This is a genomic window from Sphingomonas sp. M1-B02, assembly GCF_026167525.1.
Lineage (GTDB): Bacteria > Pseudomonadota > Alphaproteobacteria > Sphingomonadales > Sphingomonadaceae > Sphingomonas.
The window spans coordinates 507197-563084 of sequence record NZ_CP110679.1 but is presented as its reverse complement, the minus strand read 5'-3'; the positions used below and the strand labels follow the sequence as shown (position 1 = coordinate 563084).

Below are 55888 nucleotides of genomic sequence, written 5' to 3'. Positions count from 1 at the left end.
CGCAACCGGGTATCGTCGGTCACAGCACCATCGGCCATCGGCACGTTGAGGTCCTCGCGGACCAGTACGCGCTTGCCAGTCACATCGCCGATATCTTCGAGCGTCTTGAAGTTGCGCGCCATGTTAGTGCCCTATCCGTAAGCGCTCCCCTCCCGCTTGCGGGAGGGGTCGGGGGAGGGCCTGGCCGCAAAGTGCGTTGCCGGAGGCACTCCCCTCCCCTAGCCCCTCCCGCAAGCGGGAGGGGAACCATTTAACCCAGCTTCGCCATCGCCGCACCGGTATCGACCATGCGGTTCGAGAAGCCCCATTCATTGTCGTACCAGCTGACGACCCGCACCAGCTTGCCGTCGATCACCGCGGTCTCGAGGCTGTCGACCGTTGACGAAGCCGGCGTGTGGACGATGTCGATCGAGACCAGCGGATCCTCGGAATAGACCAGGATACCCTTCAACGCCTCGCTCTCCGAAGCCGCCTTCAGGATCGCATTCACCTCGTCACGAGTCGTGTCGCGCTTCGGGGTGAAGGTCAGATCGACCAGCGAACCGTCCGGCACCGGCACGCGGATCGCGCTGCCGTCCAGCTTGCCCTTCAACTCGGGGAGAACCTCACCCACCGCGCGCGCCGCGCCGGTGGTGGTCGGGATGATGTTCATCGCCGCCGCCCGTGCCCGCCGCAGATCGGGGTGGATCTGGTCGAGGATCTTCTGGTCGTTGGTATAGGCATGGACCGTGGTCATCAGTCCGCGCTCGATCCCGATCGAATCGTTGAGCACCTTGGCGACCGGCGCCAGGCAGTTGGTCGTGCACGACGCATTAGAGACGATCGTGTGCCCGGCCTCGATCTTGTCCTCATTCACGCCGAACACGACGGTCAGGTCGACGCCCTTACCCGGGGCCGAGATCAGCACCTTCTTCGCGCCCGCATCGATATGCTTCTGCGCCGAGGCGCGATCGGTAAAGAAGCCCGTGCATTCCAGCACCAGCTCGACGCCATTCTCGGCATGCGGCAGGTTGGCCGGATCCTTCTCGGCGGTCACCTTCACGCGCTTGCCGTCGATCACCAGATCGTTGCCCTCGGCCGAGACGGTGCCGGGATACTTCCCGTGAACGCTGTCGCGCGAGAATAGCCAGGCATTGGACTTGGCATCGGCCAGGTCGTTGATCGTGACGAGCTCGAGGCCGCTTTCGGGGCGCTCGAGGATGGCGCGCGCCACGAGACGCCCGATACGTCCGAAACCGTTGATCGCAACCTTGGTCATGCCTGTTCTCCGTTCAATCGCTCGATGATCCGCGGCACGATCGCGCCGGCAGTGAGCCCGAATTGCTCGTAAAGCCCGAGATAGGGTCCCGACGCGCCGAAAACATCCACGCCGAAGTTCAGTCCGTCGCCGGTGTAGCGCTCCCAGCCGGTGGTGACCCCCGCCTCGATCGAAACGCGCAGCGTATCGCGCGGGATCAGGTCGGCACGGTAGTCGGCAGGCTGCTTGTCGAATCGCGACCAGCACGGCATCGACACGACGTCAGCCCCGATCCCCTGCGCTTCCAGCGCCGCACGAACCGCCACCGCGACTTCGACTTCGGACCCGGTTGCAAGCAGCACCACTTTCCGGGGCGCTTCCGCCGCCGCGAGCCGATAGCCGCCCTTGATCGCCCCGCCCTTGCTCAGCTGCGGCAGATTCTGCCGCGACAGCGCCAGCAGCGAAGGCCCCTTTTCGCGCGCGACGGCGGCGCCCCAGGCCTCGGCGGTCTCGACCGCATCGCAGGGGCGCCAGACTTCGAGATTCGGGATCAGCCGCAGCGACATGACATGCTCGATCGGCTGGTGCGTCGGCCCATCCTCGCCGAGCCCGATCGAATCGTGCGTCATCACAAAGGCGACGCGCACCCGCTGCAGCGCCGAGAGCCGGATCGCGGGCCGGGCATAATCGCTGAACACCAGGAAGGTGCCGCCATAGGGCATCACCCCGCCGTGCAGCGCCAGCCCGTTCATCGCCGCCGCCATGCCGAATTCGCGGATGCCATAGCGGATATAGCGCCCGCCATAATTGTCTGCGGTCAGGTCCTCCAGACCCTTGGTCAGCGTATTGTTCGAAGGCGTAAGGTCAGCCGAACCGCCGATCGTCTCGGGCAGCGAGGCATTGATCGCGTCGAGCGCAAGCTGGCTCGCGGTGCGCGTCGCGATATTCTTCGGATCGGCGAGCAGCGTCTCGATATGCGCGTCCAGCGCAAAGCCCTCGGGCAGTACGCCCGACATCCGCCGGGAAAATTCCGCACCGTTCGAATCACCTGCGAGCTTCTGCTTCCACTCGCCATGAACCGCACCACCACGCGAACCGGCTTCCAGCCACGCAGCGCGAATATCCTCGGGCACTTCGAACGGCGGATAATTCCAGCCCAGTGTCTCGCGCGCCGCCGCAACCTCGGCCGCGCCCAGCGGCGAGCCGTGCGTCTTCGACGTCCCCTGGAAGTTCGGCGCACCCTTTCCGATGATCGTCCGGCAGCGCACCAGCGAGGGTCGGTCGTCCGCCAGCGCTTCGTCGAACGCGCGGGCGATATCGGCCTCGTCATGCCCGTCGCATTCGACGACATGCCAGCCGGTCGCGCGATAGCGTGCCGGAATATCCTCGCTCGACGACAGCGACACCGCCCCGTCGATCGTGATCTTGTTGTCGTCCCACAGCAGGATCAGGCGGCCGAGCTTCAGATGCCCGGCAATCCCGATCGCCTCATGGTTGATGCCTTCCATCACGCAGCCGTCGCCCGCGATCACCCAGGTGCGATGATCGACCAGAACATCGCCGAATTCCGCGTTCAGGTGCCGCTCGGCGATCGCCATGCCCACGGCCATCGCCACGCCCTGCCCGAGCGGACCGGTGGTCGCCTCGACCCCGGCGAGCTCGAAATTCTCCGGGTGTCCGGCGCAGGGACTGCCGACCTGGCGGAAGTTCCTGATGTCGTCGAGCGTCGGCCGAGCATATCCCGTGAGGTGCAGGAGCGAGTAGAGCAGCATCGATCCATGCCCGGCGGAGAGCACGAAACGGTCGCGATCGGGCCATTTGGGGTCGGCCGGATCATATTTCAGATAGCGCTGGAACAGCACGGTCGCGACGTCGGCCATGCCCATCGGCATGCCGGGATGGCCCGAATTGGCGGCCTCCACTGCGTCCATGGAAAGTGCGCGGATTGCGTTGGCGCATGTCGTGAAGGATGCGGTCACTCGGACTCCCCTTTAAGTCGCGGGCAGCCTTTGCGGGCGTCGCACCCACACGTCAACCGACTCGCCGCTTCGCAAATGCGTCGGGGCTTGCCGCACCGCCCGGCGGTGCCTATCCGAGTCTCCTGATGTCAGATGCTTACGCAGACCGTATCGAAAATGCGCTCGCCCGGATCGAGGCGGCGGCGGCGGCGCGTGCCTATGCCAGCGATCGACTGGCCCGGCGCCATGCCAAGCTGCGCGCGCGAATTCAGGAGGCCGTCGCTTCGCTCGATTCCCTGATCGTGCGCGAATCTCCGGCGGACGGCGACTGATGGACATATTGCTCAATATCGCCGGCCGCACCCACGCCATCGCCGCGCGCGAAGGCGAGGAACCCCATCTCCGCCAGCTCGAGGCATTGATCGCGCGCCACGCCGAATCGGCCCAGCGCGCGGCCGGGCCCAATTCCGAACGCGTCCTGGTCTATCTCACGCTGATCCTCGCCGATCTGCTCGACGATGCAGAGCGCAACCCGCCCGAAGGAGTCTCCCCGCTCCTGCTCGATCGCATCGCCGATCGTCTGGAAGCGGTCGCAGCGGCACTTGAGGAAGATGCCGCGGACGCCTAAGTAAGGGGCGGCGGGCACTGCCCGGTACGAGCTCTCAGATATCCCTGAGGCTATTCATCATCCATGGGAGCTGTCCCTGTGCAGATCCTGGTCTGCGGCACATGGTTCCCACCTGACGTACCGCGCGTCAGAGGATATGCGAGCAAACGGCCACGGCGGTCCCGCCACCCCGCCCGTCTGCCATGAGCATCGATAAGCCCGCCTTGCGCGCGCAGCTTCGCGCCGATCGCGATCGGTTTGCAGCCGAAACGAGCCGCGCCATTCTCGCACCGCCGTCGTTCTTGGATCGTCTCAAGCCCGGAATGGTGGTCGCCACCTATTGCGCGGTGGGTGGCGAGGCCGACCCGGCAATGCTGGCCGCCGCTGCCATCGAGCAAGGCTGCACGCTCGCGCTCCCCTTCGTCGTCGATCGAGCCACCCCGATCCGCTTCCTCGCCTGGCAGCGGGGCGATCTGCTGGTCGAGGGCCCGTACAAGTTGCGCCAGCCCGCTATCTCCAGCAGCGAGGTCGCCCCCGATCTCATCCTGTCGCCGCTGATCGGCTTCGATCGCCGTCTCAACCGCCTCGGACAAGGCGGCGGCCATTACGACCGGGCGTTCGCCCGCTACGAATCAGCCTGGCGCGTCGGGGTGGCCTGGTCGATCCAGCAAGTCCCCGCTATCCCCGCCGACATCTGGGACGTGCCTTTGCACGCCATCATCACCGAGGAGGGCATGCTGTGTCACGAGGAATAGCCCCGACCTGGCGCAAGCCCGCAGGCGCATTGGGCATCGTCCTGCTCATCCTCGTCTGGGTAGTGCTCGTCGCCAGTTTCTCGGCCGAGATCGGCGCACTGCCCGTCCTGATCCAGTTGCTCGTCTACATCGTCCTGGGGATCGTCTGGATCCTGCCGCTCAAGCCCCTCTTGCGCTGGATGGAGACGGGGCGCTGGCGCTAGCGCCTTTCGTTTCTCCGGCTGGCTTCTCTCTGCCGAATCGCCGGATACCGAGCCAAACACCCCCCGCAGCCGCGATCACCGCCGCCAGCGCCATCAGCCAGTCGCGCAGCAGGTTGAGCATCGAGGTGCCCTGCTTGAGCCGCTTCTCGCGGTCGTCCGCCTTTGCCTTTTGCGCATCCGCCGGGCTGACCTCGACCGCGATCTCGATCGGTCGCGTCACCAGCGCGAATCGGCTGCGCGCGCCACCCGGCCCCATCGCCTCCACCGAAACCGTAAGCAGCAGCCTCTGCTTACCCTTCGCGAGCGGTGTCACCCGCCATTGCCAGACATCGCTCCGATCCGCGCCCAAGGTGCGTGCAGGGCCCTCCTGGCCCGTTGATTCAATTTGAAAAGCACCCCCGCTCAGGCTGGCAGTCATATATTTGCCGACCGGGATCGCCCGCTCCTCCAGTCGCCGTCCTTCCTGCCGCACCACCGCCCGCACCGCTTCGGCATTCGCGGCGAGCCCGACGCTCAGCGTGAGTTCGTACGACATCCCAACCAGCATCGTCGTCGGTGGATCGAAACTCATCAGCCCCGGCGCGAGACGCGCCTTCTGTCGCTCATAGTCGCGGCATTCCGCCTCGGGCACGTCGTCGTTGACCACGTCGCATGCGACGACTCCGTCGCCCGGCGCGGCAACCGCAGCAAGCCTCCCGCTTTGCGACCGTGTCCGCGGTGCGGACGCCGGGGCGCGCGCGCTCCAATTCGGACCGGCTTCGGCCGGCCGGCGGGGAGGAACCGGTGTCGGCACCATCGGCTCGAGGACCTCGCCCATCTCCACTGGTGGGCTCGGCAACACCTCCTCGCTGCCGATGGCGGTCACAGGACTGGCAGGCTGAAGCTCGGGGCGCGACAACCGCGCGCAACTCGAACCGGCAAAAAGCGCGAGCGACAGAATCAGACGCAGACGCATCGCTTCCCTCCGGATGGGTGCACGCAGACTGGCGACTGGCTTGTTTTACGGTCAGGCTATAGCGAAGCAGCGCGGAGTCAATCAGGCGCTGGGCCGGGGCAATCCCGGGGGCATCGGCATCCGCCAATCCACGTTCCACAGGAACGGGATGGCGCGAGTGACGGGGCTCGAACCCGCGACCTCCGGCGTGACAGGCCGGCGCTCTAACCAACTGAGCTACACCCGCAGTATCCGTGCGAGGAGGCGGGCACTAGCCGCGCCTCAAATGGCTGTCAACCGGATTGGTCGCGCCCCGGACGACGATGGGGTCGCGTCTCGCCCGGATCGCGCACCAGCGTGCCATGCTCGAAAAGGAAACCCGCAATATCGGGCTTTCCGGCCGCCCGCATCACCGTCTGGATGATGATCAGTAGCGGCACCGCCAGCAGCGCCCCGGTGGTGCCCCACACCCACCCCCAGAAGCTCAGGGAGATAAGGATCAGGATCGGGCTGATCGTCAGCCGATGCCCCACCACCAGCGGAGTGACCACATTCGCCTCGACGAGATGCGCGCCGACCATGATCGCAGCCGGCATCAGCGCCCACCAGATCTCGCTGAAGCTCATCAACCCGCCGACCGCAAGCAGCAGTGCCGCCACCACCGGCCCGATATAGGGAATGTAGTTGAGTAGGGCGACGATCCCGCCCCACATCAACGGCGTCGGCATCCCAATCATCCACAGCGCGCCGGCGACGATCAGACCCAGAGTGACGTTGATCAGCGTGATCGTTCCCAAATAGGCGGACGTATCGTCCACCACATCCTGGATCACCCGCGCGGTCGCCATCGCCCCGCCGAAGCTGGAGCGGCTGGTGATTGCGTTGCGCCGCAGCCGGGTCCAGCCCGACAGGAAGAAATAGATGACCAGGATCGCGAAAAACATCTCGATCAGCGCCGAGGGAGCCGAGGTGGTGAACAGGTCCATCAGCGAACGCGGCGGCGCGGTAGCTATCGTCTGCGTCTGCACCGGCGCCGAGGCAAAGTTGTTTAGCATCTTGTCGACGAACTGTTCGAGGTTCGAATAAAATCGAATCAGCGGCTCCAGATTGTGCTGGATCTGCGGAATGCTCTCGGGGAGCTGCTGGACCCATTGCCAGGCGGGCACGACGATCGAGGCGAGCGCGACATTCGCCGTGACCAGGAACACCAGCACGCAAAAGAATGCCGCCAGCGGCGCCGGTACGCGGTGCCGTTCCAGCCATTCGAGCATCGGCACGAGGGCGATCGCAATGACGAGAGCCGCCGTGAGCGGCAGGAAGAAGGGCGAACCCGCTTGCAGCGCGAAGGGAAGCGCCAGCAACAGCCCCAGCCCGGCGCACAGCGCCAGCGACGCCATCAGCCGATCTCGCTTGAGCCCGTCGCCCATATTGTCGGGGGCCTCAGGCGTAAGGATAGGCTCGCGCGGATCGGAAGGCGCCACACCCTCCCCGCTTGCGCCGCCAGTGATCGTGCCGCCCTGTTCGTCCACTATGTCCACCCTGTTTCGCCGCACGATAGGCTTGCGCGAAGAGCCGAGCAATGAGGCGCGCTACTGATTCCTTGGCTGGAGCGCCGACGCAAACCCCGCTAGCCTCGCCTGATGGGCGAACTCCTGCTGGTCCTCGACGAAGGCACCACCTCCACCCGCGCGATGCTCTTCGAGGCGTCGGGCAAATGTCTCGGCAGCCACGCCGCCGAGCTCACCCAGCACTATCCCGGCCCCGGCCTGGTCGAGCATGACGCGAACGAGATCTGGCGCCGCACGCTCGAATGCGCAATCGCGATGGTCGACAAGGCCGGCGGCGCGGATCGCATCGCCGCGATCGGCATTACCAACCAGCGCGAAACGATCGTCTTCTGGGACAAGACGACCGGCGAACCGCTCGCCCCGGCGATCGTCTGGCAGGACCGCCGCACCGCCGCCTTGTGCCGGAAATTGCGCGACGCCGGCGAGGAGCCCGGCGTCCAGGCGCGCACCGGCCTGCTGCTCGACCCCTATTTTTCGGGGACCAAGATCGCCTGGGCGATGGAGCATTGGCCCCAGCTCGCCGCGGCGTGCGATCGCCTCGCGATCGGCACGGTCGAGAGCTGGCTGGTCTGGAAGCTCACCGGCGGGCTCCACATCAGCGATGCCACCAACGCCTCGCGCACACTGCTGATGGGCCTCGGCAGTGGCGGCTGGAGCGATGGGCTGCTCGACATGTTCTCGGCCCCTCGCGATGCCTTGCCCGAGATCGTCGATTGCGCGGGCCGCTTCGGCACAACCCGGCTGTTCGGCGGCGAAATCCCGATCTGCGGCCTCGCCGGCGATCAGCAATCCGCGACGATCGGCCAGGCCTGCTTCGCCAAGGGCGAGACCAAGGCCACCTACGGCACCGGCGCCTTCGTCCTCACCAACGCGGGCACCACCCCGCCGGCCTCCAAGCATCGCTTGCTCGCAACCGTCCTCTGGCAACTGAACGGCCGCCGCACCTATGCGATCGAAGGATCGGTGTTCGTCGCCGGCAGCCTGATCCAGTGGCTCCGCGACGCGGTCGGCCTGATCGAGACCGCCCCCGAAACGGAGGCAATCGCGAAATCGGTCCCCGACAATGGCGGCGTCTATCTCGTCCCCGCGCTTAGCGGTCTCGGCGCCCCCTGGTGGGAGCCCGACGCCCGCGCCGCCATTTCCGGCCTCAGCTTCGCCAGCACCCGCGCCCACATCATCCGCGCCGCGCTAGAGGCGATGGCGCACCAGAGCCACGACCTCAAGACCGCCTTCGCCGCCGACGGCGCCGACTGGGCCCGCCTGCGAATCGACGGCGGCATGGTCGCCAACGACTGGATGGCGCAGGATTTGGCCGACGTACTGGCTGTACCCGTCGACCGGCCCGACTTCGCCGAGACGACTGCATTGGGGGCGGCGATGCTGGCGGGGGTCGGCTGCGGCCTGTTCAGCGGGCTGGAGGAGGCCGCCAAGATGCGCGGACCCGCGGTTACCTTCGAGCCGAAATTGGATGTAGGCCGGCGCCACGCTCGGTTGGCAGGTTGGACGCAAGCCGTCCACTCGATCGTCACCCCCGCGAAAGCTGGGGCCCATCTCCCGCACGAGCCTCAAGCGAAGCAGTAGTGGGCGGCTGCGTCTACATCGTCACCAACCGCAAGCACGGCACGCTATACACCGGCGTAACCGCCACGATCGCCTAACGCATCACCCAGCACCGCGAAAACACCGGCAGCAAGTTTGCCGCGAAGCACGCGACTGTTCGCCTCGTCTATGTCGAGCATCACGACGAAATCGAGAACGCGATCGTCCGCGAGAAGCGCATCAAGAAATGGAACCGGGCCTGGAAGATCGAACTGATCGAAGCCCTGAACCCGGATTGGCGCGATCTGTGGTTCGACCTGAACAAATAACAAAAAAAACGTCACCCCTGCGACAACGGGGGCCCATCTCCCGGGAGTTGCCGCGAGTCACAACGGCTGTTTTGCGCTTGGCGAGCACCGGAGATGGGCCCCCGCTTTCGCGGGGGTGACGCCGGATTAGGATTGTTCGGCGGAGCCCCCAAACAAGCCCCGCAGCTCGGTCTTCAAAATCTTCCCATTCGCATTACGCGGCAATACGTCCGCAACGAAGCGCACCGCCACCGGCACCTTGAACGCCGCCAGCCGCGCCCGCACCCAATCCTGCAGTTCCGCCTCGGTTGCCGACGTCCCCGGCGCCAGATGCACCACCGCCGCCGGTTCCTCGCCGAGCGAGCGATGCGGCACCCCCACCAGTGCACAGTCGGTCACCGCGGGATGGGCGTACAGGACGTCCTCCACTTCGCTCGAATAGATATTCTCGCCGCCGCGGATGATCATGTCCTTCGCCCGGTCGACGATGAACAGGAACCCCTCCTCGTCTACCCGCGCGAGGTCCCCCGTGCGCACCCAGCCGTCGACGAACGTCTCCGCGGTCGCCTCGGGCCGGTTCCAATAGCCTTTCACGATCATCGGCCCGCGCGCCCACAATTCGCCGACTTCGCCCAGCGGCAGTTCGCGATCGCCTTCCACCGACATGATCTTGAGATCCGCCGTCGCCACCGGCGGTCCGGCGCTATTCGGTCGGTTGAGATAGTCCTCGCCCGAATGCGTCGTGACCGTCGCCGTGGTCTCGGTCATTCCCCAGCCATTGCCGGGCAGCGCGCCGAATTCCTCATAGATGCGCTTGACCAGCTCGGGCGCGGAGGGTGCGCCGCCATAGCCGATGCTGTCCAGGCTCGAGAGGTCGTACTTTGCCCGTGCCGGATGCTCGAGCAATTGCCAGGCGATCGTCGGGACGCCGCCGGTCACGCTGATCCGCTCGCGCTCGATCAGCGCCATCGCGGGCTCGGGCTCCCATTTGCGCATGAAGACCATGGTCGATCCCGATGCAACCACCCCCATCATCACCGCCGAACAGGCCGTGACGTGGAACAAGGGGATCACCAGCAGGATGGTCTTCTGCTCAGGCGCCGCCGGCGGCGTCTCGCCCCGCCGCAGCATCGCCCGCGCCGCGACATAGCCGCTCGACATGATATTGGTCGCGAAATTGCGGTGCGTCCCCAGCGCGCCCTTCGGACTGCCGGTGGTGCCGCTGGTGTAGAAGATCGTCGCATCGTCATCGGGGGCGATATCTGCATCGGGAAAGCCGACATCCTCCAGCGTAGCCCAGCCCGTACTGGTGCCGATCCGGTCCTCCAATGCTGTTGCGATTCCACTCAGATCGCTCTTGGCTCGGCTCACCACCACTCGCTCGAGATCGGGCAGGTCGTCGTAGCAATGCTTGAACCGCTCGTGCCGCTCGCCGTCGACGAACAGGATCTTGGCTCCCGAATCGCGCATTGCGAACTCGACCTCGCCGCCGGTCCACCAGGCATTGAGCGGCACCATGATCGCGCCGATGCTGACGCCGGCAAAGAAGATCGCCGGCCATTCGGGCAGGTTGCGCATCGCCATCGCCACCCGGTCGCCCTTGCCGACTCCCATCTCGACCAGCCAATGCGCGATATGCGACGTCGCGCGATAATTGGCCTCGTAGGTGACGCGCTCTTCCTCCTGGATCGTGAATTCGCGCGCGCCATAGGCCCGCACCATCTGCGCCAGCAGCCGCAGCGAAGGCGGCGCATTCTTCCACACCCGCGTCTCGACGCCCTGGATCAGCGTGCTGTCCATCTCGAAGCGAGCGCCCGGCGCAGTCAGCAGCGCCTTTACCTGCTCGAGCGTCATTCTCGGCCATTCGGGATCCAGCGGCACGATCGGTTCGGGGGCCACGATGCTCTCTCTCCATCAACTTCTGAATGTTGGGTTTGGCATTTCTGCGGCCCCATGAACAACGTTAGTGTTGATTCGAGACGCGCTCAAGGCAATAGGAGAAGCGCACCGCCGCGCGATGCACAAGCGTAGATTCGAACAAGAGGTATGCCGCCCGCATGCAAATGCACCAGCCCGGACGCTACGGATTCGATGCCGCGCGGCTGGCGCGGATCGATGCGTTCGTGAAGGAGCGCTATCTCGATTCGGGTCGCTTCCCCCACGCCCAATTGCTCATCGCCCGCGAAGGCGAGATCGTCCATTTCTCGCACCAGGGCCCGGCGCGCGAAGACGGCGCCCCTGTCGACGACACCACCCTGTTCCGCATCGCCTCGATGACCAAGCCGGTCACCAGCCTCGCCTTCATGATGTTGGTCGAGGAGGGCAAGGTCGGGCTCGACACGCCGGTCCACCACGTCCTCCCGGAGTTCAAGGGCGTCGGCGTCTATGCCGGCGGCGGCGGCGGCGTTTCGTTCGTCACCAAGGCCACCGCCGAGCCGATGCGGATGGTCGATCTGCTCCGCCATACCTCGGGCCTCACCTACAGCTTCCAGAACCGCACCAATGTCGACGCCGCCTATCGCGAGTCGAAGCTCGAGAGCTGGTACAACGGCCTGACCCTCGACGAATTCGTTGCCGCCCTTGCCAAGCTCCCGCTCGAATTCTCGCCCGGCGCCGAATGGAATTATTCGGTGTCCACCGACGTGCTCGGTGCCGTGGTCCAGCGCCTATCGGACACGATGCTCGATCGCTTCTTCGCCGAGCGGATCTTTGCGCCCGTCGGCATGCAAGACACCTTCTTCCAGGTGCCCGCCGAAAAGATCGCTCGCCTCGCCGATTGCTGGGCGCTCGTCGATGGCAAACCTGCCCTCTACGATCGCGGCGCCAATTCTGCATGGGCTAAGGCGCCCCGACTGGTCTCTGGCGGCGGTGGGCTCGTCTCGACTGCGCTCGACTATCACCGCTTCAACACGATGCTGCTCAACAAGGGCACGTTCGGGGGCACGCGTCTGGTCAGCCCGAAGACGATCGAGCTGATGACGATGAACCACCTTCCCGGCGGCCAGGATCTCACCGCAATGTCGCGCGCCTTGTTCAGCGAGGCAACCAATGCAGGCACCGGCTTCGGCCTCGGCTTTGCGGTCACGATGGACGTCGCCAAATCGCTCATGCCAGGCTCGGCAGGCGAGTTCTACTGGGGCGGCATGTTCTCGACCGCCTTCTTGGTCGATCCGGTCGAACGTGTCTCGATGGTCTTCATGACTCAATTCTCGCCATCGATGCTCTACCCCGTCCGCCGCGAGCTCAAGACGCTGATCTATTCGGCCCTGACATGACCCTTCACCAGCAATCGATCTTTGCGCCTTCGCGCCTTTGCGTGAACCACTAATTGGAGACCGAACATGACCTCCCCCATCACCACCAGCCGCCAGGGCGAAGTCCTGATCCTCACCTCGGACAGCCCGCCGGTGAACGCCCTCTCCGCCGCGGTCCGCCAGGGCCTCCAGGCCGGCATCGAGCAGGCGCGCGACGATGAGAGCATCCAGGCGGTCGTCATCGTCTGCGCCGGCAAGACTTTCTTCGCCGGCGCCGACATCACCGAATTCGGCAAACCGATGCAGGAGCCCGCGCTCCCCACCTTGGTCGACATGATCGAGGCGCTCGACAAGCCCGTCATCGCCGCGATCCACGGCACCGCGCTGGGCGGCGGCTGCGAAGTCGCGCTCGGCGCCCATTATCGCATCGCCGTCCCCTCGGCCAAGCTCGGCCTGCCCGAAGTGAAGCTCGGCATCCTCCCCGGCGCGGGCGGCACCCAGCGCCTGCCGCGCGTCGCCGGCGTCGAATTCGCGCTGGAACTCGCCGCCAAGGGCGATCCCGTCTCCGCCGCAAAAGCCCAGCAGGCCGGCCTCGTCGATCGCCTCGCCGGCGAAGACAGCCTGCTCGACGACGCCGTCGCCTTCGCCCGCGAAGTCGCCACCGCCCGCCCGCTCCCGCGCGCGTCGGCCAAGTCTATCACTGCCGATCCGTCGGTGTTCGAAACCTTCCGCAAGACCAACGGCAAGCGCTTCCGTGGCTTTGAGGCCCCCGCCGAGATCATCTCGGTGATCGAAAACAGCATGGGTAAGCCCTTTGCGGAAGGCGTCGCGCTCGAGCGCCAGGGTTTCATGAAGCTGATCATGAGCGTCCAGTCCGCCGCCCAGCGCCACATCTTCTTCGCCGAGCGCAAGGCCGGCAAGATCGACGGTGTCGCCGATGACATCGCGCTCCGCCCGATCAAGCGCGTCGGCGTGATCGGCGCCGGCACGATGGGCGGCGGCATCAGCATGAACTTCCTCTCGGCGGGCATCCCGGTGACCATCGTCGAGATGCAGCAGGAGGCGCTCGATCGCGGCGCCGGCACGATGCGCAAGAATTACGAAGCGAGCGCCGCCAAGGGTCGGATCAAGCCCGAGCAGGTCGATCAGGCGATGGGGCTGCTCAACCCGACGCTCGATTTCGACGCGCTCGGCGACTGCGATCTGATCATCGAGGCGGTCTATGAAGAAATGTCGGTCAAGAAGGACATTTTCGGCCGGCTCGACAAGATCGCCAAGCCCGGCGCGATCCTCGCCTCCAATACTTCCTATCTCGACGTCAACGAAATCGCCGCATCCACCTCGCGCCCGCAAGATGTTCTCGGCCTCCACTTTTTCTCGCCCGCCAATGTTATGAAGCTGCTCGAAGTCGTCCGCGGCGACAAGACGGCGGACGACGTGCTCGCCACCGCGATGGCGGTCGCCAAGAAGATCAAGAAGGTCGCGGTCGTCGCCGGGGTCTGCCACGGCTTCATCGGCAATCGCATGCTGATGCCGCGTCAGGTCGAGGCGATGAAGCTGCTGATGGAAGGCGCCACCCCCGAACAGATCGATCGCGTCCATGTCGACTTCGGCATGCCGATGGGCCCGTTCCAGATGAGCGACCTCGCCGGGGTCGACATCGGCTGGCACCGCGATCCCACCCGAATCGAGAATATCCGCGACGCACTCGCCGCCGAAGGCCGCTGGGGCCAGAAGAAGAGCGCAGGCTTCTACGACTATGATGAGAAGCGCCAGCCCTCGAACAGCCCCCGCGTCGCCGAGATCATCGAGGATTTCCGCAAGAAATCGGGCGCGGTCCAGCACGAAGTCACCGACGAGGAAATCGTCGAGCGCACGCTCTACCCGATGGTCAACGAAGGCGCGCTGATCCTCGCCGAAGGCAAGGCCCAGCGCGCGTCGGACATCGATGTCGTCTGGATCTACGGCTATGGCTGGCCGGTCTATCGCGGCGGCCCGATGTTCTGGGCCGACACCGAGGGCCTCAAGAAGATCGTCGCCGGGCTCGAGAAGCACGGTTTCAAGGTAGCGCCGTTGCTCCGCGAGAAGGCCGAGAAGGGCGCGCGGTTCAACTGACGGCACGGCCAAGGCGCGCCGCCCCGCACCCGTCATCCCCGCGAAGGCGGGGACCCAGGGTAACGGGCGGCGCCGCTCTTGGCTCTGGGTCCCCGCCTTCGCGGGGATGACGGGAGTGAGTACGATGAACCAAGACCTCGACCAATTCCGCCAAGAAACCCGAGCCTGGCTCGAGGCCAATTGCCCCCCCAGCATGCGCTTGCCCCTGCGCAGCGAGAAGGACGCCACCTGGGGCGGCCGCAACCCCATCTATGCCCACCCCGACCAGAAGCTCTGGATGGAGCGCATGGGCGCGCGCGGCTGGACCGTCCCCGATTGGCCAAAGGAATATGGCGGCGGTGGGCTCTCCGCAGCCGAGACCAAGATCCTCCGCGAGGAAATGGCTGCGATCCGCGCCCGCAATCCGCTCAACAGCTTCGGCATCTCGATGCTCGGGCCGGCCTTGCTCAAATACGGCACCGAAGAACAGAAACTCGAGCATCTCCCAAAGATTGCCCGCGGCGAAATCCGCTGGTGCCAGGGCTATAGCGAGCCCAATGCCGGCTCCGACCTCGCCGGCCTGCAGACCAGCGCCGAGGATGCCGGCGACCATTTCATCGTCAACGGCCAGAAGGTCTGGACCAGCTATGCCGATCAGGCCGACTGGATCTTCTGCCTCGTCCGCACCGACAAGACGAGCAAACAGGGCGGCATCAGCTTCCTGCTGTTCGACATGGCCAGCGAGGGCGTTAGCACCAAGCCGATCCTGCTGATCAGTGGCAATTCGCCCTTTTGCGAGACCTTTTTCGACGATGTGAAGGTCCCCAAGTCCAATTTGCTCGGCGAGCTGAACAAGGGCTGGGACGTCGCCAAATACCTCCTCGGCCATGAGCGCGAGATGATCTCGAACATGGGCGCCGGCGGGATCGATCCGCTGGTCGAAGCGGCGCGCAAGGGAGTCGATCCGATCCTGCGCGGCCAGATCGCTCTGTTCCAGGTCCGCGCCCGGGCGTTCGCGGCGATGTCCGAACGCTTCATCGACGAGCTCAAGGCAGGCCGCGCCCATCCCGCCCAACCCTCGATGATGAAATATTACGGCACCGAGCTCAACAAGATCCGCCACGAACTGCTGATGGCCGCCGGCGGCAGCGATGCGCTCGAATGGGAGAGCGAAGCCTCGATCCACGGCGCGGCGGCGCGCGCGTGGCTGCGCACCAAGGCAAATTCGATCGAAGGCGGGACCAGCGAGATCCAGCTCAACATCATCGCGAAGCGGATTTTGGATTTACCAAGCTGACCGTCACCCCCTCGAAAGCGGGGGCCCATCTCCCGACCGTGGAGCTGGGCGAGACCGCAGGAGATGGGTCCCCGCTTCCGCGGGGATGAGGAAGGAAGAAGAAATGCCCCTCTACCTCAACGACGAACAGCAGATGCTCCGCGACACCGCGCGCGACTTCGTCGCCGAACACGCGCCTCCCGCGCACCTCCGCCAGCTGCGCGACGCGAACGACACCAACGGCTTCTCCCGCGACCTGTGGAAGCAATTCGCCGAAATGGGCCTCACCGGTATCCTCATTCCTGAAGCCGATAACGGCTTAGGCCTCGGCCATGTCGAAGCCGGCATCGTACTGGAAGAAATCGGTCGAAACCTCTCTCCCTCGCCCTTCCTCACCACCGCCGTCGCCGCCGTCGAGGCGCTAAAGAGCACTCCCCACGCCCCGCGCTGGTTCCCCGGCATCCTCGCTGGCGAGACCGTCGCCGCGCTCGCGATCGACGAATCCCCCAAGCACAACGGCCGGATCGCGATGCAGGCCGAACGCGCCGGCAACGGCTTCCGCCTGACCGGCGCCAAGCGCTTCGTCGCCCACGGCCATGTCGCCGACCTGATCCTCGTCGCCGCGAAGACCGACCGCGGCACCACCCTCTTCGCCGTCCCGAACGACGCCAAGGGCCTAACCGCCACCCCCGAGCGCCTCGCCGATTCCAGCCTGGCGTCGCATCTCGCCTTCGAAGCCGTTGAAGTCGATGCCGACGCGGTGATCGGCGAAGTCGATCAGGGCGGCACCCTCCTCGCCCGCCTCCTCGCCGCGGGCCGCACCGGCGCCTCGGCCGAACTGCTCGGCGTCGGCGGTGGCGCGATGGACCTGACCAATGCCTATCTCAAGGAGCGCAAGCAGTTCGGCGTGCCGATCGGCAGCTTCCAGGCGCTCCAGCACCGCGCCGCGCATCTCTACAGCGAAATGGAAGTCGCCCGCGCCGCGGTCCTCAAGGCCCAGCAGCGCCTCGATTCGGGCCAGGACGCCAGCGAAGCCGTCGCCGTCGCCAAGGCGATGAGCGGCCTCGCGACTACGCTGGCGGTCCAGGAGGGTATCCAGATGCACGGCGGCATCGGCATGACCGACGAATATGATATCGGCTTCTACATGAAGCGCGCACGCGCCCTGGCCGAACTGTTCGGCGATGCCAATTTCCATGCCGACTCGCTGGCGCAAGCGGCGGGCTATTGATGCCGTCCCACCGTCACCCCCGCGAAAGCGGGGGCCCATCTCGGGGAGAAGTCACCCACTGTTCTGCGCGCGGCGCGCGCCGGAGATGGGTCCCCGCTTTCGCGGGGATGACGGAGTAGAATATGCCCGAACCCACCCCCACCGAGCTGGTAACCCAGCTCACCACCCTCCTCGACGTCGAGCAGATCGACACCGATCTCTACCGCGGCCCGCGCCAGCCCGGCGGGGTCGGTCGCGTGTTCGGCGGGCAGGTGATCGCCCAGGCGCTCCAGGCCGCGCAACGCTCGATCGAGGACGCGAAGGTCGCCCACTCGCTCCACGCTTATTTCATGCGTCCCGGCGACGAGAATCACCCGATCATCTACCGCGTCGTCCGCGACTTCGAGGGCCGCAGCTTCGCCAATCGCCGCGTCATCGCGATGCAGAAGGGCAAGCCGATCCTCAACATGGCAGCCAGCTTCCAGCTGCCGGCGGAGGGGCTCCACCACCAGCAGCCGATGCCCGACGTCCCCGCCCCCGAGGACCTCCGGTCCGAACGCGAACTGCGCGACGAGATCCAGGACCAGGTTCCCGAGAAATTCCGTCGCTTCTTCCTGCGCGCGCGCCCGATCGAGATCCGCCCGGTCTCCCCACGCAACTGGTTCAACCCTGAGCCGACCGAGCCCGTCCAGCACAGCTGGTTCCGCGTCTGCGCCCCCCTGCCCGACGAACCCGCGCTTCACCGCGCGATGCTCGCTTACGCCAGCGACATGACCCTGCTCGGCACCTGCATGCTGCCGCACGGCGTCTCCTGGATGAGCGGCAAGGTCCAGACCGCCAGCCTCGATCACGCGCTCTGGTTTCACGAGCCCTTCCGCTTCGACGAATGGCTGCTCTACACCACCGATAGTCCCTGGGCCGGCCACAGCCGTGGTTTCAACCGCGGCCGGATCTACAGCCGCGACGGGCGCCTGGTCGCCAGCGCCGCCCAGGAGGGGCTGGTACGCCTGGGGGACTGATCTCAGTGCATGATAATCGGCGGGGGCGGCGTGTCATCTTCAGCCGCTCCCTTCGCCGGCAGTAGGAACCGCACTTTTTCTGCGCATCCGCTGCGTCCTGTCGGCGAGTTCGGCAACCGCGCCCGCTCGACGATCGTCTTCGCCGCTATCCCGAAATCGGCGCTGGGCTCGCTCGCCAGCACGCGTACGTTACCCGTCGCGCCCCAAGGGGCCACGTCGAAGCCGATGATCGCCCAGCCCTCGATCGCGCGACGTCTATAGGGATCCGGAAAGACCAGGTTCGGCTTTTGGCTCCAATCGGGCAGATCCTTGCACAGCGGCCCGGCGACGAACGGCGCGGGCTCGGGAATTGCCGGGGCCGGGATCGGCACGTTCTGCCGGCGGTAGAAGCGCGTCACGCACCCGGTTCGCGCACCCGGCGCAAACCGCGAGCGTTCGATTGCAGCGACCGACGCCCGATCGAGTGCCACATTTCCCGCAGAAGCGATTGTCCGCACTCGGACCGGCTTGCCGCGCGCATCAAGATCATAGCCGAGCACTATGAAGGACGAGGTTCCGGGCGCCTGCTCGATATCGCTGTAAGGGGGATAGTGAAGCGCGCGGGGCTCGGGCGATGGCCACGTGCAATCTGCTCCCGTCGGGACCAGCGCCTTGTAGATCCGTCGATCGTGCGGCCCGGCCCGATGCGGCATCCCGTAATAGCGCGCGAGCAGGGCCGTGGGCGCAGATGGGATCGGAATGTGCCGTGGCGCAAAACGCACCACGCAATTGTCGCGTGCCTCGCCCAATGCAAATCGCAATGCCGCCAGCGCCGGCGCCAAATCCTCCGCACCACTAAGATAGCTCCCGCCGGCGCCCAGCCGCTCGATACCCAGCGGCCTGCCCGTCGCATCGATGCGAAAGCGCAACGATACGGCTTGCGAGGATGCCGTCGGCCCGCCCCACCCGGTCGCCACGAAGGGTTCGACGTCGAGCAGCGGGACCACTGTGTCGTCCCCGCAGCGAAGCGACGTCCGCGCGTACTGGATCAGCGTCGGTAGCACCGGGAACGCCGCCCCATGTGGCGTGATCGGACTAGCCTCGACTGCCGGCGGAAGGACCATCACCGGCGGCGCATCCTGCGTGGCGCCGAGGGTCGGGAGGATGGCAGCCAACAGGCCCAGAGTGACTAGCTTCATGCGCGGCAGCATCGCCCGACGGCGTGACGGTTTCAAGTCGGCCAGCAGCCCGCCGATTTCGCCCTTTACGGGGTGGCGCGCCGCGCGGCTTTGGGCAACCAAGGCGATACGGCTTCGTTGCCCCCAATTGCCCGAGAAACAAAGGACTCCCATTGGCCAATTTCATGTTCTGCACGGGCATCGAGAATAGCATACCGACGATCAACAACGGCCGTACCCGAGTCGACCAGATGGAATCCTGCGGCCATTATCGGCGCTGGAAGGACGATTTCGATCTCGTCGAGGATATGGGGATCCACTATCTCCGCTTCGGCCCGCCGCTGCACAAAGCCTATCTCGGTCCCGATCGCTACGATTGGGAATTCGCCGATCTCACCCTCAACGATCTGCGCAAGCGCGACATCACCCCGATCGTCGATCTCTGCCATTTTGGCGTGCCGGACTGGATCGGCAATTTCCAGAACCCCGATTTCCCCGAGCTGTTCGCACGCTATGCCGCGGCCTTTGCCGAGCGCTATCACTGGATCCAGCTCTACACCCCGGTCAACGAGATGTTCATCTGCGCGGTCTTCTCGGCGCAATATGGCTGGTGGAACGAGCAAATGACCGGCGACAAGGCCTTCGTCACCGCGCTCAAGCATATCGTGAAGGCGAACGTCCTGGCGATGGAAGAAATCCTCAAGCGCCGCCCCGACGCGATATTCATCCAGAGCGAATCCTCCGAATATTTCCATGCCGACAGCCCCGCCGCGATCGGCCCGGCGGAAATCATGAACTCGAAGCGCTTCCTCAGTCTCGATCTCAACTATGGCCGCCGCGTCGATAGCGAGATGTACGAATATCTGCTCGATTGCGGGATGACGAAGGAGGAATATCACTTCTTCCTGGGCAAGCGGCTCAAGCAGCACTGCATCCTCGGCAATGATTATTACTGGACCAACGAGCATCGCGTCCATGCCGACGGGCGCACCTGGGCGTCTGGCGAGGTGTTCGGCTATTCGGAGATCACCCGCCAATATTATGGCCGCTACGGCCTGCCGGTGATGCACACCGAAACCAATATGCGCGAAGGGCCGAACGGCGACGAGGCGGTCAACTGGCTGTGGAAGGAATGGGCCAACGTCCTGCGGCTGCGCAACGTCGGCATCCCCACCGTCGGCTTCACCTGGTATTCGCTCACCGATCAGGTCGATTGGGATACGGCGCTGCGCGAGCAGAACGGCAACGTCATTCCGCTCGGCCTCTACGATCTCGATCGCAACATCCGCGCGGTGGGCAAGGCCTACAAGCAGCTTATCGCCGACTGGCGCGACGTCCTTCCGGCACAGAGCGTGTGCCTGATCGTGCCCGTCGTTCCCCCGGAGCGCTCGCGTCTGGAGCGCGCGCCGTCAGCAAGCGCGTCCGGATGAGAGATCGAGCTGTAGTCAAACCCTCAAAAAGCCGTCTTCCCGAACAACTGCCGCGTCACCGGATGGCTCGATGAAAGCCCGCCATCCACCACCCAGGCCTGTCCGTTCACATAGCTCGCATCGTCGGACGCGAGGAACAGCGCCACTCGCGCAATCTCCTCGGGCGCCCCCGCCCGCCGCAACGGGTTGAGCTGGCCAAGTTTGTCCTCCTTGCCGGCCTCGCGCGCATAGTCGAACGCGCGCTGGGTCATCCCCGTCTCGATCAGCCCCGGGCAGATCGCGTTGACCCGCACGTTCGACGTCGCGAGCTGCTGCGCCGCGGTCTGGACCAGGTTGATCACCCCCGCCTTCGACGCCGAATAAGCCGGCCCGCCCGCGCCCGAACGCAGCCCGGCGACGCTGGCGGTACACAGGATCGCCCCGCCGCCACGCTCCACGATCCGCGGCGCGGCATGCTTGATCGCCATCGCCGGCCCGATCAGATTGACTCGCAGCACCTCGACCCAAAGCTCTGCGCTGGAGTCGAAAATCCCCTCGGCCCCGCCAGAAACCCCGGCATTGGCGTAAAACACGTCCAGCCCGCCGAACCGCTCGCACGCCAGCGACACCAGCCGCTCGACATCGCCTTCGTCGCCCGCATCCATCCGCACAGCGACGGCGCTGTGCAGCCCCGCGACGGTCGCCTCCACCGTCTCGCCAAGATCGGCAGCGACGACGCTGGCGCCCTCCTCTGCAAACAAGCGCGCGGTCGCCCGCCCGATCCCGGAGCCCGCCCCGGTGACGACGACTACTTTATCCTGAAACCGCATCACGCGCCCTTCGTCCTACCATCGTCATCCCCGCGAAGGCGGGGATCCAGAGTCACAAAGGGAGCGGCTCGCAACGCTGGATCCCCGCCTTCGCGGGGATGACGAGCGTGGGTAATCAAGCCCCAGCCTCCCGCGCAAACCCCCAGGCCGAAGCCGCCAAGCCTGGCAACCGCGCCACCGTCGCCGCGGCCTGCGCGCTCGAGGCATTCCCTTCGATCATCCTTTTCTTGATCCCCTGGACAATGCCCGTCAGCCGAAACAGATTATAGGCAAAATACCAGTTCAGGTCCGGCACCCCGTCGCGCCCGGTCGCCGCGCAATAGCGTTCCACCACCGCCGCCATCGTCGGAATCCCCGTCTCCGCCCCGGTCAGTCCCTGAACCCCTGAACGCCCCTCGGGCGCGGTCACCCAGCTCATCAGGAAATAGGAAAAGTCCGCCAGCGGATCGCCCAGCGTCGAAAGCTCCCAGTCGAGCACCGCCAGGATGCGTGGCCCGTCGGGCGCGAAGATCATATTGTCGATGCGAAAATCGCCATGGACGATCGCGGTGCGCGTCTGCGCGGGCACGGTGCGCGGCAGCCATTCGATCAGCGCCTCGACCTCGGGCATGTCGTCGGTCTGGCTGGCCCGATATTGCTTGGTCCAGCGCGCCACCTGCCGCTCGAAATAATTGCCCGGCCGGCCATAATCGCCCAGCCCCACCGCATCCGGATCGATCGTATGCAGCGCCGCGAGCGTATCGACGATCGCCCCATAATGCGCGGTTCGCTGGTCCGGCGTCATCCCCGGCAGCGCCCCGTCCCACAGCGTCCGCCCCTCCACCATCTCCATGATGTAGAAGGGCGCGCCGATCACCTCCGGATCCTCGCAAAGCCCGTAAGGCCGCGCCACTGGAAACCCAGTCGGATGCAGCGCCGCGATCAGCCGATGCTCGCGCTCCACCGCATGCGCCGAGGGCAGAATCGCCCCGAACGGCTTGCGCCGCAAAACGAACGACTCTCCTGCCGCATCAAGCCAATAGGTAGGATTGCTCTGCCCCCCGGCGAACTTCTCCAGCGTGAAGGGTGCGCTGAACCCGGCGACGTTCGCCGCCAGCCATTCGCCCAGCCGGGTTTCGTCGAGATCGCTCATGCGAAGCTGATCACCGAACGCACGCTATGCCCGTCGCGCAGCTTCTGCAGTGCATCGTTCACGTCCTCCAGCCCGATCCGCTCCGCCACCATCGTATCCAGATCGAGCACCCCATCCAGATACATCCGCACCAGCCGCGGCATATCGATCGGAAAGCGAGTCGATCCCAGCAGCGATCCCTGGATCTTCTTGCCGGTTAGGAAGGTGTGGCCGGCCAGGCTGACATTCTGCCCCGGCGCGATCATCCCCAATATCGTCGCAGTCCCGCCGCGGCGCAGGATGTTCCAGGCCAGTTCCGCCGTGCTCGGCCGCCCGACCGCCTCGATCGCATAATGGACCCCGCCGCCGGTCAGCTTCAGCACGTCCTTGACGATGGTCTCGCTCGCGGCATCCAGCGCATGCGTCGCGCCGAGCTTGAGCGCCAGTTCGCGCTTCTCGGGCATCGGATCGATCGCCAGGATCGTCCCCGCGCCTGCGATCTTCGCGGCATTGATCGCCGCAAGCCCGATCCCGCCCGCGCCGATCACCGCGACGCTCTCGCCCGGCCGCACCCGGCTGTCGTTGAACACCGCCCCCGCGCCGGTGATCACCGCGCAGCCGAGCAACGCCGCACGATCGAGCGGCATCGCCTTGTCGATCGCCACGCAGGCATTCTCATGCACCAGCATCATCTCGGCAAAGGCCGACAGATTGAGGAACGGGGCGAGTGGCGTCCCGTCCGACATCCGCAACCGCGGCTCCGCCCCCGGCGCCCGCCGGGTCGAGGGATCGATGCACAGCGACGGTCGCCCGCTCACGCACATCTCGCACGATCCGCAGAATACCGTGAAGAAGGTGATGACGTGATCGCCCACCTTCAGATGCGCGACATCGCTCCCCACTGCCTCGATCACCCCCGCCGCCTCATGCCCCGGCACGGTCGGCACCGGATGCGGGAAGGCACCGTCGACGAAATGCAGGTCGGAGCGGCATACCCCGCAGGCGACCGTGCGGATCAGCACCTCGCGCGGCCCAGGGTCGGAGACCCGGACCTCGCCGATCTCGAGCGGCTTTCCCGCTTCGAATAGGATTGCTGCTTTCACCTTATCCTCCCCGGCACGGGGAGGGGGACCAGCCGCAGGCTGGTGGTGGGGGCTCTCCACCAGCGGTCCTGTTTGGGGCGCGCCCCCTCCACCACCGCTTCACGGCGGTCCCCAGCATCGGGTCGATCATGCCCCGCATGATCGAGGATCGTCCGGGGGACGATCCGGCCCGACGCTCCGTGCCGGAGAGGACAATCACCGGCTCACCCCATCCCCAGACGAAACCCGATCCGCCCGGAACTCCCCGAACTTCCCGAACTCCGCCCGCGCGATCGCCCGGTTGTGCACCTCGTCCGGCCCGTCGGCGAGCCGCAGCGTCCGGATTCCCGCCCAGTCATGCGCCAGGTGAAAATCGCCCGAGACCCCCGCCCCGCCATGCGCCTGCACCGCATCGTCGATGATCTTCAGCGCCATCAGCGGCGCCTGCACCTTCACCATCGCGATTTCGAGCTGGGCCGCCTTGTTGCCCGCTCTGTCCATCATGTCCGCCGCCTTCAGGCACAGCAAACGCGTCATCTCGATGTCGATCCGCGCCCGCGCGATCCGTTCTTCCCACACGCTATGGTCCGATAGCCGCTTGCCGAAGGCGATGCGGCTGACGAGCCGCTTCGCCATCGCTGCAATCGCTTCCTCGGCCACCCCGATCGTGCGCATGCAATGGTGGATCCGCCCCGGCCCCAGCCGCCCCTGCGCGATCTCGAAGCCGCGCCCTTCGCCGAGCAGGATATTCTCCGCCGGCACGCGCACATTCTCCAGCACCACTTCGCCATGCCCGTGCGGCGCATGATCATACCCGAACACCGAAAGCATCCGCTCGATCCTCACGCCGGACGCGCCGAGCGGCACCAGGATCATGCTCTGCTGGGCGTGCTTGGCGGCGCCCGGATCGGTCTTGCCCATCACGATTGCCACCTTGCAGCGCGGATCGCCCACCCCCGACGACCACCACTTCCGCCCGTTGATCACATACTGATCGCCGTCCCGCTCCATCCGCGTCTGGATGTTGGTCGCGTCGGACGATGCCACTGCCGGCTCGGTCATCAGGAAGGCCGAACGGATCTCGCCACGCATCAGCGGCCCCAGCCACTGCTCCTTCTGCGCGAGCGTCCCATAGCGGTGGAACACTTCCATATTTCCGGTGTCCGGCGCCGAGCAATTGAAGCATTCCGAAGCCCAGCCGATCCGCCCCATTTCCTCGGCGCACAGCGCATATTCGAGGTTGCTGAGCTGCGTCCCCTCGAACGCGAAACTATCGTCGACATGCACCTGCCCCGAATGCGGCGGCATGAAGAAATTCCAAAGCCCCTGCGCCTTGGCCTTCGCCTTGGCCTCCTCGATCACCGGCAGGACCTTCCAGCGTTCGCCCTCGGCCTGCTGCGCATGATAGAGCGGATCGCGCGGCCGGATCTCGGCGTCGATGAAGTCCTTCACCCGATCGCGAAACTCGGTCTCGCGCGCGCTCAAAGTGAAGTCCATGGCCGTCTCTCCCGATCTGTCGGCCCGGCTTAGAGCGTACCGGATATTCGGTAAAGTCTGGACGCCAACCAAAATCGGTACGCATCACCTTCAAAAAACCCCTTTGGCTCCGCCGCGAAATGACTAAGCTGCGCGCAATGACCGCGATCGAAAAAGCAGAGGCAGCAGCCGGCACCAAACGCTTCCAGGCCAAGCGCGACGCGATCCTGGCCGCGGCCGCCGATGCGATCAACGAACAGAGCGCCAAGGGCATGACCTTCGCCGACGTCGCGCGCCGCGTCGGGCTCAACACCACGTCGGTCACTTATTATTTCAAGCGCAAGGAGGACCTTGCGACCGCCGCCTTCGAACAGACGCTCGAACGGCTGGCGGCGATGCTCGACGAAGCGCTCGCAGAGCCCAGCCCCGAAGCCCGCGTCGCCCGCTATCTCAACCTCAACATGGAGCGCCTCGCCCGCATCCGCCGCGGCGAGGAGCGCGATTTCGCGATCCTCTCGGACCTTCGCGCGATGGAGGATCCGATGAAGGGCCAGCTCCTCACCGGCTGGCGCAACATCTTCCGCAAGACGCGCAGCCTCTGGGGCAGCGACGGCACCCGCGCGGAGACCGATCTGCGCGGCGCCCGCGCGCATGTCCTCCTCGAGAACAGCTTCTGGCTCACCGCCTGGCTGCCGCGCTACGAAGTCGACGAATATCCGCGCGTCGAGGCGCGGCTGATGGACGTCTTCCGCTCAGGCATAGCCGCCCCGGGCCAGGACTGGCGCCCCGAATTGCTCGATCTCGTCCACGAGGAGCCCGAGCCCGGCCGCGAAGCCTTCCTCCTCGCCGCCACGCGGCTGATCAACGAGCTCGGCTATCGCGGCGCCTCGGTCCAGCGCATCGCCTCCGAACTCAACGTCACCAAGGGCAGCTTCTACCACCATCTCGATGCCAAGGACGATCTGGTCATCGCCTGCTACAAGCGCAGCTTCGACATCATCGCCGAGGCCCAGCGTCTCGCCGAAACCCACAAGGGCAGCCATTGGGACCGGCTTGAAAGCACGATCGCCACGCTGCTCGACGTCCAATTCTCCGAGCGCGGCCCGCTGCTCCGCACCACCGCGCTCTCAGGCCTGCCTCCGGGCGTCCGCACCACGATGATCGATCGCTCGAACCGCATCGCCCGCCGCTTCGCCGGAATGCTTTCCGACGGCATCGCCGAAGGCTCGATCCGCCCGATCGACCCGTTGGTCGCCAGCCAGGCGCTCATGGCCCTCCAGAATGCCGCCTTCGACATGCGCAAATGGGCGAGCACCATGCCGCGCGAACGGGCGGTGGCCTTCTATGCCTCGACGCTGGCCTTCGGACTGTTCGACGATCGCGTGCTGAGGGGCTGAATCGATCCGATCCCGGCTTTCAATCGCGCCCGGGACGTGCTGCATTCCCCTTCATGATCTTCATGAACTTCCTCAAGTCGCTGGACGATCTGCTCTTCGAGATCGCAACCTGGCTCGTCTTCTATCCGATCACGCTCTGGCGGACGATCTCGCGGCCATCGGCGATGATGGAATATGCCGACGACGAGTTGGGCGATCGGCCCGACGAGCAATATACCGACACGCTCAGTCCACCCATCTTCCTGCTCCTCACGCTGTTGCTAAGCCACGCGCTCGAACTGGCGCTGGTCGGCCAGAACCCGCTCGTCACCAGCAATCGAGGGCTGGCTAGCCTGATCACGGACGACACCAGCCTGCTTCTGCTGCGCGTGGTGTTCTTCAGCGTGATTCCGCTCGTCATGTCGGTGCGGATGATCCGAATTCGACGGCAGCGGCTGACCAGGAACAGCCTGCGGCTGCCTTTCTACGCGCAATGCTATCCGACTGCTGTATTCGCGCTGACGCTGGGCATCGGCGTACTGCTCCCGCACCTCCACCGCGGCGAGGTCGTCACCATCGCCGGATGGCTGATCGCCCTCGCCGCCTTCCTCTGGTTCGGCACCGTGCAGGCCGGCTGGTTCCGACGCGTGCTCAAACTAAGCCGGGTACGCGCTTTCTGGGCGGCAAGCGTCGGGATGGTCGAGTGCCTGCTCGCGTTCGCGCTCCTTGCGCCGCTGATCGCCTGATCGCTCCGTCAGGCTAGAAGCCGCCGCCCCCGCGCCAATTGCCGACATCGCAGCGCCCCGAAAAGTTCGTGGCCGCGCGGATCGTGATGCGCTGGCTTCGGCGATCGATCTCGATGCGCGGCTTGTTGAGTCCGTTCATCCGATACTGCCCCGTGATCCGATCGGGCGTGACGACCAGATTGTCGATGTCCCACCAGCCGTTATTGCCGCCAGAATGCAACGGCGAGATCAGCCTCCCGTCGAGGTGAATCCGTCCGCGCCCATGCCAGATCTCGATCTGAACGTCTGAGGTGAAGCCGTCGCGGCTCAACGTCGTCCCGAACTGCGGTTCGAAGCGGTGCGAGCGCGAATTATAGACATAGCCCGATTGATATTGCGTCGTCGGCGCACTGCCGCCGCCGAAGCAGACGAGCGTGATCGAAGGGCCGAACCGATCCCCGGCGCCGGGCCGGTCATCGTCGGGCTGCGGCGGCCGCGGTGGCCCATAATCGGGTCGACCCGGAACCGGCAACGGACGGACCGGACCCGAGGGCAGCGTGGTTGCGGACGGGCGGCAATTCGCCTCGGGCACGCGCTGGATCGCGCTATAGCGGCCGTTCGACGTGGCAACCTGCACACATTGCCGCGTCCGCTCGTTCCACCAGAACGACCATTTCGTATCGCGCACTGTGTTGGTGGTGACGAATTCATAGCCACGCGCTTCGAGTTGGGTTTCCCCGCCCGCTGCGCGCGCATTGACGAGATCGGACAGGTCGCTTGCGGATTGTGCGGCGGCAGGACCGGCCCAGCCAAGCGTGGCGGTCAGGGCAATGAAAGCGTGTGCTCGCATGATGGTCTCCCCATGTAATTGCCATGGTCGGCCAAGAAACAACGCGCTTGCGGGCCTTTGGTTCTGAACATTGCGAAGTATCTGGCTTACTGGCGCTTTAAGCAACTGCACCACGGGATGAAAGAGGGCGCCGGCTGTTGCTGCGACGCCGGCCTAAGCGCGCGTAGCCAGATCCATGCCGCCAGCCGCAAGAATATCCCGCGCCTTCGTCCAGCCAAGACCGGAATAGCGCTCGTTATCCAGTGGTTCGAGCTTGCCCCGCCCTTCCATCATGTCGCGCAGATATTGCATGCCTTGCCAGGCCGGAAAGACCGCCCCGGGCTCCGGCGCGATCCGCCGGGCGATGCCGATCATCGCGCTCAGCACCGCAACGCCCCCGGGCCGCACCAGCCGATAGCGCTGCCCGGTCAGCCCCCGCATCGTCGCGGCAAGATCGCGCGGGCTAACCACATCGCCGGCGATGCGCAGGAATCGCGGCGTATTGGGGTCCATCGCCGCCGCCGCGGTATAGGCCGCCACGTCGTCCTTCATCGTGAAATCGAGCAACTGGTCGGCGCTGCCCCAATGGAGGACGATCTTTGGTCCGCGCAGCACGATCGGCGCCTGCCCGGCGAGCAACTCGGCAAAGGCGCCGTTCAGGATCGACGTCGCCCGGATCGGCGCGGCGTCGATCCGCGCCAGGAAGCGGCGGCGCAAATCGAGGTTGCGGTTCCGCCCCGGCCGGGTGCGAGTGAAATCCAGCGAATAGTCTGAGGGGATGAAACGCGGCACCCCGGCCGCGACCGCGAAATCCAGCACCCGCCCCTGCAGGTCGAAGATGCTGTCCTCGAGCCCGTTCAGCGCGGAGACCAGGCAGGCCGCACCGCGCAAGGCTTCGCGCAGGGCGTGCGCGTCATTGAAATCGATCGGCACAATCTCGGCCCCGCTGCCGGCGAGGGCGGCCGAATTCGAGCTGGATCGCACCAGGGCCCGGACCCGCGCGCCACGCGCAACGAGCACCCGCGCGATCCGCAGCCCCAGATCGCCCGTCCCTCCAACCAAAGCGATGGCAGCGGGGGTTGCAGTATCGGCATGTGGCATGGTCGGGTTCGGCGCCTTTGCTGAAGGTCGGAGATGTGCGTCGCGCCAACGCTCCCTCGAGCGCTTGGTGCCGTCGCTCGCTCGACTTAAACCGCCGGCTCAATCCCCGACACGACCCAGGCCCGCCCGTCCGCAACCGTGCCCGCGATCCGCGCATATGGCTGGGTGAACAACCGTCGAATCTGCATCCGCGCCAGGGAGCTTTCGGTCACGATTGCCAGCGCCCGCGCCTTGGGCATCGTCGCCATCAGCCCGCCCATCGATCGGATCATTTCCTGCGACTGGATCGGGCAGTCCGATACGTCGATCACCATCGCATAGTCGCTCAGCCGATGCGCCGCGAGCGTGCGCTTCAGCGCGGCGATATATTCCGCCGCTTCCTCCACCGGCATCATGCCGCCCAGCGTCACCTCGAGCACGCCCTGCTCGGCGTCCACCTCAATGCGGTACATCGCCAATCCCCGACGGTGGGCGCGCGACCTTCGCACGCTTCAGCAGCACGCCCGCGCGCCAATAATGATAGATCGCCCAGGGCGTCACCGCGACGAACAGCAACATCGCCCAGCGCAGCGATTCCTCGCCCAGCGACGGCCGCAGCAAGTGGCTCAGCACGCCCACCAGAGTCGGCCCGAGCCCCAGACCGATCAGGTTGATCACCAGCAGCGTGATCGCCGCCCACAAGGCCCGTTGCCGCATCGGCGCCAGCCCCTGGATGAGCGCGAACGTCGGTCCGAGATAGGAGTTCGCGAGCAAGACATAGGCGAAAAAGGATCCGATCGCGATCGCGGGGACGTCGATCAGCAGGAAAGCGAAGGTGAAGGGCAGCGCCAGCGTCTTGAGCACCGCGACCATCGTGCTTTGCATATGCAGCCCATGCGTGCGCGCAAAGCGATCCGCGAGCTTGCCGCCGAACACTGCAGACAACATTCCGCAAAAGCCCGACGGCAGCGCCACGTAGAGCGAGATGTCGCGCATCGTGAAGCTGAGCGAGCGCTGCATGTAGCTCGGCCCGAACGCAGTGAGCCCATAGCCCACCATCGAAGTAATCGTCACCGCCACCACCAGATGCAGCGCCGGCGGACTGCGCAGGATGGCGCGGAAGCCGTCGAGCAGCGGCGGCATCGCCCCGCTCGCCGCAGCGGCATGCTGCGGGTCCGAAAGCCCGCGCCGCGGCTCGACCACGAACAGCCAGACGATCACCGCCAGCGCCACTCCGGGCAGCCCGATCACGAACATCGCCGCGCGCCAGCCATAGGCGCTTGCCACCAGCCCGCCGATGAAGGTCCCCAGCGCCGCGCCCAGCACCACGCCCAGCGAGTAGATCCCCATCGCACCCGCGCGCTTCTCGGGCGGATAGAGGTCGGCGATGATCGAATGGCTCGGCGGCGAGGATCCCGCCTCGCCGATCCCCACGCCGATCCGCGCGAGCAGCAATTGGGTGAAGTTGGTCGCAAGCCCGCCCGCCGCGGTCATCGCGCTCCACAGCGCCAGGCTGATCGCGATGATGTTTCGGCGATTGGCGCGATCGGCGATCCACGCCACAGGTATCCCCAGCGTCGCATAGAAGATCGCAAAGGCCAGCCCGGCCAGCAGCCCGAGCTGCCAGTCCTCGAGCAGCAGGTCGCGCTTGATCGCTTCCTGCAGGATCGCGAGGATCTGCCGGTCCATATAGCTGAAGAAATAGGTCAGCGTCAGCAAAGCGAGCGTCAGCGACCGCCGCTTCATCGCGAGTGCGTCGCTCGCGGGCTCGGTCATCGCGTAAATAACCCCTTGCTAGAGAGTGGAGGAGCGCGGTCGCGCTCCTCCCACACCGTCAGAAGCTCCCGCGCAGCGTCACGCCGTAGGTCCGCGGCTCCGCCGGGAATTGCGAGAATATCTGCCGCCCACCCGGATATTGCGGATCGGCAAAGCCAGCAGTGGTGGACGTGGCGCCCTCCTGGAACGGCGAGTTGAACGCGACCTGCGCATAGTCCTTGTCCAGGATATTCTGCCCCCAGAATTCGATCGCCCAGCGCTCGTTCGGACCGCGAATGCCGATCCGCGCATTGAACAGCACGAAGCTGTCCTGCTCCTTCTGGGGGAATAGATCGGAGCCCGTATTATAATCGTCCGACAGGCGCGTATCGACGTAGAACAGCCCCGAGAGGCCGGAGCTGCCGAGTTCCGGCGTCCATGCCGCCGAACCGGTCACGACAAATTCCGGAGCGTTGGAAAGATTGTCGCCGGGCAACTTGCGCAACGCCTGATTGAGCGGCGCTCCCGTTTCCGTGCCGACCAGATTGTCCCGATATTTGGTCTTCGCGTAGGTCAAGCCGGCCGTCACGCGGAAGTCGCGCGCCGGCGCGATCATCGCCTCCAGCTCGACGCCCGTCGATGCCACGCCCCAGCCGATGTCGTCCGCGGCGCAGGTTCCGCTTGCGGACGCCGCGGCGCTGTAATTGGGCGCACCGGTGAACTTGCTCTGATCCCGATCGGCACCGTTCAGCGACGTAGTGCAGCCGTTGACGTTCTGAACGATGAACACCGTGCCGTCGAAGGTGTTGAGCTGGAAGTTGCGAAACTCCTGGCGGAAACCCGCGATCGACAGGCTGAACGGGCCGGTTGCGTATTTCGCGCCCACTTCGAAAGCGTTGACCTTCTCCGGCTCGAACTGAAGGTTGCCGACCAGCGCCTGTGCGCCGCCCACCGATGCGAAGGTGGCTATCGGACCCTTCAGCGCGGAGCGGTCGAAATTGAACCCGCCGGCCTTGTAGCCGCGCGAATAGCTTCCATAGAGCAAGAGGTCGTCGATCGGCTTCCACGAGAGGATCGCCGTGCCGGTGAACTGGCTTTCGCTGCGTTCGTCCTGTATGCTGACGCCGTTCAGCTCGGAGGTCGCATTGCCCTGGCAGGTCAGGCTGATGAGTCCGCCTGCGGTCGCCGCCAGCGCCGATGTCAGGAATGGCGCCAACGCGGCCTGCTGTGCCGGGCACGCGACGTTGTCGTTGCCGAACGTGGCGCTGAACTTCTTGCTTTCGTCGGTGTAGCGCAGGCCCAATGTCAGATCGACGGTGTTCGTCACGTGCACGATATTGTGGGTGAAGACGGCGAAGCTCTGATTGTCCTGGTCATAAAAGTCGATCGTGCTGCCGCGATCGTTGACCGAATCGAGGCGATCGAAGGCGCCGAGAAGGATCGCACCGGTCACCGGTGAGCCGGTGACCGCGCCGCTTGCGACCGCGCCACGCCCGGTCGCCGAAAGGCAGCCGGCGCCGGTCGGGGAATAGAAGGCGCCCAATGCGCCGCCCGAGACCGCGCGGCACGCTGCGAACCGGCCATATTGGTTGCCGAAGCGCAAATTGCTCTTTCCGTGGAACTGCTCGTTCAAGTAGAAAGCGCCGATCAGCCAGTCGAGCTTGTCGCCGAACGCGCTGCCCTGCAGCCGGACTTCCTGCGTAAACGTCTTGAACGCACGGCGATTGTTACCGTCATCGGCGTTATACAAGATATCGACCGTGCTGTAATCGAGGTCGCCGCCATTCTCGTTATAGTAGTCGCGATAGGCCGTGATCGAAGTGAGCTTGGCGCCGCCCAGGTCCCAGTCGAGCTGGCCCGAAATGCCCCAATCCTCCGTCTTGTTGTCATAGCTTCTTCCGCGCGTGACGGACAGATTGCGGGAGTATCGCTGATTAAACGCGGCCGGATCCTGACCAAGAGCGGTCAGCACGTTGATGATGTTGTTGCCGGTCGCAAGCCCGGTGGTGAGCGGCGTCGCCGGATTGTTGAGATTGCCGACATAGGGGTTCATCGCAGCACTGACATAGGTCGCGCCGCAGCATGCCTCTTCGCGCTTGCTGTAGTCGCCGATCAGTCGGAAACTGATGTCCGACGAGGGCTCGAACATCAGTTGGCCGCGCACGAAATAGCGGTCGCGATCGTTGACGCGCTTGTTGTTCGCCGGGTCGCCATAGAAGCCGTCGCGCTTCACATAGACGCCGTCCAGCCGCGCCGCGATCTTCTCGGTGAGCGGGCCCGTAACGCCGCCGGCAAATCGCATGAAATCGTAATTGCCATAGGTAGCCTCGGCGTTCGCGCCGAAGGTGAACGAAGGCTGCTTGCTGATGATGCTGATCAGGCCTGCGGAGGAGTTGCGGCCGCCCAGCGTACCCTGCGGACCGCGAAGCACTTCGATCCGGTCGATTTCGCCGAGCTCGTTCAGGCCGATGCCCGAGCGCGAACGGTATACGCCGTCGATGAACACCACGACCGAGCTTTCCAGGCCGGCATTGTCGCCGACGGTGCCGATGCCGCGGATGCGCGGCGAGCCGTTTGCTTCCGACCCGGTCGAAGAAACGAGGAGCGACGGCGCAAGCTGGTTGAGCTGGCGAATGTCGTTGGCGCCGGAATTCTTGAGCGAATCCGATGTCACCGCCGAAATCGCCACCGGCACGTCGGCCAGCGCCTGCGCACGGCCCTGCGCGGTAACGACGATATCGTTGCCGTCATAGGTGGGTTCCGCCTGCTGCTCGCTTTGGCTGACGGCGGGGGCATCCTGCGCATGCGCTGGCGCTGCCAGGGCCACGATTAGCGCCGGAACTGCGCAGGCCGACAAAAGGCGTAACCGCATATTCTCTCTCCCACAGCGGCTGGCGCGCTTGTCGGCGCCATACCCTATCCTCGAATTACACGCATTTCCCTAAGGGCCGTCAAGCATAACAAACGTTGCAATCAGCGACTGAACTGCGACTGTTGCGCATTTGTCATAGTTGGCAGCACGAACCCGCTTGCCTCAAAAGCCGCCCAGTCGCGCAAAGCGCTCGCGATGCCACGATGCATTCCCCCACATCGCCTCCAGTATCCGCGCCCGCTTGAGATAGAAGCCCGCATCATGCTCATCGGTCATGCCGATGCCGCCGTGCAGTTGCACCATCTCGCGACTCACCAGATGCAGCGTTTCGTTCGCGAGCGCCTTGGCCAGGCTCACTTCCTGGCTGACATTTGCGCGTCCCGAATCGATCGCTTCCAGCGCGGCCTCGACGACCGATCGCATCAATTCGAGCTCGGTGAACATCTTGGCCATCCGGTGCTGCAGCGCCTGAAAAGAGGACAAGGCCTGCCCGAACTGGACGCGCGTCTTCAGATAATCGTTGGTCTGCGCGAAGGCCGCCTCGGCCATCCCCAGCATCTCGGCGCAGGCCGCCGCCGTCGCCCGATCCGCGACCTGGGTGAGCAAGTCGTCCCCGCCCTCCAGTTTCTGCGCCGGTGCGCCGTCGAACCGCAGTTCGGCATGGCTGCGCGAATCGGTCAGCTTCCGCGGGCTACGCGTCACCCCTTCGTCACCCGAGACCAGATAGAGCCCGTCGCTCGCCGCGACGACGAACAGCTGCGCGCTGTCGCCCTCGGCCACGAACAATTTAGTGCCCGTCAGCCGCCCGCCCTCGACCTTGGTCGCGATCGTTGCGGGATCGAAGCGGGGTCCCTCGTCGATCGCCAGCGTCGCGATCACTTCCCCCGCCGCGATCCGCGGCAGCCATTCGGCCTGTTGCTTCTCCGATCCGCCCAGCAACAGCGCGCTGGTCGCCGAAGCCGTCGCCGCCAGCGGGGTCGCGGTCAGGGTGCGGCCCAGTTGTTCGAGCACCATCCCCAGCGAGAGATACCCCATCCCAACGCCGCCCTGTGCCTCGGGCACCAATATGCCCGCCCAGCCCATCGCCGCCTGCGCCTCCCAGGCGGCAGGATCATAGTAGGTCGCCGGCGCCGCATCGCGCATCCTGCGAAACGCGGTGACGGGCGATTCATTGTCCGCCCACTCGCGCGCCATGTCGCGCAGCATCGTCTGTTCTTCGGTCAGTACGGCCATTGCTTATTCCTGCTTTCCCGTTCCGGTGGGGAGAGGGGTTGAGGTCATTGATGATCCAGCATCCCAAGGATCCGCTTGGCGATCACATTGTTCTGGATCTCGCTCGATCCGCCATAGATCGACACTGCCTTGCCGAAGAGCCAGGTGCGCACGTCGCGCAGCTCCTCGTCGCCAAAGCCCTCCCCCTCCCAGCCTAGCCCGGCCAAGCCGCGAATCTCGATCAGCAGCTCGGAGCGCTCCTGCATGATCCGCGCGCCGACATTCTTCATGATCGATGTCGCCGCCGACGGGCCCTGGTTCGACTTCGCCTCCTGGCTCGCACGCCGCAGCGTGAGCATGAAGGCGCGCATGTCCATCTCGTGCCGTACGATCCGGCCGCGCAGATCGGCGTCGGCGATCCGCCCCTCGCCGTCCACGCCGACATATTGTTTGGCGATTTGCGACAGCGGCGTGCCGGCAAACATCCGCCCCGCCCCCGATCCGCCCGACAGGCTCGATCGCTCGTGCTGGAGCAGCCGCTTGCCGATCGTCCAGCCCTCGCCTTCCTGGCCCACACGGTTGGTCTTGGGCACCTTCACGTCGGTAAAGAAGGTCTCGCAAAAGGGCGACGATCCCGAGATCAGCCGGATCGGCTTTACCTCCACCCCCGGCGAATCCATATCGCACAGCAGGAAGGTGATCCCCTCATGCTTCTTGGTCCGATCGGTGCGGACCAGCATGAAGCATTTGTCCGCCCACTGCCCGCCGCTGGTCCAGGTCTTCTGGCCGTTGACCAGATAATGATCGCCGCGATCCTCGGCAAAGCATTGCAGGCTGGCGAGATCGGATCCCGCGCCCGGCTCCGAATAGCCCTGGCACCAGCGTATCTCGGCGCGCGCAATCGGCGGAATATGCTCGCGCTTCTGCTCCTCGGAGCCATATTCGAGCAGGGTCGGGCCAAACATCATCACCCCCATCCCGCCGATCGGGTTGGAAGCGCCGGCGCGGGTCATCTCCTCCTGCAGGATCCGCGACTCGGCCCGGCTCAGCCCGCCGCCGCCATATTCCTTGGGCCACGTCGGCACCCCCCAGCCCGTCTCGCCCATCGCCTTGCGCCACGCGTCCTCGTCGGGCGTCGGCTCGCTCGGCCCCTCGACCGCCGACATGCCATTATCCTTGCCCTTCAGGCTCGGCGGAAAATTCGCGGCGAGCCAATCGCGGACCTTCGCCCGAAACGCCTCGCCCGCGTCCACCGGCGCGTCGCCCTCGATTGCTGTCGCCATCATCCTCTCCACTGCCCGTTCAGAGCCTGTTTCGAGGTTGCGGTATGGAGCTCGCCCCGTCAAGCACTCCTCTTGCACTTTGGCAGGCCAGCGCGTCCGCCGCCTCTCCCCGCCGCAATCGGTTGCGTAACCGCCCGGCCTCCCCATCTCCCGCCCAACCGCATCGGAGACTTCCATGATCGAGCTTTACTACTGGCCCACGCCCAACGGCCACAAAATCACGCTTTTCCTCGAGGAAGCCGGGCTCGACTACGAAATCCACCCCGTCAACATCGGCAAGGGCGAGCAGTTCGATCCCGCCTTCCTCAAGTTCAGCCCGAACAACCGCATGCCGGCGATCATCGATCGCGCCCCCGCCGATGGCGGCGAGCCGATCAGCGTGTTCGAAAGCGGCGCGATCCTGGTCTATCTTGCCAACAAGAGCGGCAAGTTCTTCGGCCCTGAACTGCGCGCCAAGACCGAGCAGCTCGAATGGCTGATGTGGCAGGTCGGCGGGCTCGGGCCGATGGCCGGCCAGAACGGCCATTTCAACATCTACGCGCCCGAGAAGATCGACTATGCCATCGATCGCTACGTCAACGAGACCAATCGGCTCTACGGCGTGCTCGATCGGCGGCTCGAGGGGCGCGATTTCATCGCCGGCGCCTATTCGATCGCCGATATGGCCGCCTATCCCTGGATCGTCCCGCACGAGAATCATAAGCAGGATCTGGGCGACTTCCCCAATCTCAAGCGCTGGTTCGAGAGCATCACCGCCCGCCCCGCCACGGTCCGCGCCTATGAGAAAGGCCGCGAGATCCAGGCGACCACTTCGCCGATGACCGGCGAGCAGCGCAAGATCCTGTTCGGCCAGACCGCGAAGGGCTCGGCGAACTGACGGTTCACCGCTTTCGAATTTCGCGTATGGAGCCTGCATGACTCCGATCGCCGAAATCCTCGCCGCCCGCACCCCCCTCGAGATGGGCTTCGAGACCAGCATCCCGGCCGACTGGCTGCAGGGCCGGACGGCCTATGGCGGCCTGTCCGCCGCGATCGCGCTCCAGGCCGCCCTCGAACTGGAGCCCGACCTCCCGCCGCTGCGCTCCGCGCAGGTGGCCTTCATCGGTCCGCTCGCCGGGCGCGTGCGGATCACCGCCACGCGCCTGCGCCGCGGCCGCAACGCCGCCTTCCTTCAGGCGGACGTCACCTCCGACGCGGGCCTCGGCCTGCGCGCCACCTTCGTCTTCATGGCCGCCTTGCCCTCGGCAATCGTCCATGACGAGGCCCCCCGCGGCGCCGTCACGCCGCCCGCCGCGGATGCCGAACTCTACACCGGCCCCGGCAATTTCTTCACCGGCAACTTCAACTTCCTCGATCCCAAGCTCGCGCTTGCGCCTGCCGAATGGCTCCGTTGGGTCCGGCTGCGCGACCGCAATGAACTTCACCCGATGGTCGAGCTGATGGCGATCGGCGACGCGCTGCCGCCGGGCGCGTTCAAGCTGGCCAAGCCCAACACTCCGCTCAGCTCGCTCAACTGGCAGATCAATTTCCTCGACGCGGAGCCCGCGACTCAGGACGGCTGGTGGCTGCTCCACGCTCGAGCCGATTCGGCGCGCGCCGGCTACAGCAGCCAGCGCATGACGATCTGGAACGCCGCCGGCGCGCCGGTGGCCGAGGCGATGCAAGGAGTCGCGATCTTCGGCTGAACCGCGACAATTTGCGACAATTTGGCGTCTTCATGACAAATGCCTGCGACAGCCCTGGACCAGAAGGGACATCAGCCGCGAATGATCGCGGACCCGCACAGGAGTATCGCGTAATGAAGAAGACCCTGATCGCCGGCCTGCTCGGCGCCTCGCTGCTCGGCGGCGCCGCCGTTGCCGGACCGCAGACCACTCCGCCGCCTGCCCCGATGACAAAGGCCGATGCCAACAAGGACGGCGTCGTCACCCGCGCCGAGGCGATGGCGCATGCCGAAGCCCGTTTCGCAATGGCCGATACCGACAGGAACGGCCAGCTCAGCGCCGAGGAGCGCAAGGCGATGCGCGGCAAGCACGGGGCCCGCGGCGCCGGCAAGGGCGGCCACGGCAAGATGCACGCCGGCATGATGGAACGGTTCGACGCCGACAAGGATGGCACGCTCAGCCCCGCCGAGCGCCAGGCCGCGCAGGCAGCCCGGCAGGGCAATCGCGGCGAGATGCGCGCGAAGATGCTCGAGCGCTTCGACACCGACAAGGACGGCAAGCTGAGCCCGACCGAGCGCGAGGCAGCCCGCGAAGCCCGCAAGGCAATGCGCGGCACCATGCCGACCCCGCCGACCAACTGAGTCGGCGGCGACTGCCCGGGCCGGTCTCCCCTCCCGGCCCGGGCACTTCCATCCCCCAGCGGAGTTGCTACGCTTCCCCATGACCGAAACCCCGCACCTCCTCCTCGTCGACGACGAACGCTCGATCCGCGAGCCGCTCGCGCAATATCTCACCAAGCAGGGGTTCCGCGTCACCCAGGCCGGCGACGCCGAGGGCGCCCGCGCGCGCATGTCGGCCTATGCGATCGATCTGGTGATCCTCGACATCATGATGCCGGGCGAGGACGGCCTCAGCCTGTGCCGCCACATCCGCGAGACCAGCGAGATCCCGGTGATCCTGCTCACCGCGCGCAGCGAGGAGACCGATCGAATCGTCGGGCTGGAAATGGGCGCCGACGATTATGTCGTGAAGCCCTTCTCGCCGCGCGAGCTAGCCGCGCGGATCAAGGTGATCCTGCGCCGCATGGTCGCCGGCGGATCGCGCCAGTCCGCCCCGGAAACCGGCAGCTTCGCCTTTGCCGGCTGGGTGCTCAAGACCGGCGAGCGCGCGCTGGTCGATCGCGAAGGCGTCTCGGTGCCCTTGTCGACCGGCGAGTATAACCTCCTCCACGCGCTGGTAACGCGCCCCCGCGCGGTCCTCACCCGCGATCAGTTGCTGGATCTGACACAGGGCCGCGAGGCCGCCGCCTTCGATCGCGCGATCGACAATCAGATCAGCCGCCTGCGCAAGAAAATCGAGCCCGATCCCAAGACACCCAATCTGATCAAGACCGTGTGGGGAGGCGGTTACACGCTCGCCGCCGAAGTCACCCGGCTGTGACGACGTCGTGACACGCTCCCTCCCCAAGAGCCTCGCCGGCCAGATGGCGCTGCTGATCGCGATCGCGCTATTCGCGGCGCAGGCGCTCAACTTCGGCCTCGCGCTGCGGGCCAGCGCCGAATATCGCCTCGCGCAGGCGACCCGCCCGGCGGTCACCCGCCTCGTCGATGCGCTCGAGCGCGAAACCCGCACCCGCTCGCTCCAGCCCGATCGCGGCCGCGTCCGCCGGGTCGCCGTCAATCCCATTCCCGCCGGGCTCGAACGCCGCCCCGAAGTTGCTGCCGAACTCCGTCGCCAGCTTGCTGAGGTCGGCATCGCCGCCGCGCGGATCGACACCGGCATTCGCGCCAATCCCGAGGCCGAACCCGATGCACGCGGGTTCCGACGCGGCCCCGCGACGTCGCTGATGATCGCGATCGAACAGCCCGGACGGGGCTGGCTGACGGTGAATTCTGGCTGGCCGCGCCCGGACCGGCGACTCTTCGTCAACCTGACGATACAGACGCTGATCCTCTATGCGATCATCCTGCTGCCGGTGATGTGGATCGTCCGCCGCATCTCGCGTCCGCTACGCTCGCTGGCCGATGCGGCGCGCGATTTCCGCCCCGGCGAGGGCACCGAACCGCTAGAGGAGCGGGGCCCCAGCGACGTTCGCGCCGTGGTGGGCGCCTATAATACGCTCAGCCTGCGGGTGAATGCGATGCTCGACGAGAAGGATCGCATGCTCGGCGCGATCGGCCACGATCTGCGCACCCCGCTCGCCGCGCTGCGAGTCCGCATCGAATCGGTCGAGGACGACGATGATCGCGCACGGATGGCCGATACGATCGACGAAATGAACCGCACGCTCGACGATATCCTGTCGCTGGCCCGGTTGGGCCGGCCCAGCGAGCCGCCGACCGACGTCGACCTGTCGGCGCTGATCGACGCGGTGGTAGAGGATTTCCGCGATCTCGACGCCGATGTCAGCTTCGAGGAAGCGCCGCGCCTCAAGATGCGGATGCGCCCCTCGCTGATGCGCCGCGCGCTGCGCAACCTGATCGAGAATGCCGTCAAATATGGCGGCGGCGCCACCGAGGTCCGGCTGATCCCCGGCGAGCGCAGCGTGGCGATCGAAGTGGCAGATCGCGGCCCCGGAATCCCGCCCGACAAGCTCGCTGCGGTCTTCGCGCCTTTCACCAGGCTCGAAACCTCGCGCAACCGCGAAACCGGCGGCATCGGCCTGGGCCTGGCACTAGCCAAGGCGATCGTCGGCGATGCGGGGGGCGATATTGTACTGGCCAACCGCGCAGGCGGCGGGTTGACCGCAACGATCACTTTGCCACGCGGCTAGGTGCTAAGTCCGCAATTGCGCATCGCTGCCGTTATCGTCATGTGCGCGGCCAGGTTGACGCGCTGATCCTCGATCGTAGCAATGCTGTCTTGCAGCGTCGCGATCATCTCCATCAAGGTCGCCGAAGACGCCTGCGGCAATTCGCCCTCGTCTTGCGAACGCTGACTATAGATGTCGAGTGCGACGCCGACCTCGTCGACCAGCCGCTTGATCTTCGCGAGATCGAGACGTTCGGGCCAGGGTCCCTCATGGTCCGCTTTGACCGGGATGAGTTCGTCGAGATGGGTGCGCACCGCATTGCGCAGATCGCTGGCGATCTCGATCAGCGCGCGCTGGCACGCGGCCATGCTGGGATTGTGCGTTGCCGGCACCGCCCTCGATTTGCCTTGTGCTATCGTCAGACGCGCCAGCAATAGCGCCAGGAACGCTTGCCAGCTTCGCTCGAGCCCCTGAACCTGGCGTGTGAAGAACGCCGCGGCGTCATCGAATGCCGGCAGCTCGCGCTGCGCCATCGCGGCGCGCTCGTCCAGCAGACCGCCCAGTTCGCGTGCCTTGCCCAGGGCAATCAGCACATCGTCGGGTACCCCATGCCACACCGCGGCGAAATGTTGGCGCAACAGGGCGGTATCGCTGATCCGGCGCTCAACCTCCGTCAACGCATCCAGCGTTTCGCGCAGCGCCGCTTTCTGGGCCTGCAGCCTTTTGTCGCCCCGAAAACTACCGAAGACCATGCGCTCTCTCCGTAGACAGGCGCATCGTGGCAGGCGACGCTTAAAATCCGGTAGCCTGGGCCCCGATACGAAAAGAGCCGGGGCATGCGCCCCGGCTCCTTCGGCATCGCCAGGCGACGATATCAGCCGACAATCTCTTCCGGCTTGAAGAAATAAGCGATCTCGATCGCCGCATTCTCGTCGCTGTCCGAACCATGGACCGAATTCGCCTCGATCGATTCCGCCAGTTCCTTGCGGATCGTGCCGGGCTCGGCGTTGGCGGGGTTGGTCGCGCCCATGATGTCGCGGTTGCGCTGCATCGCATTCTCGCCTTCGAGAACCTGCACGACCACCGGGCCGGAGATCATGAAGTCGACGAGCTCGCCGAAAAAGGGCCGCTCCTTGTGGACGGCATAGAAGCCTTCGGCCTGCTCGCGGGTCATCTGGATGCGCTTGGAAGCGACGACGCGCAGGCCGCCATCCTCCAGCATCTTGGTAACGGCGCCGGTGAGGTTGCGGCGCGTGGCATCGGGCTTGATGATCGAGAAAGTACGGGTCGCGGCCATGGCCTGCGGCTCCTATATTGGGGTTGGGAAAAGTCGCGGCTCTCTAGTCCTCGCGGTCGCCCGATGCAAGCCGGACACAATCTCCGCACCCCTATCCCCATTCCGAACGGGCATGACCGCGCGCGGTCTCGATCATTGCGAGAGCCGAGTGCCCGCCTTACGGTCGTGCCCAAGCAAATTCGGAGTGACCATGCGCCGCCTCATCCTGCTCGCCGCCTTCCTCCTCGCCGCCCCCGCCGCCGCCCAGCCGCTCACCGCCGACCAGACCGCCCAGGTCGACAAGCTCGTCGCAGACGCGCTCACCGCCACTCAGGTCCCTTCAGCCTCGATCGCGATCGTCCGCGACGGCAAGATCGTCTACGCCAAGGCCTATGGAGACCAGGGCCCGAACATCGCCGCCCCCACCTCCGACGCGCGCTACCAGGTCGCCTCGATCTCCAAGCAATTCACCGCCGCCGCGCTCCTCCTGCTCGAGGATGAAGGCAAGCTCAGCCTCGACGATACGATCGGCAAATATCTCCCCGGCGTCTCGGGCGGCGCCACCATCACTATCCGCCAGTTGCTCAGCCACACCGCCGGCCTCCAGGATTATTGGCCGCAGGATTACAGCTTCGCCGCGATGGAGCAGCCCGCGACCCCGCAGGCGATTGTCGATCGCTGGGCCAAGAAGCCGCTCGATTTCGTCCCCGGCACCGCCTGGCAATATTCGAACACCGGCTACACGATCGCCGGCATGATCCTCGAAAAGGTCGCCGGCGAGCCGATCCTGGCCTATCTCGACCGCAAGCTGTTCAAGCCGCTCGGCATCCGCCCGATCGATCAGGATCTCGCGGTCGGCAAGGGTTCGGTCACCGGCTATCGCCGCAACGCGCTCGGCCCGGTGCGCCCTGTCATTGTCCCCGGCGCGGACTGGATGTTCGCCACCGGCGAATTGGCGATGTCGGCCACCGATCTCGCCAAGTGGAACATCGCCCGGATCGAGCGCAAACTGCTCCCCGCCGAGGATTGGGTCGAGCAGGAACGGATGATCAAGCTCGCCGACGGCAGCCCGGCAAATTACGGCCTCGGCGTCACGCTCGGCCAGCGCGGCGACTATAAGCAGGTCAGCCATGGTGGCGCCGCGGTCGGCTTCCTCAGCCAGAATATCGTTATCCCCGACGCCCGCCTCGCGGTCGTCTCGCTGGTCAACGGCGATTTCGGAAACGCCCATTCGAGCATCGCCAGCGGCATCGTCAACCTGCTGCTGCCGGCCGCGGCGCTATCCGGCGACGAGGCCCATCGCGCCACCCTCGCGCGCAATTTCTACGCCGCGCTCCAGAAGGGCGAGCCCGATCGCCGCCTGCTCACCGACAATGCGGCATATTATTTCAATGCCGAAACCGTCCGTGATTATCGCGACAGCCTCGCCCCGCTCGGCGCCCCGACCAGCTTCGAGCCGCTGGGCACGCCCAAGCTGCGCGGCGGCTTCGTCAACCGCAACTATCGGATCAGCTATCCGGGGCGCTCGCTGATCCTGGTCACGTATGCCGATCCGGGGCGCGACGGGAAGTTCGAGCAATATTTCATCACCCCGGCGGGTTGAGCATGCTCCGTCCGATGTTCGTCGCCGGCCTCGCCTGGCTGGCCCTGACCAGCGCCGCCCCCGCCTCCGACGCCCGCGTCGAGCGGGTGGATCCGCTTACGGTCGACGACGACGATTTCGCCCGTCATCGCGATCCCGCCGACTGGCGGGGGCTCGCGGTCACCCGCATCGAGTTTCGCGAGGAGCGCGCCGCCTGGCGGCTGTGGCGGATCGCCAACCTCCGCCAGCGCAAGGGGCCCCTGTGGTTCGTGCCGCATGACAATGAGAATGCCGGCTTCGAAGCGGCATTGGTGGCGGTGCGCAAATATGGCGGCACGATCATCGCCGTCGACGCGGGGGTCGCCGACGGCACCGACGGCGTCCGCATGAACCGGGCGATCGACTATGGCCGCCCCGTCGATCCCAACCGCAATTTCGATTCGGCACTGCCCGGCTACGCCCGTCGCATCCTCGCCGATCTTTCCCCCGGCATGCCGATCATTGCGCTCCACACCAACGGCCGCGGCTTCGACACTGCGGATTCGCGCTGCAACCAGTCCGATCCGCCCGGCAATGGCGTGATCTCGATCCGCTATTGCGACGATACGCTCACCCCCAGCCCCTCGCAGGCCCGCGCCTGGCCGTGGGACGACGACGATACCGTCGCCTTCGCCCCCTATCGCACCGGCACCAACCGCGCCGACGCCTATTGCGCCAGGCAGATGGTCGCCGCCGACTTCAACGTCGTGTTCGAACGCATCGTCACCAGCGATCGCTCTCTCTCCAATTATGCGGTGCTGCACGGGCTGGACTATCTCAACTTCGAGACGCTCGAGCGCGGCGTGGAGCCGGCGGGCCTCGCCGAAGCACGCAAGCGCCTCGTCCATATCATCGATCGCGCGCTGGCGATGTGTGCGCCCCGAGTTGTGCGGCTTCCTCCGCGCTAGGGCTGTCGCCCGCCGGCGGCGATAGCTCCGCTACATCCACGCAAAGCAAGCTTCGGTTGCCCGCCGCGGGGTGCGGGCCCATTTCGCTGGCATGGTTTCGCTGCTCGATCCTTCCGCCCGCGGGCGCCTCATCCTCGTCGGCGCCGGCCCCGGCGATCCCGGTCTGCTCACCGTGCGCGCGGCCGAAGCGCTCAAACAGGCCGACGTCCTGGTCCATGACGGGCTGGTCGATCCGCGCGTGCTCGATCTCGCTCCGCAGGCGCATCGCATCTCGGTGGCAAAGCAGCGTGCGCGCCACACCTTGCCGCAGGAATCGATCAACGCGCTCATCGTCGCGCATGTGAAGACCGGCGCGATCGTAGTGCGGCTGAAGGGCGGCGATCCCTTTATCTTCGGCCGCGGCGGCGAGGAAGTCGAAGCCGCGCGCGAGGCCGGCATCCGTGTCGAGGTCATCCCTGGCATCTCCGCCGCACTGGGCGCCGCTGCAGAGGCGATGCTCCCCCTCACCCACCGCGACTGGTCGAGCGCGGTCAGCTTCGTGGCTGGGCAGTGCAAGGGGCTGTCGGAGCAGGATTGGTCCGGCCTCGCCGGCAAGGGGCGCACCCTTGTCATCTATATGGGCGTCGCAACCTGCCCGGAGATCAGCGAGAAATTGATGAACGACGGCGTGGCGCCCGACATGCCCGTCGCGGTGCTGGAGCGTGGGACGCTCAAAGGCAGCCGTGCGCTGCGCACCTTGCTCGCCGATCTCGGCCCGATGGTCGAGCGCGAGAAGGTGCTGAGCCCCGCGATCATCGTCGTCGGCGAAGTCGTGATGCTCGCCGACGCGCAGGACAAGCTCGCCCACTGGGCCAAGGCGGCGGAGGCGCTCGCATGAAATTGCTTACCGGAAACGATCTGGGCACCGGAGACGTGACCTGGTGGACCGGCACCGGCTGGTCGCGCCACGTCGCGGACGCGGTCGATGTCGCCGACCAGGGCGAGGCGATCGCCCATGCCGAGGAAGGCGCGCGCCGCGTCAACGCCCCCTATGTCATTGACGCGACCCTGACGCCCGAAGGCCCGCGCCCCGCCCACATCAAGGATCGCATCCGCGCCTTGGGTCCGACGGTGCGCATGGACCTGACGCTCAAGCCGGCGGACCCTGCTGCGGGAAGCTGGGTGATATGAACTCCGCGCAACGACGCCGCGACGCGAGTGAAGGGCTGCTGACGCAGCCGGGCGAAACCTCTCTGAGCTCTCTGCGCCCCTGCGCGAACCATTCTTCTTCCGTCGCGTCGTCGCGTCGTCGCGCGAACAAATTTCCTGGGCCCAACGCCAATGTATAAATATGACCACTACGACCAGTCGATCGTCGACGCCCGCGTCGAGGAGTTCCGCGATCAGGTGAACCGCCGCCTCGCCGGCCAGATCACCGAAGACCAGTTCAAGCCGCTGCGGCTCATGAACGGGCTCTATTTGCAGCTGCACGCGTACATGCTGCGCGTCGCCATCCCCTATGGCACGCTCGACAGCCGGCAGATGCGCATGCTCGCCACGATCGCGCGCAAATATGACCGCGACTACGCCCATTTCACCACGCGCCAGAACGTCCAGTATAATTGGATCAAGCTCGCCGACGCGCCCGATATCCTGGCCGATCTCGCCACCGTCGAGATGCACGCCATCCAGACCAGCGGGAACTGCATCCGCAACATCAGTTCCGACCAGTTCGCCGGCGCCGCCGCCGACGAGATCGCCGATCCGCGCCCCTGGGCCGAATTGCTCCGCCAATGGAGCAGCTTCCACCCCGAATTCAGCTATCTGCCGCGCAAGTTCAAGATCGCAGTGATCGCCGCCGACGAGGATCGCGCGGCGATGCGCCTCCACGATATCGGCATTCAGATCGTGGAGCAGGATGGCGCGCTCGGTGCCAAGGTCTTCGTCGGCGGCGGCATGGGCCGCACGCCGATGGTCGCCCCCGAGATCAAGGACTTCGTGCCGATCGAAGACCTGCTCAGCTATGTCGAGGCGTGCCTGCGCGTCTACAATCGCTACGGCCGCCGCGACAATATCTACAAGGCCCGCATCAAGATTTTGGTCCACGAGATCGGTGCGGACGACTATCGTCGTCAGGTCGAGGATGAGTTCGTGGCGGTCAAGAAGCTCGGCATCGATCCGCCCAAGGCCGAGTTCGACCGTATCTCGGCCTTCTTCGCCCCGCCCGCCTTCGAGACGGCCCTTCCGGATGAGGTCGATCGCAGCGACCCGGATTTCGCGGTCTGGCTCGACCAGAATGTCAGCGCCCACAAGGCGCCGGGCTATGCCGTCGTCACGATCAGCCTCAAGCCGCAAGGCGGCATCCCCGGCGACGCGTCCTCCGCGCAGATCGATCTGATGGCCGACCTCGCCCAAAAGCACAGCTTCGACGAACTGCGCGTCACCCACGCCCAGAACATCGTCCTGCCGCATGTGCGCAAGATCGATCTCTACACCCTCTGGCAGCAACTCGCCGAGAACGGCCTCGCCGAGGCCAATCTCGACCTGATCAGCGACATCATCGCCTGCCCCGGGCTCGATTATTGCAGCCTCGCCAACGCCCGCTCGATCCCCGTCGCGCAGAAGATCCACGCCCGCTTCGCCGATCTCGGCCGCCAGCGCGAGCTGGGTGAACTCAAGCTCAAGATCAGCGGCTGCATCAATGCCTGCGGCCACCATCATGCCGGCCACATCGGCATCCTCGGCGTGGACCGCAAAGGCACCGAGAATTATCAGCTGCTGCTCGGCGGCTCGGGCGCGGAGGATGTCAGCCTCGCCAAGATCACCGGCCCCGGCTTCAGCGAGGACGGCATCGTCGACGCCGTCGAAACCGCGACCAACGTCTATCTGGCACAGCGCACCGAGGGCGAGCGCTTCCTCGATACCTATCGCCGCATCGGCATGGAGCCGTTCAAGGAGGCGCTTTATGGTTGATCTTCGCTTCCGCGACGACGTTCCGCACGAAGAGCCCGCCGTGACGCTCGACTCCTTCCTGGGCCAGTCGAACGCCACTGCCGTCCGCCTCGAATCGAGCGAGGATGCACGCGAGCTGCTTCCCTATCTCGATCGGCTGGCGCTGGTCGAAGTCAGCTTCCCCAAGTTTCGCGACGGGCGCGGCTATTCGTCGGGCCGCATCCTGCGCGAGGCGGGCTATACCGGCGAGCTCCGCGCACAGGGCGACGTGCTGGTCGATCAGATCCCGCTGATGCGCCGCTGCGGCTTCGACAGTTTCGCGCCCGAGTCCGAGATCGACGAGGCTACCCTGTCGGCCGCACTCGCGCGCTACGAACATGTCTATCAACCCGCAGCCGACGGCGCGGTGCCGGTCTGGAAGCTCCGACATGGCTGAGCTTGCCCGGAAAATCGATCGGCTCGATCTGACGACGCGCTTCACCGAACATGAGGCGATTCGCCTCAACAACATGTTCCGCGGCACCAGCGCCGAGGAGATGCTGCGCACCGTCCTGACCGAACAGATGGTCGGCGATGTCGCGATCGTATCGTCGTTCGGCGCCGAATCGGCCGCGCTGCTCCATCTGGTCAGCTCGATCGACAGGAATATCCCGGTGCTCTTCCTCGATACCGGGCGTCACTTTCCCGAGACCTTGCTCTATCGCGATGCGCTGGCGGAGCGGCTGGGTCTCACGAACCTGCAGATCCTGCATCCGGACGCCGAAGTCCTTGCCGCGCGCGACGCCAACCGGTTGCGTTGGTCGTTCGATCCCGACGGCTGCTGCGAGATCCGGAAAGTCGAGCCGCTCGCCCGCGGCCTTGCCGGCCTCGACGCGACGATCACCGGACGCAAGGCCTTCCAGGCCTCGACCCGCAACGCCCTTCCCCGCTTCGAACTCGATACGTCCGATGCGATCGGCCGGCTCAAGATCAATCCTCTGGCGGACTGGACCCGCGCCGATCTCGACGCCTATTTCCTGAAGCATGAGCTGCCGGTCCACCCGCTGGTGGCGCAGGGCTATCCGTCGATCGGCTGCGCGCCCTGCACGAGCAGCGTGAAACCGGGCGAAGACCCCCGCGCCGGACGCTGGCGCGGCTGGGACAAGACCGAGTGCGGCATCCACACTCCGATCGAGGACAACGACCCCAACCTCCCGGTTTTCTGAGCTTCGCCGCGGTCAGTAGCCCGGTGCGAGATCACTGAACTTGGTGAACTGGCGGTCGAAGCGCAGATCGACATGGCCCGTGGCACCGTGGCGCTGCTTGGCGATGATCACCGTCGCCTTGTTTGCGACGCGCAACTGCTCTTCCTGCCAGGTCTGGTATTTCGCGATATCGTCGGCCGAGGAATTGCCGTCGGGCGCCTTGGGCGCCTTGAAATCATGATAATATTCGTCGCGATAGACGAACATCACGATGTCCGCATCCTGCTCGATCGATCCCGACTCGCGCAGATCGGATAGCTGCGGACGCTTGTCCTCGCGACTTTCGACCTGCCGGCTGAGCTGGGAGAGCGCCAGCACCGGCACGTTGAGTTCCTTGGCCAGCGTCTTGAGCCCGCGGCTGATCTCCGAAATCTCCTGTACGCGCCCGTCGCCCGAGGCCTTCGCCGAGCCGGTCAGCAGCTGGAGATAGTCGACCACGACCATCCCGATCTTGTGCTGCCGCTTGAGCCGCCGGGCTCGCGTGCGCAGCGCCGCGATCGTCAGACCCGGCGTGTCGTCGATGAACAAGGGCAGCGATTCCAGATCGCCCGCCGCCCGCGCGAACTTCATGAATTCGCTCGATGAAATATTGCCGGTGCGCAGCTTCTCGGAGACGATCTCCGATTGCTCGGAGAGAATACGGGTCGCCAGCTGGTCGGACGACATTTCGAGGCTGAAGAACACCACCGGCGCGCCGATCGACTTGTCCTCGCTGATCCCCGCTTCCTTGTCGTCCACCCAGCGCTTGGCGGCGTTGAAGGCGATGTTGGTAGCGAGCGAGGTCTTGCCCATGCCCGGGCGCCCGGCGAGGATGATCAGGTCCGAACGGTTCATGCCGCCGGTCATCGCGTTGAGATCGGCAAGCCCCGACGTGATCCCCGAGACGCTTCCCCCGGAGTTCATCGCCCGTTCGGCCTGCTTCACCGCGAGCGCGGCGGCTCGCGTGAAGCTGCGCGCGCCGGTCTCCTCGCCGCCCTTCTCGGCCACCTCGTAAAGCTTGAGTTCGGCCTGCTCGATCTGCTTGGAAGGATTGATGTCCTTGCTGGTGTCGAGCGCCTCCTCGACCAGCTCGCGCCCCACCATCACCAGCGCACGCAACATCGCCAGATCATAGACCTGGTCCGCAAATGCCTTGGCGCCGATCAGGCTTGCCGGATTGCCGGTGAGCTGGGCCAGATAGGCCGGCCCGCCCAATTCCTTCATCGCCGGGTCCGCGGCGAACAGCGGTCGCAGCGTCACCGGGGTCGCCAGCCTATTGTCACCGACCAGCATCGAGATCGCTTCGTAGATACGGCCGTGCAGCGGCTCGAAAAAATGCTCCGGGCGCAGCCGCTGGAGCGCGTCTTCCGCGACTCGGTTGTCGATCATCATCGCGCCCAGCAAGGCCGCCTCGGCCTCGACATTCTGGGGCAGGCTCACGCCTTCGGGCGCCTCTGGGGCAGGAAACGGTATCGGTTGAGCCATCGTCTCTCTTTGCCGATGCCGGCCGGCGCGGCAACCGGGCAGCTTGTGGAAAACGGGGAATGCCCCCAAAGCATCGCCGAATGAGCGATCCAAGGATCATCAGCGTCACGCTGGACGAGCGCACCATCCTGTGGCGCTCGGCCGACGTCGAGCAGGAAAGGCGGATCGCCATCTTCGACCTGCTCGAAGACAATCATTTCGCGCCGCAGCGCCAGCACGCCGACGGCTATGCCGGACCCTACAAGCTGCACCTGCGCGTCGAGGAAGGCAGGCTGGCGCTCGAGATCCATCGAGCGGACGGCGCGCCGCTGGAGACGCTCGTGTTGGGCCTCGCGCGCTTCCGCCGCCCGATCCGCGACTATTTCGCGATCTGCGACAGCTATTACCAGGCGATTCGCAACGCGACGCCGCAGCAGATCGAGACGGTGGACATGGCCCGGCGCGGCATTCACAACGAGGCCGCCGAACTGCTCAAGGAGCGGCTGGAGGGCAAGATCGATGTCGATTTCGACACCGCCCGCCGGCTCTTCACCTTGCTCTGCGTACTCCACATCAAGGGATGATGATGCCGAACGACTCGGACCCCAAGGCGCTGATCGAGGCGGCACGCGTAGCAGCCGGCAACGCCTATGCACCCTATTCGAACTTCGCAGTGGGCGCCGCGGTCCAGCTCACCGACGGCAGCATCGTGACGGGCGCCAATTTCGAGAATGCCAGCTACGGCCTCTCGCTCTGCGCTGAGACCGTCGCGCTAGCCACGTTGAACGCACAGGGACGCTTGCGGGACGTCGTTGCGATCGGCGTCGTCGGCGGGATGATCGGCGATCATGGCGCCACCGGCACAGCCCCGGTCAGCCCCTGCGGGCGCTGCCGCCAGATCATCAACGAGGCCGCCCAGCTCGGCAAGCGCGACATCGCGATCTTCTGCGCTGGCGCCGAGGGCGATGCGATCGTCGAATATCGCCTCTCCGATTTGTTGCCCGCTGCCTTCGGTCCCGCCGATCTGGGACTCGCCTGACCGCCGCCGAGCGCTTAAGCCTTTGCCGGAAATCTGGGAGCATTGATGTCCATCCTGTCCGACCGCTGGATCCGCGAGCAAGCGCGCGAGCATCAAATGATCGAGCCCTTCGTCGAGGCTCAGCGCCGCGAGGGCTGCATCAGCTACGGCCTCTCATCCTACGGATATGACGCCCGCGTTGCCGACGAGTTCAAGATCTTCACCAACATCGACAGCGCGGTGGTCGACCCGAAGGACTTCTCGGCGAACAGCTTCGTCGATCGCAAGACCGATGTCTGCATCATCCCCCCCAACAGCTTCGCATTGGCGCGAACGGTCGAGTATTTCCGGGTCCCGCGCGACGTTCTGGTGATCTGCCTGGGCAAGTCGACCTATGCGCGCTGCGGGATCATCGTGAACGTGACCCCGCTCGAGCCCGAATGGGAGGGCCATGTCACGCTCGAATTCTCGAACACGACGCCGCTCCCGGCGAAGATCTACGCCAATGAGGGCGCGTGCCAGTTCCTTTTTCTCAAGGGCAACGAGCCCTGCGAGACTAGCTATGCCGATCGCGCCGGCAAATATATGGGCCAACGGGGTGTGACCCTGCCTCGCTTGTGACGGCAGGAGCGCCTGGCTCAACGCCTCGGGCGACCCCGTGAAATCAAGCTGCGACGGCGCTCCATGCGCGCCGTTCCAGGATTGTCAGGCTCGCCGAATCACCGCGCGCTGAACTGCACCGCGTCCAGCCGTCCCATCCCTCTGCGCGCCACGGCGTGCGAGCTGGCAGTGCGTTGGGCCGAAAGGTCCATCAGCACTTCGTTCTGAGAAAGCACGCGCGTGTAGAGGGTGCGCGCCTCCGCCACACGGCCGGTCCTGGCATATACCGCGGCGAGATTGAGCAGTAGCTCAGGGCGATCCGGGTGTATCCGCAGCTCGCTGGTCAGTTGCGACTCGGCCTGCCCGTAAGAGCCCTGCGAGATGTAGCTGCTGGCAGCACGATCCTGGGCCATGGCGGGGAGCGCTGCGATCAGCGGCGCGGCGAGGGCGATGAAGCACATACGCATCGGCGTCTCCTAAAGGTTCGGATCACGATGACGATCTCGTGACTCTCGGATGACACTAATGTGACACTTCTGCGACGCTACTGCAATCCTCTGCATGCAAAGAAAAAGGCGGCCCCGGAGGACCGCCTTTTGAAGATCGAACCGCGCCGAAGCGCCGTCGTTAGAAGTCGCCGCGATACTGCTCGTTGCCGACAAAACCCAGCTTGGTCACGTTGGCGCGCTTGATGATCGCAAGCACCCGATCGACGACGTCGTAGCGCGCGTTGGGATCGGGCTGGAAGTGCAGCTCCGGCTCCGGGCTACGCGCGATCGATGCGTCCAGATACTGGCGCAGCGTCACGTCGTTGATCGGCACGCTGTTCCAGAACACCTGGCCCTGCGCGTCGATATAGACCTTGTTCTTCTCCGGCTCGACCGGCGGGGCGTTCTGCGGGCTGTTCTGCGGCAGATCGACCTTCACGGCGTGAGTCTGGATCGGAATGGTGATGATGAACATGATGAGGAGCACGAGCATGACGTCGATCAACGGCGTCGTGTTCATTTCCATCATCGGCTCGCCGTCTTCGCGGCCTGCGCTCATTGCCATTTACAAAACTCCTAAAACGCTGCGCGTCAGATGCGCGTGACGGTGGATCCCGCTTCAGGCTCGGAGATGAAGCCGACCTTCGCGAAACCAGCCATCTGCATCGTGTAGATCGTGCCGCCGATGCAGCGGTACGGGGTGTTCACGTCGCCACGGATATGAACCTCGGGCAATTCGAGCCCGGGCGCATTCTCGCCGCCCTGACGGGCGATCTCGGCGCGCAGCTTGGCCACGCCACGATCGAGCAATTCGGCGGAGCTGACCTGAGTCATGCCCCAATAAACCTGGCATTTGCCGCCCGCACCCGTGATCGAGAGCGCCACATTTTCGGGCTTGGTCGTCGTCGGTTCGAACTGCACCTTGGGCAGCGCGAGATCGACCGACTGGATCACCACCGGAACGGCGATCAGGAAGATGATCAGAAGCACCAGCATCACGTCCACCAGCGGAGTGGTGTTGATGTCGGACATCGGTGCGTCGTCTACGGTATCGCCTACGCTCATCGCCATTGGGCGTTATCCTATCCTTCGTATCGTTCCACCAACGCCATATGGCTGGTGGCAAGGTGGCCGCGCGCGCCGCGCGCGGCCAATTCCCTCAAGACTTACGCGCGGGTCTGAACGCCGCCGGTCTGGCCGGCAGTCGTGGTCGGCGCGGCCGGCTTGACCGGTGCCGCAGCCTTCGTCGTCACTGCCGGGCGAACGCGGCCGTCCGAAGCGAGATAGCCGAGCACGTCGTTCGAGAAGGCGTTCAGATTCTCCGAGATCGCCTTGTTGCGGCGCTGCAGGAAGTTGTACGCCAGCACGGCCGGAACCGCGACGACCAGGCCGAGCGCGGTCATGATCAGTGCTTCACCGACCGGGCCTGCAACGGCGTCGATCGAAGCCTGACCGGCCGAACCGATCTTGATCAGTGCGCGGTAGATGCCGACCACGGTGCCGAACAGGCCGATGAACGGTGCAGTCGCGCCGGTCGTCGCCAGGAAGGCGAGGCCGCCGCCCAGTGCCGAGTTGATGGTCGCTTCCGAACGCGCGAGCGAGCCGTGCAGCCAGTCATGCGCCTCCATCGGATCGGTCAGTTGCTTATACTGGTCCTGCGCCTGGATGCCGTCGTCGACGATCTGGCGATAGGCCGAGTTCTTCTCGAGCTTGGCAGCACCTTCGCGGAGGCTGTTCGCGCTCCAGAAGGTCGAGCGCATGCGCTTATACTGGTTGATGATCTTCTGTTGCTCGAAGAGCTTCGTGAAGAGAATGTAGAGCGATACGAAGAGCATCAGCACCAGAATGCCGAACACGGTCTGGGCGATGAGACCGCCCTCGCGCAGTGCAGCTTCGAGGCCATAAGGGTTTTCGCCTGCGGGTGCCCCGGCAGCGAGAATGGTCGTGAGCATTGTCGTTTCTTTCCTCTGTATAAGTTGCTGGCGGTACCGGCGATCAAGCCGGCGGGCCGGTCACTTTGGAATTTGCCATTTCACGCGACGGGACGATGAAGAACGAATGGGATTTCCAGCCTGGTCGAGCGCCGGGGAATAACGACCCTTGCGCGTAAGCGCCCGGCAGGCAGCCTGATCGAGAGCCGGATGGCCGCTCGAAGAAGTCACCCGGCAGTTTTCCACGCGCCCCTGCGTGTTGATGTCCCACGCGATTCCCGTCGTTCCCTCTTCCTCGTTACGAAGCGAGGAGGCCGGATAGTCGTCGGTCGTCACCCAGTCCGCGGGATTGCCACGGGCACCAGCGGCCTTGTTGATCACCGGAGCCGGCGGTGCCGGCGGCGCGACGGGCGCAGGCGGAGCCGGAGGTGAGATAGGCGGCGCCGGCGGGATGATCGGCGTGGTATACATTGGCGGGGACGGCGTCACCGTCTGGACGATCGCCGGGGGCGATACGACCTGCGTCGGCGGCGGCGGCACTGGCGTGTCGGGCGGCGGCGGCGGCGGTGGGACTTCCTCGGGCGGGGGCGGCGGCTCTTCGACCTCGAAGGTCTTCAGCTCTTCCGCCTTCTTCTTGATATACTGGTAAGCCAAACCCGTGACGAAGGCATATCCCATGCCTGCCACGATGATTGCGACCAGGACGATCGCAACGATCCGACTGCCACTTGCATTACGGTCAGCGTAAGCCATTCGGCAACGTCACTCCTCTAATCCTATGCGACCCTGCGCGGAAGCTGTACCAACGCACAAGTCCGACCGCCGTTCGCTGTCTTGCGTCCGTTCGGCAGAGCGCGAGTCTCTATCGCGGCGATAGGGGCTACGCAAACGCTTTGTCGGACAAACCGGGCCTACCGGCGCTTGGTGACCGAATTATTTCTGTTTAAGAAGCCGGTGATCCGGTATCGCGGCGTGATGATCCGTATCTCAGCACTGGCGTTTTATTGCGCGATGTCCTTAACCGCGCCGTCGTTCGCAGCAGCGAAACCCGCGCAAAACCAAGCTCCCGCGGCGGTGGGCCTGCCCAGCTATGCGGTCGTGGCCCCCCAAGTGATCGGTGCCCCGCTCATCGTCGACGCGCGAATCCGAAGCGCAGTCAGGATCAAGGGCGCAGAGGCCGCAGACGTGGCTCCGGACCGGGCACGCTTCTATATCGAGGCCGATGTTCTCGCCCTGATTCGCGGTGCGACGGCGGTGCCGCCGCGAATCGGCTACGTCGCGGATGTGCCGCTCGGGGAGCGCGGGCGCGCGCCAAAGCTCAAGAAGCAACGCGTGCTGTTGTTCGCGCGTCCGGTGGCCAGCCGGCCGGATCAGGTGCAGCTCACCGGCCTTGACAGCCAGCGCATCCATAGCCCCGAACTGGATATGCTGGTTCGCGGGGTCACCCGCGAGGTCCTCGCAGCCGAGGCGCCACCGGCGATCACGCGGGTAGGCAACGCCTTCCATGTGCCGGGCACGCTGCCCGGCGAGGGCGAAACCCAGATTTTCTTGCAGACCGAGAATAATCAGCCGGTCTCGCTTCAGATTCTCCGCCGCCCCGGCGAGCAGCCGCGATGGTCCGTATCATTGGGAGACATCGTCGATGATTCGGCAAGACCGCCGCTGCCCGATACCTTGCTCTGGTATCGGCTGGCCTGTGGCCTCCCCAGCGAATTGCCCGCCGGCAGCATCGAATCGGACGAGGGCACGAACGCGGCGATCGCTCGCGAGGATTATGCGTTCGTCCTGCGCGCGCTGGGGCCCTGCGTCTGAGGAGCCTCAGCCCCGGTGGCGCACCATCGTGATCCCGATCG

General features: G+C 65.6%; 57 protein-coding genes and 1 tRNA gene (2 of these 58 cut by a window edge). 29 read left to right on the top strand and 29 right to left on the bottom strand.

All coding sequences use genetic code 11. From position 1 onward, the window contains the following. From OKW87_RS02770 to tkt, 3 genes are all read right to left on the bottom strand, one after another. Window positions 1–122, bottom strand: the beginning of a protein-coding gene (locus tag OKW87_RS02770; protein ID WP_265542122.1) for a phosphoglycerate kinase. It extends 1069 nt beyond the left edge of the window; only the first 122 of its 1191 coding nucleotides appear in the window; it begins with the start codon at window positions 120–122; its stop codon lies beyond the left edge, outside the window. 128 nt (window positions 123–250) lie between these two features. Beyond that, complete coding sequence (gene gap, locus OKW87_RS02765; protein WP_265542120.1) at window positions 251–1258, bottom strand: type I glyceraldehyde-3-phosphate dehydrogenase; 1008 nt, start codon at window positions 1256–1258, stop codon at window positions 251–253. After that, window positions 1255–3216 (bottom strand): transketolase, encoded by a 1962-nt coding sequence (tkt, locus tag OKW87_RS02760; protein ID WP_265542118.1) that lies wholly within the window; start codon window positions 3214–3216, stop codon window positions 1255–1257. Before tkt ends, gap begins: the two co-directional genes overlap by 4 nt. A gap of 125 nt (window positions 3217–3341) precedes the next feature. Here tkt and OKW87_RS02755 point away from each other — a divergent pair, with 125 nt between their 5' ends. The 4 genes from OKW87_RS02755 to OKW87_RS02740 all read left to right on the top strand — a co-directional run bounded on the left by OKW87_RS02755 (window position 3342) and on the right by OKW87_RS02740 (window position 4760). Next, entirely contained in the window at window positions 3342–3527 is a 186-nt protein-coding gene (locus OKW87_RS02755) for a hypothetical protein (protein ID WP_265542116.1), read from the top strand. Beyond that, the gene (locus OKW87_RS02750) at window positions 3527–3823 is read left to right on the top strand and encodes a cell division protein ZapA (RefSeq protein WP_265542115.1); all 297 of its coding nucleotides are present in this window, start codon (window positions 3527–3529) and stop codon (window positions 3821–3823) included. The genes OKW87_RS02755 and OKW87_RS02750 overlap by 1 nt, the downstream gene beginning before the upstream one ends. A gap of 182 nt (window positions 3824–4005) precedes the next feature. After that, window positions 4006–4557 (top strand): 5-formyltetrahydrofolate cyclo-ligase, encoded by a 552-nt coding sequence (locus OKW87_RS02745; RefSeq protein ID WP_265542113.1) that lies wholly within the window; start codon window positions 4006–4008, stop codon window positions 4555–4557. Then, entirely contained in the window at window positions 4542–4760 is a 219-nt protein-coding gene (locus OKW87_RS02740) for a DUF2842 domain-containing protein (RefSeq protein WP_265542111.1), read from the top strand. Before OKW87_RS02745 ends, OKW87_RS02740 begins: the two co-directional genes overlap by 16 nt. On the opposite strand, the gene OKW87_RS02735 is transcribed toward OKW87_RS02740, so the two are convergent. The 3 genes from OKW87_RS02735 to OKW87_RS02725 form a co-directional block, all read right to left on the bottom strand. Next, window positions 4717–5715 (bottom strand): hypothetical protein, encoded by a 999-nt coding sequence (locus OKW87_RS02735; RefSeq protein ID WP_265542110.1) that lies wholly within the window; start codon window positions 5713–5715, stop codon window positions 4717–4719. The two genes, OKW87_RS02740 and OKW87_RS02735, sit on opposite strands and share 44 nt — an antisense overlap. Window positions 5716–5864: 149 nt before the next feature. Further along, a tRNA-Asp gene (locus OKW87_RS02730) sits at window positions 5865–5941 on the bottom strand. 46 nt (window positions 5942–5987) lie between these two features. Next, the gene (locus OKW87_RS02725; protein WP_265543964.1) at window positions 5988–7121 is read right to left on the bottom strand and encodes an AI-2E family transporter; all 1134 of its coding nucleotides are present in this window, start codon (window positions 7119–7121) and stop codon (window positions 5988–5990) included. Between the two features lie 213 nt (window positions 7122–7334). Here OKW87_RS02725 and OKW87_RS02720 point away from each other — a divergent pair, with 213 nt between their 5' ends. Next, the gene (locus OKW87_RS02720) at window positions 7335–8843 is read left to right on the top strand and encodes an FGGY family carbohydrate kinase (RefSeq protein ID WP_265542109.1); all 1509 of its coding nucleotides are present in this window, start codon (window positions 7335–7337) and stop codon (window positions 8841–8843) included. Window positions 8844–8887: 44 nt separating this feature from the next. Here OKW87_RS02720 and OKW87_RS17520 read toward each other — a convergent pair whose 3' ends face one another. Both OKW87_RS17520 and OKW87_RS02710 read right to left on the bottom strand, forming a co-directional pair. Next, a complete protein-coding gene (locus OKW87_RS17520; protein WP_443025074.1) occupies window positions 8888–9145 on the bottom strand; it encodes a hypothetical protein in 258 nt (85 codons plus the stop codon). Window positions 9146–9256: 111 nt separating this feature from the next. Next, a complete protein-coding gene (locus tag OKW87_RS02710) occupies window positions 9257–10963 on the bottom strand; it encodes a class I adenylate-forming enzyme family protein (RefSeq protein WP_265543962.1) in 1707 nt (568 codons plus the stop codon). A 203-nt stretch (window positions 10964–11166) separates the two neighbouring features. Between OKW87_RS02710 and OKW87_RS02705 the strand changes: the two genes are divergently transcribed. From OKW87_RS02705 to OKW87_RS02685, 5 genes are all read left to right on the top strand, one after another. After that, window positions 11167–12384 (top strand): serine hydrolase domain-containing protein, encoded by a 1218-nt coding sequence (locus tag OKW87_RS02705; protein ID WP_265542108.1) that lies wholly within the window; start codon window positions 11167–11169, stop codon window positions 12382–12384. 66 nt (window positions 12385–12450) lie between these two features. Further along, the gene (locus OKW87_RS02700) at window positions 12451–14478 is read left to right on the top strand and encodes a 3-hydroxyacyl-CoA dehydrogenase NAD-binding domain-containing protein (protein ID WP_265542107.1); all 2028 of its coding nucleotides are present in this window, start codon (window positions 12451–12453) and stop codon (window positions 14476–14478) included. 124 nt (window positions 14479–14602) lie between these two features. Further along, window positions 14603–15754: an acyl-CoA dehydrogenase family protein gene (locus OKW87_RS02695; RefSeq protein WP_265542106.1), complete on the top strand. Its 1152-nt coding sequence runs from the start codon at window positions 14603–14605 to the stop codon at window positions 15752–15754. Window positions 15755–15857: 103 nt separating this feature from the next. Continuing rightward, window positions 15858–16964, top strand: a complete 1107-nt coding sequence (locus OKW87_RS02690; RefSeq protein WP_265542105.1) for an acyl-CoA dehydrogenase family protein — start codon at window positions 15858–15860, stop codon at window positions 16962–16964. Window positions 16965–17086: 122 nt separating this feature from the next. After that, window positions 17087–17962 carry an acyl-CoA thioesterase gene (locus OKW87_RS02685; RefSeq protein WP_265542104.1) on the top strand — a complete coding sequence of 292 codons (876 nt, stop codon included), beginning with the start codon at window positions 17087–17089 and terminating at the stop codon, window positions 17960–17962. Between the two features lie 2 nt (window positions 17963–17964). On the opposite strand, the gene OKW87_RS02680 is transcribed toward OKW87_RS02685, so the two are convergent. Next, complete coding sequence (locus OKW87_RS02680) at window positions 17965–19140, bottom strand: energy transducer TonB (protein WP_265542103.1); 1176 nt, start codon at window positions 19138–19140, stop codon at window positions 17965–17967. Window positions 19141–19292: 152 nt separating this feature from the next. Between OKW87_RS02680 and OKW87_RS02675 the strand changes: the two genes are divergently transcribed. After that, on the top strand, window positions 19293–20549 hold the full coding sequence (locus OKW87_RS02675; RefSeq protein ID WP_265542102.1) for a family 1 glycosylhydrolase: 1257 nt from the start codon (window positions 19293–19295) through the stop codon (window positions 20547–20549). 23 nt (window positions 20550–20572) lie between these two features. Here OKW87_RS02675 and OKW87_RS02670 read toward each other — a convergent pair whose 3' ends face one another. The 4 genes from OKW87_RS02670 to OKW87_RS02655 form a co-directional block, all read right to left on the bottom strand. After that, entirely contained in the window at window positions 20573–21358 is a 786-nt protein-coding gene (locus OKW87_RS02670; protein WP_265542101.1) for an SDR family NAD(P)-dependent oxidoreductase, read from the bottom strand. A gap of 115 nt (window positions 21359–21473) precedes the next feature. Continuing rightward, window positions 21474–22490 carry a phosphotransferase family protein gene (locus OKW87_RS02665; protein ID WP_265542100.1) on the bottom strand — a complete coding sequence of 339 codons (1017 nt, stop codon included), beginning with the start codon at window positions 22488–22490 and terminating at the stop codon, window positions 21474–21476. Continuing rightward, window positions 22487–23572, bottom strand: coding sequence for a Zn-dependent alcohol dehydrogenase (locus OKW87_RS02660; protein WP_265542099.1), 1086 nt, complete (start codon window positions 23570–23572; stop codon window positions 22487–22489). The genes OKW87_RS02665 and OKW87_RS02660 overlap by 4 nt, the downstream gene beginning before the upstream one ends. Window positions 23573–23767: 195 nt before the next feature. Beyond that, window positions 23768–25048 (bottom strand): acyl-CoA dehydrogenase family protein, encoded by a 1281-nt coding sequence (locus OKW87_RS02655; protein WP_265542098.1) that lies wholly within the window; start codon window positions 25046–25048, stop codon window positions 23768–23770. A 137-nt stretch (window positions 25049–25185) separates the two neighbouring features. On the opposite strand from OKW87_RS02655, the gene OKW87_RS02650 reads away from it, so the two are divergent. Together OKW87_RS02650 and OKW87_RS02645 are read left to right on the top strand one after the other, a co-directional pair. After that, window positions 25186–26424 carry a TetR/AcrR family transcriptional regulator gene (locus OKW87_RS02650; protein ID WP_265542097.1) on the top strand — a complete coding sequence of 413 codons (1239 nt, stop codon included), beginning with the start codon at window positions 25186–25188 and terminating at the stop codon, window positions 26422–26424. A 53-nt stretch (window positions 26425–26477) separates the two neighbouring features. Next, window positions 26478–27149 (top strand): hypothetical protein, encoded by a 672-nt coding sequence (locus tag OKW87_RS02645; RefSeq protein ID WP_265542096.1) that lies wholly within the window; start codon window positions 26478–26480, stop codon window positions 27147–27149. A 13-nt stretch (window positions 27150–27162) separates the two neighbouring features. Here OKW87_RS02645 and OKW87_RS02640 read toward each other — a convergent pair whose 3' ends face one another. The 7 genes from OKW87_RS02640 to OKW87_RS02610 all read right to left on the bottom strand — a co-directional run bounded on the left by OKW87_RS02640 (window position 27163) and on the right by OKW87_RS02610 (window position 36159). Beyond that, window positions 27163–27978: a hypothetical protein gene (locus OKW87_RS02640; RefSeq protein ID WP_265542095.1), complete on the bottom strand. Its 816-nt coding sequence runs from the start codon at window positions 27976–27978 to the stop codon at window positions 27163–27165. Between the two features lie 153 nt (window positions 27979–28131). Beyond that, on the bottom strand, window positions 28132–29058 hold the full coding sequence (locus OKW87_RS02635; RefSeq protein WP_265542094.1) for an NmrA family NAD(P)-binding protein: 927 nt from the start codon (window positions 29056–29058) through the stop codon (window positions 28132–28134). 86 nt (window positions 29059–29144) lie between these two features. Continuing rightward, window positions 29145–29510 (bottom strand): hypothetical protein, encoded by a 366-nt coding sequence (locus tag OKW87_RS02630; protein WP_265542093.1) that lies wholly within the window; start codon window positions 29508–29510, stop codon window positions 29145–29147. After that, complete coding sequence (locus OKW87_RS02625; protein ID WP_265542092.1) at window positions 29497–30813, bottom strand: spinster family MFS transporter; 1317 nt, start codon at window positions 30811–30813, stop codon at window positions 29497–29499. Before OKW87_RS02625 ends, OKW87_RS02630 begins: the two co-directional genes overlap by 14 nt. A 58-nt stretch (window positions 30814–30871) precedes the next feature. Then, a complete protein-coding gene (locus tag OKW87_RS02620; RefSeq protein ID WP_265542091.1) occupies window positions 30872–33664 on the bottom strand; it encodes a TonB-dependent receptor in 2793 nt (930 codons plus the stop codon). Window positions 33665–33826: 162 nt separating this feature from the next. Further along, a complete protein-coding gene (locus OKW87_RS02615; RefSeq protein ID WP_265542090.1) occupies window positions 33827–34897 on the bottom strand; it encodes an acyl-CoA dehydrogenase family protein in 1071 nt (356 codons plus the stop codon). Window positions 34898–34941: 44 nt separating this feature from the next. Further along, complete coding sequence (locus tag OKW87_RS02610; RefSeq protein WP_265542089.1) at window positions 34942–36159, bottom strand: acyl-CoA dehydrogenase family protein; 1218 nt, start codon at window positions 36157–36159, stop codon at window positions 34942–34944. A 175-nt stretch (window positions 36160–36334) separates the two neighbouring features. Here OKW87_RS02610 and OKW87_RS02605 point away from each other — a divergent pair, with 175 nt between their 5' ends. The 5 genes from OKW87_RS02605 (at window position 36335) to OKW87_RS02585 (ending at window position 40596) form a co-directional block, all read left to right on the top strand. Continuing rightward, window positions 36335–37036, top strand: a complete 702-nt coding sequence (locus OKW87_RS02605) for a glutathione binding-like protein (RefSeq protein WP_265542088.1) — start codon at window positions 36335–36337, stop codon at window positions 37034–37036. 37 nt (window positions 37037–37073) lie between these two features. Then, entirely contained in the window at window positions 37074–37844 is a 771-nt protein-coding gene (locus OKW87_RS02600; RefSeq protein ID WP_265542087.1) for a thioesterase family protein, read from the top strand. Between the two features lie 113 nt (window positions 37845–37957). Further along, window positions 37958–38464: an EF-hand domain-containing protein gene (locus OKW87_RS02595; RefSeq protein ID WP_265542086.1), complete on the top strand. Its 507-nt coding sequence runs from the start codon at window positions 37958–37960 to the stop codon at window positions 38462–38464. 79 nt (window positions 38465–38543) lie between these two features. Beyond that, window positions 38544–39263 (top strand): response regulator, encoded by a 720-nt coding sequence (locus OKW87_RS02590; RefSeq protein ID WP_265542085.1) that lies wholly within the window; start codon window positions 38544–38546, stop codon window positions 39261–39263. Between the two features lie 43 nt (window positions 39264–39306). Beyond that, window positions 39307–40596 carry an ATP-binding protein gene (locus OKW87_RS02585; protein WP_265543961.1) on the top strand — a complete coding sequence of 430 codons (1290 nt, stop codon included), beginning with the start codon at window positions 39307–39309 and terminating at the stop codon, window positions 40594–40596. On the opposite strand, the gene OKW87_RS02580 is transcribed toward OKW87_RS02585, so the two are convergent. Continuing rightward, on the bottom strand, window positions 40593–41327 hold the full coding sequence (locus OKW87_RS02580; RefSeq protein ID WP_265542083.1) for a hypothetical protein: 735 nt from the start codon (window positions 41325–41327) through the stop codon (window positions 40593–40595). The genes OKW87_RS02585 and OKW87_RS02580 overlap by 4 nt on opposite strands. Window positions 41328–41449: 122 nt before the next feature. Then, on the bottom strand, window positions 41450–41872 hold the full coding sequence (gene ndk, locus OKW87_RS02575; protein WP_265542082.1) for a nucleoside-diphosphate kinase: 423 nt from the start codon (window positions 41870–41872) through the stop codon (window positions 41450–41452). 190 nt (window positions 41873–42062) lie between these two features. Between ndk and OKW87_RS02570 the strand changes: the two genes are divergently transcribed. The 7 genes from OKW87_RS02570 to OKW87_RS02540 all read left to right on the top strand — a co-directional run bounded on the left by OKW87_RS02570 (window position 42063) and on the right by OKW87_RS02540 (window position 48516). After that, the gene (locus tag OKW87_RS02570; protein ID WP_265542080.1) at window positions 42063–43454 is read left to right on the top strand and encodes a serine hydrolase domain-containing protein; all 1392 of its coding nucleotides are present in this window, start codon (window positions 42063–42065) and stop codon (window positions 43452–43454) included. Window positions 43455–43456: 2 nt separating this feature from the next. Continuing rightward, window positions 43457–44380, top strand: a complete 924-nt coding sequence (locus tag OKW87_RS02565) for a hypothetical protein (RefSeq protein ID WP_265542079.1) — start codon at window positions 43457–43459, stop codon at window positions 44378–44380. Between the two features lie 91 nt (window positions 44381–44471). Next, on the top strand, window positions 44472–45257 hold the full coding sequence (cobA, locus tag OKW87_RS02560) for a uroporphyrinogen-III C-methyltransferase (RefSeq protein WP_265542077.1): 786 nt from the start codon (window positions 44472–44474) through the stop codon (window positions 45255–45257). Further along, window positions 45254–45550 carry a DUF2849 domain-containing protein gene (locus tag OKW87_RS02555; protein ID WP_265542075.1) on the top strand — a complete coding sequence of 99 codons (297 nt, stop codon included), beginning with the start codon at window positions 45254–45256 and terminating at the stop codon, window positions 45548–45550. Before cobA ends, OKW87_RS02555 begins: the two co-directional genes overlap by 4 nt. A gap of 150 nt (window positions 45551–45700) precedes the next feature. Beyond that, window positions 45701–47332 carry a nitrite/sulfite reductase gene (locus OKW87_RS02550; RefSeq protein ID WP_265542074.1) on the top strand — a complete coding sequence of 544 codons (1632 nt, stop codon included), beginning with the start codon at window positions 45701–45703 and terminating at the stop codon, window positions 47330–47332. Beyond that, entirely contained in the window at window positions 47325–47747 is a 423-nt protein-coding gene (locus OKW87_RS02545; protein ID WP_265542073.1) for a DUF934 domain-containing protein, read from the top strand. The genes OKW87_RS02550 and OKW87_RS02545 overlap by 8 nt, the downstream gene beginning before the upstream one ends. Beyond that, window positions 47740–48516, top strand: a complete 777-nt coding sequence (locus OKW87_RS02540) for a phosphoadenylyl-sulfate reductase (RefSeq protein ID WP_265542071.1) — start codon at window positions 47740–47742, stop codon at window positions 48514–48516. Before OKW87_RS02545 ends, OKW87_RS02540 begins: the two co-directional genes overlap by 8 nt. Before the next feature lie 12 nt (window positions 48517–48528). Here the strand turns inward: OKW87_RS02540 and OKW87_RS02535 are convergent, their stop codons facing one another. Then, on the bottom strand, window positions 48529–50019 hold the full coding sequence (locus OKW87_RS02535; protein ID WP_265542068.1) for a replicative DNA helicase: 1491 nt from the start codon (window positions 50017–50019) through the stop codon (window positions 48529–48531). Window positions 50020–50099: 80 nt separating this feature from the next. Between OKW87_RS02535 and OKW87_RS02530 the strand changes: the two genes are divergently transcribed. Genes OKW87_RS02530 through dcd form a run of 3 tightly spaced genes read left to right on the top strand, consistent with a single transcriptional unit; the run spans window position 50100 to window position 51637 of the window. Continuing rightward, the gene (locus tag OKW87_RS02530) at window positions 50100–50582 is read left to right on the top strand and encodes a UPF0262 family protein (RefSeq protein ID WP_265542066.1); all 483 of its coding nucleotides are present in this window, start codon (window positions 50100–50102) and stop codon (window positions 50580–50582) included. Then, a complete protein-coding gene (locus tag OKW87_RS02525; protein WP_265542064.1) occupies window positions 50582–51037 on the top strand; it encodes a cytidine deaminase in 456 nt (151 codons plus the stop codon). The genes OKW87_RS02530 and OKW87_RS02525 overlap by 1 nt, the downstream gene beginning before the upstream one ends. A 45-nt stretch (window positions 51038–51082) precedes the next feature. After that, on the top strand, window positions 51083–51637 hold the full coding sequence (gene dcd / locus OKW87_RS02520; protein ID WP_265542062.1) for a dCTP deaminase: 555 nt from the start codon (window positions 51083–51085) through the stop codon (window positions 51635–51637). Between the two features lie 98 nt (window positions 51638–51735). Here dcd and OKW87_RS02515 read toward each other — a convergent pair whose 3' ends face one another. The 5 genes from OKW87_RS02515 to OKW87_RS02495 form a co-directional block, all read right to left on the bottom strand. Further along, window positions 51736–52083: a tetratricopeptide repeat protein gene (locus tag OKW87_RS02515; RefSeq protein WP_265542060.1), complete on the bottom strand. Its 348-nt coding sequence runs from the start codon at window positions 52081–52083 to the stop codon at window positions 51736–51738. Between the two features lie 160 nt (window positions 52084–52243). Next, window positions 52244–52669 carry an ExbD/TolR family protein gene (locus OKW87_RS02510; protein WP_265542058.1) on the bottom strand — a complete coding sequence of 142 codons (426 nt, stop codon included), beginning with the start codon at window positions 52667–52669 and terminating at the stop codon, window positions 52244–52246. 26 nt (window positions 52670–52695) lie between these two features. Then, window positions 52696–53175 (bottom strand): ExbD/TolR family protein, encoded by a 480-nt coding sequence (locus tag OKW87_RS02505; protein ID WP_265542056.1) that lies wholly within the window; start codon window positions 53173–53175, stop codon window positions 52696–52698. A 95-nt stretch (window positions 53176–53270) separates the two neighbouring features. Continuing rightward, window positions 53271–54056: a MotA/TolQ/ExbB proton channel family protein gene (locus OKW87_RS02500; RefSeq protein ID WP_265542054.1), complete on the bottom strand. Its 786-nt coding sequence runs from the start codon at window positions 54054–54056 to the stop codon at window positions 53271–53273. 60 nt (window positions 54057–54116) lie between these two features. Then, a complete protein-coding gene (locus tag OKW87_RS02495; protein WP_265542052.1) occupies window positions 54117–54788 on the bottom strand; it encodes an energy transducer TonB in 672 nt (223 codons plus the stop codon). 171 nt (window positions 54789–54959) lie between these two features. Between OKW87_RS02495 and OKW87_RS02490 the strand changes: the two genes are divergently transcribed. Continuing rightward, window positions 54960–55847, top strand: a complete 888-nt coding sequence (locus OKW87_RS02490) for a hypothetical protein (RefSeq protein ID WP_265542051.1) — start codon at window positions 54960–54962, stop codon at window positions 55845–55847. A gap of 6 nt (window positions 55848–55853) precedes the next feature. Here OKW87_RS02490 and OKW87_RS02485 read toward each other — a convergent pair whose 3' ends face one another. After that, window positions 55854–55888: the 3' end of a dihydroneopterin aldolase gene (locus tag OKW87_RS02485; protein WP_265542049.1), read on the bottom strand. 343 nt of this gene lie beyond the right edge of the window; only the last 35 of its 378 coding nucleotides appear in the window; its start codon lies beyond the right edge, outside the window; it ends in the stop codon at window positions 55854–55856.

Coding starts and splice junctions, on each gene's coding strand:
- gap (WP_265542120.1), bottom strand. CDS start 1,258: ATGACCAAGGTTGCGATCAACGGTTTCGGACGTATCGGGCGTCTCGTG.
- OKW87_RS02755 (WP_265542116.1), top strand. CDS start 3,342: ATGTCAGATGCTTACGCAGACCGTATCGAAAATGCGCTCGCCCGGATC.
- OKW87_RS02750 (WP_265542115.1), top strand. CDS start 3,527: ATGGACATATTGCTCAATATCGCCGGCCGCACCCACGCCATCGCCGCG.
- OKW87_RS02745 (WP_265542113.1), top strand. CDS start 4,006: ATGAGCATCGATAAGCCCGCCTTGCGCGCGCAGCTTCGCGCCGATCGC.
- OKW87_RS02735 (WP_265542110.1), bottom strand. CDS start 5,715: ATGCGTCTGCGTCTGATTCTGTCGCTCGCGCTTTTTGCCGGTTCGAGT.
- OKW87_RS02725 (WP_265543964.1), bottom strand. CDS start 7,121: ATGGGCGACGGGCTCAAGCGAGATCGGCTGATGGCGTCGCTGGCGCTG.
- OKW87_RS02720 (WP_265542109.1), top strand. CDS start 7,335: ATGGGCGAACTCCTGCTGGTCCTCGACGAAGGCACCACCTCCACCCGC.
- OKW87_RS02710 (WP_265543962.1), bottom strand. CDS start 10,963: ATGACGCTCGAGCAGGTAAAGGCGCTGCTGACTGCGCCGGGCGCTCGC.
- OKW87_RS02705 (WP_265542108.1), top strand. CDS start 11,167: ATGCAAATGCACCAGCCCGGACGCTACGGATTCGATGCCGCGCGGCTG.
- OKW87_RS02700 (WP_265542107.1), top strand. CDS start 12,451: ATGACCTCCCCCATCACCACCAGCCGCCAGGGCGAAGTCCTGATCCTC.
- OKW87_RS02695 (WP_265542106.1), top strand. CDS start 14,603: ATGAACCAAGACCTCGACCAATTCCGCCAAGAAACCCGAGCCTGGCTC.
- OKW87_RS02690 (WP_265542105.1), top strand. CDS start 15,858: ATGCCCCTCTACCTCAACGACGAACAGCAGATGCTCCGCGACACCGCG.
- OKW87_RS02685 (WP_265542104.1), top strand. CDS start 17,087: ATGCCCGAACCCACCCCCACCGAGCTGGTAACCCAGCTCACCACCCTC.
- OKW87_RS02680 (WP_265542103.1), bottom strand. CDS start 19,140: ATGAAGCTAGTCACTCTGGGCCTGTTGGCTGCCATCCTCCCGACCCTC.
- OKW87_RS02670 (WP_265542101.1), bottom strand. CDS start 21,358: ATGCGGTTTCAGGATAAAGTAGTCGTCGTCACCGGGGCGGGCTCCGGG.
- OKW87_RS02665 (WP_265542100.1), bottom strand. CDS start 22,490: ATGAGCGATCTCGACGAAACCCGGCTGGGCGAATGGCTGGCGGCGAAC.
- OKW87_RS02655 (WP_265542098.1), bottom strand. CDS start 25,048: ATGGACTTCACTTTGAGCGCGCGCGAGACCGAGTTTCGCGATCGGGTG.
- OKW87_RS02650 (WP_265542097.1), top strand. CDS start 25,186: ATGACCGCGATCGAAAAAGCAGAGGCAGCAGCCGGCACCAAACGCTTC.
- OKW87_RS02645 (WP_265542096.1), top strand. CDS start 26,478: ATGATCTTCATGAACTTCCTCAAGTCGCTGGACGATCTGCTCTTCGAG.
- OKW87_RS02640 (WP_265542095.1), bottom strand. CDS start 27,978: ATGCGAGCACACGCTTTCATTGCCCTGACCGCCACGCTTGGCTGGGCC.
- OKW87_RS02635 (WP_265542094.1), bottom strand. CDS start 29,058: ATGCCACATGCCGATACTGCAACCCCCGCTGCCATCGCTTTGGTTGGA.
- OKW87_RS02630 (WP_265542093.1), bottom strand. CDS start 29,510: ATGTACCGCATTGAGGTGGACGCCGAGCAGGGCGTGCTCGAGGTGACG.
- OKW87_RS02625 (WP_265542092.1), bottom strand. CDS start 30,813: ATGACCGAGCCCGCGAGCGACGCACTCGCGATGAAGCGGCGGTCGCTG.
- OKW87_RS02620 (WP_265542091.1), bottom strand. CDS start 33,664: ATGCGGTTACGCCTTTTGTCGGCCTGCGCAGTTCCGGCGCTAATCGTG.
- OKW87_RS02615 (WP_265542090.1), bottom strand. CDS start 34,897: ATGGCCGTACTGACCGAAGAACAGACGATGCTGCGCGACATGGCGCGC.
- OKW87_RS02610 (WP_265542089.1), bottom strand. CDS start 36,159: ATGGCGACAGCAATCGAGGGCGACGCGCCGGTGGACGCGGGCGAGGCG.
- OKW87_RS02605 (WP_265542088.1), top strand. CDS start 36,335: ATGATCGAGCTTTACTACTGGCCCACGCCCAACGGCCACAAAATCACG.
- OKW87_RS02600 (WP_265542087.1), top strand. CDS start 37,074: ATGACTCCGATCGCCGAAATCCTCGCCGCCCGCACCCCCCTCGAGATG.
- OKW87_RS02595 (WP_265542086.1), top strand. CDS start 37,958: ATGAAGAAGACCCTGATCGCCGGCCTGCTCGGCGCCTCGCTGCTCGGC.
- OKW87_RS02590 (WP_265542085.1), top strand. CDS start 38,544: ATGACCGAAACCCCGCACCTCCTCCTCGTCGACGACGAACGCTCGATC.
- OKW87_RS02585 (WP_265543961.1), top strand. CDS start 39,307: ATGGCGCTGCTGATCGCGATCGCGCTATTCGCGGCGCAGGCGCTCAAC.
- OKW87_RS02580 (WP_265542083.1), bottom strand. CDS start 41,327: ATGGTCTTCGGTAGTTTTCGGGGCGACAAAAGGCTGCAGGCCCAGAAA.
- ndk (WP_265542082.1), bottom strand. CDS start 41,872: ATGGCCGCGACCCGTACTTTCTCGATCATCAAGCCCGATGCCACGCGC.
- OKW87_RS02570 (WP_265542080.1), top strand. CDS start 42,063: ATGCGCCGCCTCATCCTGCTCGCCGCCTTCCTCCTCGCCGCCCCCGCC.
- OKW87_RS02565 (WP_265542079.1), top strand. CDS start 43,457: ATGCTCCGTCCGATGTTCGTCGCCGGCCTCGCCTGGCTGGCCCTGACC.
- cobA (WP_265542077.1), top strand. CDS start 44,472: ATGGTTTCGCTGCTCGATCCTTCCGCCCGCGGGCGCCTCATCCTCGTC.
- OKW87_RS02555 (WP_265542075.1), top strand. CDS start 45,254: ATGAAATTGCTTACCGGAAACGATCTGGGCACCGGAGACGTGACCTGG.
- OKW87_RS02550 (WP_265542074.1), top strand. CDS start 45,701: ATGTATAAATATGACCACTACGACCAGTCGATCGTCGACGCCCGCGTC.
- OKW87_RS02545 (WP_265542073.1), top strand. CDS start 47,325: ATGGTTGATCTTCGCTTCCGCGACGACGTTCCGCACGAAGAGCCCGCC.
- OKW87_RS02540 (WP_265542071.1), top strand. CDS start 47,740: ATGGCTGAGCTTGCCCGGAAAATCGATCGGCTCGATCTGACGACGCGC.
- OKW87_RS02535 (WP_265542068.1), bottom strand. CDS start 50,019: ATGGCTCAACCGATACCGTTTCCTGCCCCAGAGGCGCCCGAAGGCGTG.
- OKW87_RS02530 (WP_265542066.1), top strand. CDS start 50,100: ATGAGCGATCCAAGGATCATCAGCGTCACGCTGGACGAGCGCACCATC.
- OKW87_RS02525 (WP_265542064.1), top strand. CDS start 50,582: ATGATGCCGAACGACTCGGACCCCAAGGCGCTGATCGAGGCGGCACGC.
- dcd (WP_265542062.1), top strand. CDS start 51,083: ATGTCCATCCTGTCCGACCGCTGGATCCGCGAGCAAGCGCGCGAGCAT.
- OKW87_RS02515 (WP_265542060.1), bottom strand. CDS start 52,083: ATGCGTATGTGCTTCATCGCCCTCGCCGCGCCGCTGATCGCAGCGCTC.
- OKW87_RS02510 (WP_265542058.1), bottom strand. CDS start 52,669: ATGGCAATGAGCGCAGGCCGCGAAGACGGCGAGCCGATGATGGAAATG.
- OKW87_RS02505 (WP_265542056.1), bottom strand. CDS start 53,175: ATGGCGATGAGCGTAGGCGATACCGTAGACGACGCACCGATGTCCGAC.
- OKW87_RS02500 (WP_265542054.1), bottom strand. CDS start 54,056: ATGCTCACGACCATTCTCGCTGCCGGGGCACCCGCAGGCGAAAACCCT.
- OKW87_RS02495 (WP_265542052.1), bottom strand. CDS start 54,788: ATGGCTTACGCTGACCGTAATGCAAGTGGCAGTCGGATCGTTGCGATC.